The organism is Sedimentibacter sp. MB35-C1, assembly GCF_030913635.1.
GTDB lineage: Bacteria > Bacillota > Clostridia > Tissierellales > Sedimentibacteraceae > Sedimentibacter.
In genome coordinates this window covers 2,768,228-2,823,982 of the sequence record NZ_CP133188.1, presented here as the reverse complement: position 1 = coordinate 2,823,982, position 55,755 = coordinate 2,768,228, and the positions used below count along the sequence as shown (strand labels likewise).

Here is a 55,755-nt window from a genome sequence, read left to right as displayed (position 1 = left end):
TAGTAAAACTGCAAATACCAGCAGGAAAGGCTACTCCAGCTCCACCGGTTGGTACAGCTTTAGGACCTCATGGCGTGAATATTATGGGATTTTGTAAAGAATTCAATGCAAAAACAGCTGATCAGGCAGGTATGATTATACCGGTTGTATTAACTGTCTATCAAGATAGATCATTTACATTTATCACAAAGACTCCGCCTGTGGCAGTTCTAATTAAAAAAGCAGTTGGAATTGAAAGCGGTTCAGGAGAACCAAACAAAAAGAAAGTAGCAACACTTTCAAAGGCAAAATGCGAAGAAATCGCTAAAGTTAAAATGCCGGATTTAAACGCTAATACAATAGAAGCAGCTATGAGTTTAGTAGCAGGTACTGCAAGAAGTATGGGCGTTACAGTAGAAAAATAACAATGGCACTGTGGGAGGCCCTAAAGGCTGTTTGACCACTAAGGAGGTTAATGATATGCCAAGAAGAGGAAAAAAATATCAAGACAGTATAAAATCAATTGATAAATTGAAATTATATGATTTAGAAGATGCTGTGGAAGTGATGCTTGCAACAGCAAAAGCTAATTTTGACGAAACAATAGAATTGCACGTTAAATTAGGTGTAGATTCAAGACATGCAGACCAACAAGTAAGAGGAGCTATAGTTCTTCCGCATGGAACTGGAAAGACAGTTCGTGTATTGGTATTTGCTAAGGGCGACAAGGCTAAAGAAGCTACTGACGCCGGAGCAGATTTCGTAGGAGAAGCTGAGTTAGCTGATAAAATTCAAAAAGAAAACTGGTTTGATTTTGACGTTGTTATAGCAACTCCTGATATGATGGGTGTTGTAGGTAGACTTGGTAGAGTGTTAGGTCCAAAAGGATTAATGCCGAACCCAAAATCAGGAACAGTTACATTTGATGTAGCAAAAGCTATTCAGGAGATTAAAGCAGGTAAGGTTGAATACAGACTTGACAAAACAAATATTATTCACGTTCCTGTAGGTAAAAAATCTTTTGGTTCAGAAAAATTGGTTGACAATATTAGAACAATGGTTCAGGCGATTGCTAAAGCTAAGCCGGCTGCAGCTAAAGGTAAATATATGAAAAGCTGCGTTGTTGCTAGCACAATGGGACCGGGACTAAAAGTTAATACGTCAAAAGTATCTGAATAGTATCGGCTTTGGAACTATCTTAAATTGATAAATTAATCGACAATTAAATAAATACCGCAGACAGTTGGTGCTGTAAAATAGCTTAAATATCCGACCGAGGTGAGAACTAATAAATCAATTTCTCTTCGTCTGCGGAGAGATTTTTTTATGTGTTCCGGATAATTCCATAGGATGGAATAAATTTGTGAACAGGACTGCAATTTTTATAAGGAGGTGTAGTTAGACGTGAATCAAACAGCTTTAGAACAGAAAAAACAGGTAGTGAGTGATATAACAGAGAAGTTTAGAAGTGCTAAATCGATTGTGTTGGTTGAATATAACGGCCTGACAGTTGAAAAAGCTACTGAATTAAGAAATAAGTGCAGAGAAGTAGGCGTTGATTACAAAGTGTATAAAAATACATTAATGCGCTTTGCGTTTGAAGAACTAGGCTATAAGGATATGACTTCCAATTTGGAGGGACCAAATGCGGTTGCAATTTCTTTCGACGATGAAGTATCTGCTGCAAAAGTAACAAATGACTTTGCTAAGACAAGCAATGACACTCTTGTAATTAAAGCCGGTATATCTGAAGGCAAGGTTATGAATGCGGATGAAGTAAAAGCATTGGCAAGTGTTCCGTCAAGAGAAGTACTTCTTGCACAGTTGGCTGGAGTATTACAAGGAAATATCAGAAATCTTGCTTATCTGCTTGATCAAGTAGCTAAGAAAGACGAAGAAGTAGCGTAAGAAGCCCTAACCCTATTTTTCAGAGCGGTTTTTTCTGAAAAATAGTTGGTAGGTCTTTCGCAACGAATTCCCAAAATATGCGACGTAAGGAGCAAATATTTTGGTGAATGAGACTGCGCGAAGCCCTAACCCTGTTTTTCAGAGTGATTTTTCTGAAAAATAGTGGTAGATCTTTCGCAATAAGTTCCCAATGTATACGAGCGATAGCGAATAAATAAATTGGTGAACGAAACTGCGCGAAGCCCTAACCCGGCTGCGCAAAATGTAAAAACAAATAAAATTAAAATATAATATACCAGGAGGTAATTTGAAATGGCAAGTGAAAAAATAACAAACTTTGTTGAAGAAATAAAGAAGTTATCAGTATTAGAATTAAATGAATTAGTAAAAACAATAGAAGAGGAATTTGGTGTATCAGCAGCAGCTCCTGTAGCGGTAGCTGGTGCAGCAGCAGGCGGAGCAGCAGCTGCAGCAGAAGAAAAAACTGAATTTGATGTAGTGTTGACAGCAGCAGGCGGCGGAAAAATTAAAGTAATAAAAGTAGTAAGAGAGTTAACAGGGCTTGGTTTGAAAGAAGCAAAGGATGCTGTTGACAAAGCACCTACAACATTAAAGTCAGCTGTTTCTAAGGAAGATGCTGAAAAAATGAAAGAAGCTTTAGAAGCTGAAGGCGCATCTGTAGAAATCAAATAATTGAATTTAATTATTTAAATTACATTGACAATAAAAGGCTTTACGCAAAAAAGTAAAGCCTTTTTTTCAATTAATGTTGTATATTTTTTTAAATATTGTAAATAATAATTAAGGCGCATTTTCTAAAATATGCTTTATTTTGAAGAGTATTCTGTTTTTGTAATTTATTGTATTGGAGTAATTTTTGACGATTAGTATCAAAAGAAATTGATGAAATTATTAAATAATTTTAAAAAATGTATTGACAGAAAAAAATCATAGTGATAATATATTATATTGCCATGAGCATAAAATGTTGGCACAGAATTTGTATGCCAAAAAAAATTACTAAGGGGTGAAAAAATGCCGCATCCTGTGAAAATAGGTAATAGAGTGAGAATGACTTACTCTAAAATTGATGAAGTTTTAGATTTGCCGGATTTGATTGAGGTTCAGAAAAGATCGTACGAATGGTTTTTAAGTGAAGGACTTAAAGAGGTATTTGACGATATTTCTCCCATCGAGGATTATACCGGCAATTTAATTCTGGAGTTTGTGGATCATTCTTTATATGGAGAACCTAAATTCAGCGAAGTAGAATGTAAAGAAAGAGATGCAACGTATTCAGTTCCTTTAAAGCTAAAAGTAAGACTTATTAATAAAGAAACTGGAGAGATTAAGGAGCAAGAAACATTTATGGGTGATTTTCCTCTAATGACTGACAGAGGAACATTCATTATTAACGGAGCAGAGCGTGTTATTGTCAGCCAGCTAGTCAGATCGCCCGGAGTTTATTACAATATGACTAGGGATAAGGTAGGTAAGGAACTTTATGAGGCTACACTTATTCCAAACAGAGGGGCATGGCTTGAGTATGAAACGGACTCAAACGATATTATATATGTAAGAGTAGACCGTACAAGAAAACTTCCGGCCACAGTGCTTGTTAGAGCCATGGGGCTTTCTTCAAATTCTCAGATTATCGAAACGTTGGGAGAAACGGAGCAGCTTTTGAAAACGCTGGAAAAGGACAACACTGCAAATTCAGACGAAGCACTAATAGAAATATATAAAAGATTAAGACCGGGAGAACCACCGACACTTGATAGCGCTTCTTCTTTAATAAATTCCCTTTTCTTTGACCCAAAAAGATATGATCTTGCAAAAGTCGGAAGATATAAGTTTAACAAAAAGTTAAGTTTTGAAAATAGAATTATGGGAAGACGTTCCGCTGAAGACGTAGTAGACAAAGAAACCGGAGAAATCTTAGTACATAAAGATTATCAATTCAACAGCGAAACGATACAAAAATTAGAAGCAGCGGGTATATTTGAAGTAGCTGTTTTTAATGCTGACGAAAAGGTAACCAAAGTATTATCGAATAAGTTTGTAGATCCGGAAGTATTTGGCTTAGATATAGATTTTGAGAAAATTGGTTTAAAAGAACGTGTTTTCTATCCCGTTATGAAAAAAATACTTGAAGAAAACAGTTCTGTTGAAGATATTGAAAAGGCCATAATTGATAATATAAAGCTGCTTTCTCCTAGACATATTATTGTTGAGGACATGATGGCTTCTGCAAATTACCAATTGGGCTTGTTTAAAGGTGTCGGTGATACCGATGACATAGATCATTTAGGCAACAGAAGGCTTAGATCTGTAGGCGAGTTACTTCAAAATCAGGTAAGAGTAGGCCTTTCCAGAATGGAAAGGGTAGTCAGAGAAAGAATGACTATTCAAGATGTTGATGTTGTGACACCACAAGTCTTGATTAATATTAGGCCTGTTTCCGCTGCGATTAAAGAATTTTTTGGTTCCAGTCAGCTTTCTCAGTTTATGGACCAGACAAATCCTTTAGCTGAGCTTACGCATAAAAGAAGAATGTCTGCATTGGGACCTGGAGGATTGTCAAGGGACAGAGCAAGCTTTGAAGTAAGAGACGTTCACCATTCACATTACGGAAGAATGTGCCCTATTGAAACTCCAGAAGGCCCTAACATCGGACTTATTACATCTCTTGCAACTTATGCAAGAATAAATGACTATGGATTTCTTGAGGCTCCATACAGAAAAGTAGATAAAGAAACAGGCCGTGTAACAGATACAATTGATTATATTACGGCTGATATAGAAGATACAAAGATAATTGCTCAGTCTAATGAACCATTGAATGAAGATGGTACATTTGCTCATACGCGTGTTGTTGTAAGAGGTATAGACGGTGTCAATGAAATTGTTTCAAGAGATAAGGTTGATTATATGGAGGTTTCTCCTAAGCAGGTAATATCAATTGGTACTGGTATGATTCCGTTCCTTGAAAATGATGACGCTAACCGTGCTCTTATGGGTGCTAACATGCAGCGACAGGCTGTTCCTCTGCTTGTAACAGAGGCTCCTGTTATAGGAACGGGTCTTGAGTATAAAGCGGCAAAGGATTCAGGTGCTGTTATTGTAGCGGATAACGATGGAGTTGCTATTTCTGTAAATTCATCGGAAATTTTAATCAAAAGAAGCGATAACGGAATGATTGAAAAGTATCCTTTGCTGAAGTTTAAGCGTTCTAACAGCGGTACATGCATCAATCAAAGACCGATAATCAACAAGGGTGAAGAAATAAAAAGAGGTCAGATCATTGCGGATGGCCCTTCTACGGATAACGGAGACATGGCCATAGGAAAGAATCTTATGATAGGCTTTATGACTTGGGAAGGTTACAACTACGAGGATGCCATGCTGCTCAATGAAAAGCTTGTTATGGATGATGTGCTTACATCTCTCCATATTGAAGAATATGAATCTGAAGCGAGAGATACAAAATTAGGACCGGAAGAAATAACAAGAGACATTCCGAATGTTGGAGACGATTCACTTAAGGATCTTGATGAAAGAGGTATAATCAGAATCGGAGCAGAAGTAAAATCCGGAGATATACTTGTAGGAAAGGTTACTCCTAAAGGTGAAACAGAATTAACAGCTGAAGAAAGACTGTTGAGGGCAATTTTCGGCGAAAAAGCTAGAGAAGTAAGAGACACTTCATTGAAGGTTCCTCACGGTGAAACGGGTATAATTGTTGACGTTAAAGTATTTACAAGAGAAAACGGTGATGAATTAAGTCCCGGAGTAAGCAAAATGGTAAGAGTTTATATTGCAACAAAACGTAAAATAAATGTAGGTGACAAAATGTGTGGTCGCCACGGTAACAAAGGTGTTATATCGAGAATTATGCCTGAGGAGGATATGCCGTTCCTGCCTGACGGAACTCCGTTGCAAGTAGTGTTAAATCCTTTGGGCGTGCCTTCGCGTATGAACATAGGCCAGGTTTTGGAAGTCCACCTTGGACTCGCTGCTAAAAAGCTTGGATGGAATGTGGCTACACCTGTTTTTGACGGAGCGATAGAAGATGATATATGGGATGCCCTTGAAATGGCTGGATATCCTAGAAGCGGTAAAATTGAACTGAGAGACGGACGTTCCGGCGAATATTTTGATGGACCTGTAACTGTCGGCTACATGTATATGCTTAAACTCCATCACTTGGTTGATGATAAAATACATGCTCGTTCAACAGGACCTTATTCATTGGTAACTCAGCAGCCTCTTGGAGGTAAAGCTCAGTTCGGAGGACAAAGGTTCGGAGAAATGGAAGTTTGGGCTCTGGAAGCATATGGCGCGGCTCATACATTACAGGAAATACTTACGGTTAAATCTGATGATGTTAATGGTAGGGTTAAAACATACGAAGCCATCGTTAAGGGCGAAAATATTCCTGAACCTGGAATTCCTGAATCATTTAAGGTACTTGTAAAAGAATTGCAGAGTTTATCGCTGGATATTAAAATTATTACCAGCGAAAAAGATGAAGTTGAAATAGTTGACACGATGGATACTGATGATGATACCCATATTGACGGAGAGAACCTCGGAGATATGACTTATGTTGAAGAAGAAGGAATGAACGAGGTCGATATTCAAAGCAACTCTGAAGAAGTTGGGGAAACTGATGATGTTGATGTTGAAGATATTGACGATGTTGATGTCTATGAAGAGGATATTGATGTAGAAGATGACTATGACAGTGAAGATGATTTTTAAGATACAAGAAGGACCAGGTGAACAAAATTATAATGAAGGGAGCGAACTCCTTGATAGATTACAATAATTTCGAATCAATAAGAATTGGCTTGGCATCTCCGGATAAAATCAGACAATGGTCTAGAGGAGAAGTTAAAAAACCAGAAACAATAAATTATCGTACATTAAAGCCAGAGAAAGACGGTCTTTTCTGTGAAAAAATATTTGGACCTACTAAAGACTGGGAATGTCATTGCGGAAAGTATAAAAGAGTAAGATATAAAGGTGTTGTTTGTGACCGATGCGGAGTTGAGGTTACAAAAGCAAAGGTAAGAAGAGAAAGAATGGGGCACATTGAGCTTGCTGCCCCGGTATCTCACATATGGTATTTTAAAGGTATACCATCTAGAATGGGATTAATTCTAGATATGTCTCCAAGAGCGTTGGAAAAAGTTTTGTATTTTGCACAATATGTTGTTACTGAAGCAGGTGACACTTCTTTGTCTGAAAAACAGCTTTTGACAGAAATGGAGTACAGAGAATATAAAGACCATTATAAAAATGCTTTTAAGGCAGAGATGGGTGCGGAAGCAATAAAAAAACTTCTTGAAAAAATAGACCTTGAAAATGAAGCTGCCGAGCTTAAAAGTCAGCTGAAGGATAGCAAAGGACAGAAAAAAATAAGAATAACAAGAAGATTGGAAGTCATTGAAGCTTTTAGAATTTCAGGCAACAGACCGGAATGGATGATTTTAGATGCTGTACCTGTTATTCCTCCGGAATTAAGACCGATGGTTCAACTTGACGGTGGGCGTTTTGCTACATCAGACTTAAACGATCTTTACAGAAGAGTTATAAACAGAAACAACAGATTGAAGAGGCTTCTTGATTTAGGAGCACCTGACATAATAGTAAGAAATGAAAAAAGGATGTTACAGGAAGCTGTTGACGCATTAATAGATAATGGAAGAAGAGGAAGACCTGTAACAGGCCCAGGAAACAGACCATTAAAATCTCTGTCAGATATGCTTAAAGGAAAGCAAGGGCGTTTTAGACAAAACCTACTGGGAAAGAGAGTTGACTATTCAGGCCGTTCGGTTATAGTTGTCGGTCCTGAGCTTAAATTTAACCAGTGCGGCCTTCCGAAAAAGATGGCTCTTGAGCTTTTCAAGCCGTTTGTTATGAAGAAACTTGTTGAGAATGGAACGGCACACAATATTAAAAGCGCAAAGAAAAAAGTTGAAAAGGTGGATACTGCAGTATGGGACGTATTAGATGAAATAATCAAAGACCATACGGTAATGCTTAACCGTGCACCTACGCTTCACAGACTTGGAATTCAGTCATTTGAGCCTGTGCTTGTTGAAGGAAAAGCTATCAAGCTGCACCCTTTGGTATGTACGGCATACAATGCCGACTTTGACGGAGACCAGATGGCGGTACACGTTCCTTTATCGGTAGAAGCGCAGGCAGAATCAAGATTTTTGATGATGTCAACAAACAATATTTTGGCTCCAAAAGACGGAAGACCTATTACCACACCTACACAGGATATGGTTCTTGGAAGCTACTACATGACCTTGGAAATAGAAAACTCAAAGGGACATGGAATGGTTTTTAAAGACTATGATGAAATGATGTTGGCATATTTCAATCAAAACATTGATTTGCATGCCAGAATAAAGCTGAGAAAGACAATAGACGGAGAAACCAGGTTTGTTGAAAGTACTGCAGGAAGGTTTATATTTAACGAAAATATTCCTCAGAATCTAGGCTTTGTTGACAGAGAAAAAGACAAATTCTCACTTGAAATTGATAAAACAGTTACGAAAAAACATCTTGAGGAAATAATATACAGATGTTTTAGAAAATACGGCAACTCAAAAACAGCTGACGTATTGGATGGAATAAAGTCAAAAGGCTATAAATATTCCACAAAGGGAGCAATAACAATAAGTGTCAGCGACATAACTGTTCCTGAAAAAAAGAAAGAACTTATTGAAAAAGCTGAAAAACAGGTTATCGAATATGAAAAGAAGTACAGAAGAGGTTTGATGACCGATGAAGAAAGATACGAAAATGTAATTAAGATTTGGAATCAGACAACTGAAGATGTTACAGAGGCGTTGATGAGTAACTTGGACCCTCTAAATTCTATTTATATCATGTCAGTATCCGGAGCCCGTGGAGGCCGTAACCAGATAAAACAGCTGGCAGGTATGCGTGGACTTATGGCGAGTGCCACAGGTAAGACAGTTGAGGTTCCGGTTAAGTCAAACTTCCGAGAAGGACTTACAGTTCTTGAATTCTTCCTTTCAGCTACAGGAGCTCGAAAAGGATTAACAGATACGGCTCTTAGAACAGCAGACTCAGGTTATTTAACAAGAAGGCTTGTAGATGTAAGCCAGGATGTTATTGTAAGAGAAGTTGATTGTGGTACAACAGACGGAATTGAAGTTGAAGCTTTTGTTGACGGTAAAGAAGTGATAGAAGAATTAAGTGAAAGATGTGCAGACAGATATGCTTCTGACGATATTATAAACCCTGAAACAGGTGAAATAATGGTGAAATCCGGAGGATTTATTTCCGAAGAAACTGCACATAAAATTCAGGATTCAGGTATAAAAAAGGTTAAAGTAAGATCCGTTTTGACGTGCAAGACTCCTCATGGGGTGTGTGCAAAATGCTATGGTACCAACCTTGCTACAGGAAAGCTTGTTAATGTTGGAGGAGCAGTTGGAATCATTGCTGCTCAGTCAATTGGCGAGCCTGGTACACAGCTTACAATGCGTACGTTCCATACCGGCGGTATTGCTGCGGCAAGTGATATAACTCAAGGTTTGCCTCGTATAGAGGAGCTTTTTGAAGCAAGAAAGCCGAAAGGCCAGGCAATAATTTCAGAAATTCCTGGTAGAGTTACATTAACGGAAAAAATTCATAAAAGAGAAGTTACAATTACAAACAACGAATCTATGGAAAGCAAGACATATTTGATACCTTATGGGTCAAAGGTACTTGTTTCCGAGGGGGATCACCTAGAAGCCGGAGATAAGATTACGGAAGGTTCAGTTAATCCTCATGATATTATGAACATAAAAGGAATGAAAGCCCTTGAATCGTATATTCTTATGGAGGTTCAAAGGGTTTACAGAATGCAGGGTGTTGACATAAGCGATAAGCATGTTGAAGTAATAGTAAGACAGATGGTAAATAAAGTTCGAATTGAGGATTCGGGCGATACTAGTCTTCTTCCTGGCAGTCTGGTGTCATCATTTGAGTTTAAAGAACAGAATGATAAAGCCATTGAAGAAGGAAAAGAGCCTGCTGTTGGTGAGGTTGCATTGCTTGGTATTACAAAGTCATCACTTGCCACGGATTCATTCCTTGCATCTGCATCATTCCAGGAGACAACAAGAGTATTAACAGATGCCGCTACAAAGGGAAAAGTTGATAGTTTGATTGGACTTAAAGAAAATGTCATTATAGGTAAACTTATACCGGCGGGAACAGGAATGAAGAAATACAGAAATATTGGAGTAACCACTAAAGATGTTGAAATAGAAGAAAAAGAAGAACCTGTTAATGAGTAAATGAAAGTTGAAAAAATATTTGACATCTAAAAAATAAGATGGTAGAATACTCTAGTGTTTTAATCCTTAAATAATTGTACTCGGTTCATGGAATATAGCATATCCATGAACTGAGTAATTAGTAAAGGGTGATTGCAATGAAAGACAACAACAAAATAGTAATAGGAAAGAAGCAGACTTTGAGAGCTTTATCCAGAAATGAAGCTGTAAAGATATATATATCAAAGGATGCTGATTTGCATGTTACTAAACCCATCACAGATGCGTGCAAGGAACATAATGTTGAAATAGTTTATTTTGATACTATGAAGGAACTTGGATTAGTCTGTGGTATTAATGTAAACGCAGCGGCGGCTGCCGTTTTAAAATAAAAATATTTTGCAAGGAGGTGCACGAATGCCATCGATTAACCAGTTAGTGAGAAAAGGTAGAGAAAGAGTAACATATAAGTCTAATTCTCCAGCATTGAATGTAAGCTACAACACACTTCAGAAGAAGATGAATGAATCACATTCACCTCAAAAAAGAGGAGTTTGTACTTCAGTTAAGACTGTAACACCTAAAAAACCTAACTCAGCTTTAAGAAAAATTGCCAGAGTTAAATTAACAACAGGTGTTGAAGTTACAGCTTATATTCCAGGAGTAGGCCACAACTTACAAGAGCATAGCGTTGTTCTTATAAGAGGCGGAAGAGTTAAAGACTTACCAGGGGTTAGATATCACATTGTAAGAGGTACCCTTGATACAGCTGGTGTTGCTAAGAGAAAGCAAGCAAGATCCAAGTATGGAGCTAAAAGGGAAAAACAGAAAAAATAATTAGATGATATCCGGCACACTATGCAGGTTATGATGCATCGCGCCATAATATATATATACAATTTTTAATGTTATGTTGAGAAATTGTCGCATTGATGCTTCAGGTGTTAACATATAACACGGTTGCAAAGATGAATGCATTTTGTGCACGACGGCATATTATTTGTCGAGTACCTGTGAATTAAATTATGTTAAGGAGGGAAGCAAAGTGCCAAGAAAAGGTCACATACCTAAAAGAGAAGTAATGGAAGATCCAATATACAAAGATAAAGTTGTTTCTAAACTGATCAACCAGCTTATGTATGATGGAAAAAAAGGTGTTGCTCAAACAATCGTATATGATGCTTTTGACATCATGAAAGAAAAAACAGGTGAAGATCCTTTGGAGATTTTTACAAAAGCTATGAACAACATCATGCCAGTTCTTGAAGTTAAAGCAAGAAGAGTCGGCGGAGCAACTTATCAGGTTCCTATCGAAGTTAGACCAGAGAGAAGACAAACTTTGGGATTAAGATGGCTCGTAGGTTATTCTCGAAAAAGAGGAGAAAAAACCATGCGTGAAAAGCTTGCAAAAGAAATAATGGATGCAGCTAATAACGTAGGAGCAAGTGTTAAGAAAAGAGAAGATACACACAAAATGGCAGAAGCTAATAAAGCATTTGCACACTTTAGATGGTAATAATCTAAGTAGTAAGGTTTTATTCGCAGCGTGAAGGAGGGAAAAAAATGAGAGAATATTCTTTAGAAAATACAAGGAATATTGGTATAATGGCGCATATCGATGCAGGAAAAACTACATGTACCGAAAGAATCCTGTTCTATACCGGGAAGATTCATAAAGTAGGAGAAACTCACGAAGGTGCATCTCAGATGGACTGGATGGAGCAAGAGCAGGAAAGAGGAATAACAATAACTTCAGCTGCAACTACTTGTAAATGGCAAGATGTAAGAATTAACATCATCGATACACCTGGTCACGTAGACTTTACAGTTGAAGTTGAGAGATCGCTTAGAGTGCTCGATGGTGCGGTAGCAATATTTGACGCAAAAATGGGAGTTGAACCCCAATCAGAAACTGTTTGGAGACAGGCAGATAAATATAATGTACCTAGAATTTGTTTTGTAAACAAAATGGATAAAATGGGTGCTAACTTCATATATTCATTGGGAACAATGCATGAAAGATTAAAGGCAAACGCAGTTGCTATTCAACTGCCAATAGGTGCAGAAGACCAATTCCACAGTATTATAGACCTGATTGAAATGAAAGCTGTACGATATAACAATGACTTGGGAACTGACGAAGATGTTATTGATATACCGGAAGACTATGTCGATCAAGCTAATGAATATAGAGATAAGTTAATTGAAGCATTAGCGGATTATGATGAAGTAATAATGGAAAAATACTTAAACGGCGAAGAATTTTCCGTTGAAGAAATAAAAGCAGCTATAAGAAAGAGCACAATTGCAAATGAGATAGTACCAGTTCTTTGTGGTACTGCATATAAGCATAAAGGTGTTAAACTGCTTTTAAATGCGATTATTGACTTTTTACCAAATCCGTTAGAAGTTCCTCAGATGAAAGGCTTTGATCCAGATACTAATGAAGAAATAATAAGGGAACCTGCTGATGAATCACCATTAGCAGCATTGGCATTTAAAATTATGACAGACCCGTTTGTTGGAAAACTTACATTCTTCAGAATATATTCTGGAACGATGGAATCCGGAAGCTACGTTCTTAATTCAACTAAGAATAAGAAAGAGAGAATCGGAAGAATTCTTCAGATGCATGCTAACAAAAGAGAAGAAATTAGCGAGTCCTATACAGGAGATATAGAAGCTGCTGTTGGTTTGAAGTTTACAACTACAGGAGACACATTGTGTGATATGAGCCATCCAATATTACTGGAATCAATGGAATTCCCAGATCCAGTTATTGAAGTTGCTATTGAGCCTAAGACTAAAGCAGGACAAGAAAAAATGGGTATAGGTCTTCAGAAGCTTGCTGAAGAAGATCCAACATTTAAAACATATACAAACCCTGATACAGGGCAGACAATTATTGCAGGTATGGGTGAACTTCATTTGGAAATCATCGTTGACAGACTTTTAAGAGAATTCAAAGTTGAAGCAAATGTAGGTAAGCCGCAAGTATCTTACAAAGAAACAGTTACAAGTAACGCAGACGTTGACGTTAAGTATGCAAGACAGTCAGGTGGTAAAGGACAGTATGGTCATGTTAAAATTACCATGGAACCTCAAGAACCTGGCCAGGGCATTACATTTGTCAATGCAATTACAGGCGGAGTTATTCCGAGAGAATATATACCAGCAGTTGAGGCAGGAGTAAGAGGCGCAGCTGAAAACGGTATATTGGCCGGCTATCCGGCAATAGATTTTAAAGTAACATTATATGACGGTTCATACCACGAAGTAGACTCTAGTGAGATGGCGTTTAAAATCGCTGGTTCTATGGCATTTAAACAGGCGATGGAAAAAGCGAAACCAGTATTGCTTGAGCCTTACATGAAAGTTGAAATAACAACACCTGAGGAATATTTGGGAGATGTTATGGGAGATGCTAACTCTAGAAGAGGAAGAATCGAAGGCTTTACGGACAGAAACGGCGTTAAGGTTGTAGATGCATTTGTTCCGTTGTCAGAAATGTTCGGATATGCGACTACATTGAGATCTATGACTCAAGGAAGAGCAAGTTATTCAATGGAATTCGATCACTATGAAAAAGTTCCTAACAGCGTAGCTGAAAAAATAATTAATAAATAATTTTATCCAGGAGGAAGTAAATATGGCAAAAGCAAAATATGAAAGAAGTAAGCCCCATGTTAATATTGGAACAATCGGGCACGTTGACCATGGTAAGACTACATTAACAGCAGCAATTACTAGAACACTGCATGATAGATTTGGCACAGGAGAAAGCGTAGCATTTGATAATATCGATAAGGCTCCGGAAGAAAGAGAAAGAGGAATCACTATATCGACATCACACGTTGAGTATGAAACTGCAAACAGACACTATGCACACGTTGACTGCCCAGGCCATGCTGACTATGTAAAGAACATGATAACTGGAGCAGCACAGATGGACGGAGGAATACTTGTTGTTTCTGCAGCTGATGGTCCTATGCCTCAGACAAGAGAGCACATCCTTCTTTCAAGACAGGTTGGTGTTCCAAGATTAGTAGTATTCTTAAACAAAGAAGATATGGTAGATGATCCAGAATTAATCGAATTGGTAGAAATGGAAATCAGAGAATTATTATCTGAATATGAATTCGATGGAGACAACACTCCAATAGTAAAAGGTTCAGCATTAAAAGCTCTTGAAGATCCTTCAGGAGAATGGGGAGACAAAATTATCGAATTAATGGCAGCGGTAGACGAATGGATACCAACTCCAGAAAGAGACATAGATAAACCGTTCTTAATGCCTGTAGAGGATGTATTCTCAATAACAGGAAGAGGAACAGTTGCAACAGGAAGAGTAGAAAGAGGAGTTCTGAAGGTACAGGATAAAATCCAGATAGTTGGATTAGCAGAGGAGCCAGCAGAAACAGTTTGTACAGGTGTAGAAATGTTCAAGAAATTACTTGATCAGGCACAGGCAGGAGATAATATCGGAGCACTGTTAAGAGGAATTCAGAGAAATGAAATCCAAAGAGGTCAGGTATTAGCAAAACCAGGTACAATAACACCACATACAAAATTTAATGCAGAAGTTTATGTATTAACAAAAGAAGAAGGTGGAAGACATACACCATTCTTTAACGGATACAGACCACAGTTCTATTTCAGAACAACAGATATAACAGGCCAGATCGACCTTGAAGAAGGAACAGAAATGTGCATGCCTGGAGATAACGCAAGATTTATAGTAGAATTAATCCACCCAATAGCAATAGAAGAAGGATTGAGATTCGCTATCAGAGAAGGCGGAAGAACAGTTGGTTCAGGTGTTGTTACAAGTATAATAAAATAAATTGGTGAACATAACCTCACAGATGTGGCGGGAAAATCACTGTAAAAGGAGGAGCATTGCTCCTCCTTTTGATATAAAAAAGGCTTCAGTATATCTGAGCCTTTTTTTAGGTTTAATATTTTTTGATATGACTAATAAATTGAGAAATAGTTATAATTTTTGTACAGGTGTAAAATAATTATACATACAATATTATGATTTTTTGTACATCGTTGTAAAAGAAAATTTACTTGTAATATAAATATAAATTTCGTTATGCTCCATTTTATCACATTCTATAATTTAAATCACATAATTTTAAAGAAAATAAAAATTGGCACAGTAGTTGCAACTATTATGGTGGACTTGCAATGGTAAATTCATTATTCATGAAAACATTATCAGCTATATTTTGGAGGGAATTTATAGCTGATAAAGAAGAAAAAGAAATGGAGGTGGTTGAAGCTTTTAGCAAGTCATAGTAAGTGTTATGTAATATTTAAGAGGCGTAATAAAGTAACAAAGAAAATTTGCAAATGATTCAAAAAAATTTTTTTAACAAGGAGAAATTATGTTAAATACTTTAAACAGTGTAGTTAATTGGGCAAATGGTTACATTTGGGGCATTGGCATGCTTTTACTTATCGGTGGTGCCGGCATTTACTTTACAGTAAAATTAGGATTTTTTCAATTCGTTCGTTTTAAAGATATGTGGAGTCGTATTATAGAAAAAGGTGACTCAGAGTCAGGTATATCTTCTTTTGCATCCTTCTGTACAACTATGGCGATGCGTGTTGGAACAGGTAATGTAGCAGGAGTTGCTGTTGCAATTTATTCAGGTGGTCCTGGTGCGTTGTTTTGGATGATACTTATAGGCATGACAAACTCTGCAGTTTGCTTTGCTGAGTGTACATTGGGTCAGTTGTATAAAATTCGTGTTGACGGCGCATACCGTGGCGGCGGTCCTTACTGTGCTGAACGCGGACTAGGATGGGGAAAATACGGTAAATTTATGGCTGTGGTTATGTTTGTGGGCACTTCTTGCTTTATGACTGCTGCTGCTACATATACGGTTTCTGACGCATTTAATCAAGCTACAGGTATTTCGATGACTGTTATATCTGCTTGTATTGCAGTTCTGCTACTTGTGACAGTTCTTGGTGGTATAAGACGTATTAGTACCGTAGCTTCTTCAATAGTTCCATTTATGACAGCTATTTACATGGGAATTACCCTTATAATATTAGTACTAAATATTACAAAAATACCAGCACTAATTTCTGATGTTATTTCTTCCGCATTTGGCTTAAATGCTATTTTTGGAGGTACTATTGGTATTGCAATTCAACAAGGTATTAAAAGAGGTACTTTCTCATCTGCTTCAGGTATGGGTGAGGCTTCACCAACAGCAGCAGCTGTTGAAACTAGTCACCCTGTTAAACAGGGATTGTCAAATGCTGCCGGCGTATGGTTAGACACAGTTATCGTATGTAGTTGCACAGGTCTTATGATTCTTTTAACTGATAGTTTCAATACAGCAGGAGGTTATATCGGCAGTGGTAGTCCTGAACTTGCCGAAGGCATTACAGGCGGTATTATATATGTTCAAATGGCTGCTAGCACAGTCCTTGGTAACTTTGGGCATATCTTTATTGCAATCATGCTGTTATTATTCTCATTCACATGCTTAATCAGCTACTATTATGAGGCAGAAACAGCAGCTATGTACCTTTTCCAAAAACCAACACAACAAAACACTCGTAAAGCAATTACAAGAATTTTACAATTTGGTATGCCTGTACTTGTATTCTTATGGGGTATCATTGAATCTGATACAGCTTGGGGCCTTTCTGACTTTGCTCTTGGCGCATGTACATGGATTAACATGTTAGTAGTATGCATGTTGTTCCCAAAATGCGTTGCTTTGTACAAAGACTATGATCAACAAATGAAAGCTGGCAAGGATCCTTACTATGATCCTGACAAACTTTCTTGGAAAGGTGTTGATGTAGAAATGTGGAAAGATATCAATGCTAAAAGAATAAAGGCTAAAAATAATTCACTTTAGAAATTATAACATAGATTATTAATATCATAAAAAAACACCAGCCAGAATTTTTTTGGATGGTGTTTTTTAATAGTTCATATTTTAGGTACAAATAATTTTAAGGAAGAAAGCAGAGTAAAATATACGAATTATTAATGATATTTTAAAACTGGAATAAATTTATAATTTACGTTTAATATAAAATTCAACAAATGCAAACATTAAAAAAATAAATAACGCACAGACATGTTAAGGAAAGGTAACAAATGTTAACTTTTTGAAACAAATAAAAAAACTACTTGATTTATAAGAAATAATGGTATATTATAATAAAGCTTGCCACATGCGATGACGCAAAAGGTTGCTGATTTTGCTTAATAAATCAGGGAATTTTTGCAGAGTATGTCCTGTTAAAAAACAGGGCGACCGGTATTGCTAAAACTACAAAATAAGAAACACCCGGATAGGTGTATCGAGCAATTCCGAGTTGTATGGATGACATACGAAGAAGGAGGTAAAAAAATGGCAAACGCACAGAAAATAAGAATTAGGTTAAAGGCTTATGATCATCAATTAATTGATCAATCTGCACAAAAAATTGTAGAAACAGCTAAAAATACCGGTGCAACTGTAGCAGGACCGATTCCGCTGCCAACAGAAAAACAGGTTATTACAATACTGAGAGCTGTTCATAAGTACAAAGATTCCAGAGAGCAGTTTGAACAAAGAACTCATAAAAGATTGATTGACATAACTAACCCTACACCTAAGACTGTAGATTCATTGATGAAATTGAATCTGCCTGCCGGTGTAGACATTGAAATCAAATTATAAGAGAAAGCAAGTAGAGAAAAAATATATAATGCACTCTGCTTAGAATGATTGCCTAAAAGCAATCCGCTGTAAGAAAATAGGAGGTGTAAAAATGAAAGCAATTCTTGGTAAAAAAGTCGGAATGACTCAAGTGTTCACAGAACAAGGAAATGTTGTTCCGGTAACTGTAATCGAATCAGGCGACATAGTTGTTATTCAGAAAAAAACTGTTGAAAAAGATGGTTATAATGCAATTCAGGTTGGCTTTGGAGACATTAAATTAAAAAATGTTGTTAAACCTATAAAAGGTCATTTTGATAAAGCAAATGCAGAACCAAAAAGATTTTTAAGAGAATTCAGAGTAGCAAATATCGATGATTACGAAATCGGTCAGAAAATAGGCGTTGATATTTTCCAAGTCGGAGAGAAAGTTGATGTTGTAGGAATTTCTAAAGGTAAGGGATTCCAGGGATCTATTAAGAGACACGGACATCATACTGGAGATATGAGCCACGGTTCTAAATTCCACAGATTAAGAGGTTCTTTAGGAGCTTCTGCTGGTGTGGGAAGAGTAGTAAAAGGAACAAAAGCTCACGGACATATGGGTAATGAAAAAGTTACAGTATTAAACCTTGAAGTTATAAAAGTTGATGCAGATAAAAATGCAATACTTGTAAAAGGTGCGATACCAGGACCTAAAAAAGGTTTGGTAAAGGTCAGAGAAGCAGTTAGAAAGTCTAAATAATAATTGCGTAGAAAGGAGGACTAAAGATGCCGAAAGTAGCTCTTTATGATATAACAGGCAGCCAGGTAGGCGATATCGAATTAAATGATGCCGTATTTGGTGTAGAAGTAAACACTCATGTAATGTATGAAGCTGTAAAAAATTATTTGGCTAATCAAAGACAAGGAACTCAGTCAGCAAAGACAAGAGCTGATGTGAGAGGCGGCGGTAGAAAACCTTGGAGACAAAAAGGAACAGGCCGTGCAAGACAAGGAAGTATAAGAGCGCCGCAGTGGAAAGGCGGAGGAATTGTATTTGCTCCAAAGCCAAGAGACTATAGCTACTCAATTCCTAAGAAAGTTAAGAGATTGGCTCTTAAATCAGCATTAAGTTCAAAAGTTCAGGATCAAGAAATAATAGTAGTAGATAAATTAGTGCTTGAACAGCCGAAAACAAAAGAAATGGTTAAGGTTTTAAAAAATCTTAATTCCGGTAAAAAAACATTAGTTGTTATTCCTGAAAAAGATGAAGCTGTAGTTAGAGCAGCTGCTAACATTCCGGGAGTAAAAACAGCATATATTAACACAATAAATGTTTATGACATTTTAAACTGTGATTCTTTCCTGATTACGAAGGAAGCAGTTAATAAAGTGGAGGAGGTGTACGCATAATGCGCGATCCACACGATATCATAAAAAGACCGATAGTAACAGAAGCAAGTATGGATGCAATGGCAGAAAAAAAATACACTTTTGTTGTTGATAAAAAGTCTAATAAAACTGAAATTAAAAATGCAGTGGAAAAAATATTCGGAGTTAAAGTAGCAAGTGTGAACACAATGAACATGCTTGGAAAGAAAAAAAGAATGGGCATGAATGTTGGCAAAAGAGCCGATTGGAAAAAGGCTATAATTACTTTAACAGAAGACAGCAAAACAATAGAATTCTTTGAAGGAATCTAAGATGCCCTTTATGCCCTAACCCAATTTTTTCGACTGATAAGGAGAAAAAATTGATGGTAGGTCAAACGCACAAAATTCCTAATTTATGCGACGTTAGGAGCAAATAAATTAGTGAATTTCCCTGCGAACCCCTTATGTTAAGCTAACGAAGGGCACAAGAATGTAATTAAAAGATAGTAGATCAAAAAAAGGAGGAAAATCTCATGGGTATTAGAAAATACAGACCAACCTCTCCGGCGTTGAGACAAATGACAGTTTCAACATTTGAAGAAATAACAACTAATGAACCTGAGAAATCTCTTTTAGCTCCATTAAAGAATAAGGCTGGAAGAAACTCGTATGGCAGAATAACAGTTCGTCATCAGGGTGGTGGAGAAAAGAGAAAATATAGAATCATTGATTTTAAAAGAAATAAAGACGGAGTTCCAGGAAAAGTTGCTACAATTGAGTATGATCCTAACAGAAGTGCGAATATAGCTCTTATAAACTATGCAGATGGAGAAAAGAAATATATAATAGCTCCTTATAAATTAGCTGTTGGTGATACAATTGTTTCTGGATCTGATGCGGATATAAAAATAGGAAATGCACTTCCTGTAAGAAATATTCCTGTTGGTACATTGATTCACAACATAGAATTAAAACCTGGTAAAGGTGCACAAATGGTACGTTCAGCTGGCAACTCAGCTCAGCTTATGGCTAAAGAAGGCAAGTATGCTCAGGTTAGACTTCCAAGCGGCGAAGTTAGAATGATAAGCATGGACTGCAGAGCTACAATTGGTCAGGTAGGAAATTTAGATCACGAAAATATAACAATAGGTAAAGCCGGAAGAAAAAGACATATGGGTATCAGACCTACAGTAAGAGGTTCCGTAATGAATCCTAACGACCATCCACACGGTGGTGGTGAAGGTAGAGCTCCTGTTGGTAGACCAGGACCTGTTACTCCTTGGGGTAAACCAGCACTTGGTTTGAAAACTCGTAAGAAAAACAAAAAATCCGACAAGATGATTGTTAAGAGAAGAAATACAAAATAGTTTTAACAGGTTAGTGAAAGGAGGAAATAGTGAATGGGTAGATCATTAAAAAAAGGGCCTTATTGTGAACCTAGTCTTATGAAAAAGATTGTGGAAATGAATGAAGCAAACAATAAAAAAGTATTAAAAACTTGGTCTAGAAGATCAACAATATTCCCCGAAATGGTAGGCCATACATTAGCTATACATGATGGCAGAAAGCACGTTCCTGTATATATAACTGAAGATATGGTTGGACACAAACTCGGTGAATTTGCTCCAACAAGGACTTATAGAGGACATGATAAGACTGATAAATCTTCAAAAGTTAAATAAGAAGGGAGGCAAGCTTAAATGGAAGCAAGAGCAGTTGCTAAATATATAAGAGTATCACCTAGAAAAATGAGATTCGTATGTGATATGGTAAGAGGAAAGCAAGTTGACGAAGCTTTAGCAATTTTAAAATTTTACCCAAGTAAGGGAGCTAAAATTTTAGAAAAAGTAGTTAAATCAGCTACGGCAAATGCTGAAAATAACTTTGAAATGGATAGAGATAAATTATATGTTTCCGAAGTTTATGCTAATCAAGGTCCAACTCTTAAGAGATGGAGACCGAGATCAAAGGGAGCAGCATATAAAATACTGAAAAGAAGCAGCCATATTGGAGCTGTAGTAAAAGAGAGAGAATAGAACAGCAAAGGAGGTAAAAAATGGGTCAGAAGGTAAACCCTCATGGACTTAGAGTTGGTATAATCAATGATTGGGATTCTAAATGGTATGCTGACAAAAAGAGTTTCGGCGAAAATTTAGCTGAAGACTACAAGATTCGTGAGTTTATAATAAGCACAATGAATCAGGCAGGAATAGCAAAGATTGAAATCGAAAGATTTGCCAGCAGAATTAAGGTAAGTGTGTTCACAGCAAAACCAGGTATGATAATTGGTAAAGGCGGTTCTGGTGTTGACAGCTTAAAAACTAATATAGAAAAAATGACAGGTAAGACTGTTATAATTAATGTAGAAGAAATAAAGGTTCCTGAATTAAACGCTCAGTTGGTTGCAGAAAATATAGCAAGCCAGATTGAAAAGCGTATATCTTTCAGAAGAGCTATGAAACAGTCTATGCAAAGAACAATGAAGTTAGGTGCAAAGGGTATTAAAACAAGCGTATCAGGAAGATTGAACGGAGCTGATATGGCTAGAACTGAAGGATATTCAGATGGTAAAATACCTCTTCAAACTTTAAGAGCTGATATAAGCTATGGCTTTGCAGAAGCAAACACAACATTCGGAAAAATAGGTGTTAAGGTTTGGATTTGCAGAGGCGAAGTTCTTAGAAAGAAAGGTCAATTGTTATCAGATAACCGTGAACCAGTAAAAGCTATGAACGATAATAGAGATAACAAGAGAAAAAGAAGATCTAATAATAATTTCAAAAGAGAAAGAGATAGAAAGTAATAAGTCCTGAAGGAAGGAGGAATAATTATGTTAATGCCTAAAAGAGTAAAACGCCGTAAACAACAAAGAGGAAGAATGACCGGTGTTGCAACGAGAGGCAACAAGGTTACTTACGGCGACTACGGACTACAAGCATTAGAACCAGCTTGGATTACATCAAACCAAATAGAAGCTGCCAGAAGAGCTATGACTAGATCGGTTAAGAGAGGCGGTCAAATTTGGATTAAAATATTCCCAGATAAACCAGTAACTAAAAAACCAGCCGAAACTCGTATGGGTAAAGGAAAGGGATCACCTGAATACTGGGTAGCAGTAGTTAAACCTGGCAGAGTATTATTCGAAATGTCAGGAGTTGCTGAAGAAGTAGCTAGAGAAGCAATGAGACTTGCCATGCATAAATTGCCTATCAAATGCAAATTTGTTACCAAAGATCAGGCATCAGAAAAGGATGGTGAAGCAAATGAAAGCTAATGAATTAAGAAATAAGTCAGTTGAAGAGTTGAACAAGTCGGTATTAGATTTAAAAACAGAACTTTTCAATTTAAGATTTCAACTTGCAACCGGAGAGCTTGACAATCCGATGAGAATAAAGAAGGTCAAGAAAGATATTGCGCGTGTTAAAACAGTTCTTAGAGAACGTGAATTAAACATTAATGCGCAGTAATAAGAAAGGAGGATTTTACTTTGGAAAGAGGCAACAGAAAAGTAAGAATTGGAAAAGTAGTAAGTGATAAAATGGATAAAACAGTCGTAGTTGCTACTGAAAAGCTTGTAGCACATCCTCTTTATAAGAAACAGATTAAGATGACTAAGAAATACAAAGCACATGATGAAGAGAACAAGTGCAAAGTTGGAGATATAGTTAAAATAATGGAAACCAGACCATTATCAAAAGAAAAATGCTGGAGATTAGTTGAAATATTAGAGGAAGCTAAATAAACCCTAAGACAATTGAAGGGAGGTAGAAGTCATGATACAAAATGAGTCAAGATTAAGAGTCGCAGATAATTCTGGAGCTAAGGAAGTTCTTGTAATAAGAGTAATGGGCGGTTCAATAAGAAAATACGGTAATATTGGCGATATAGTTGTATGTGCGGTTAAATCTGCAACACCTGGAGGAGTTGTTAAGAAGGGTGATGTAGTTAAGGCTGTTATCGTAAGAACAAAAAAAGGTGTCAGAAGACAAGACGGTACGTATATTAGATTTGATGAAAATGCGGCGGTTATAGTAAAAGAAGATAAGACACCTGTCGGAACTCGTATATTTGGACCTGTAACAAGAGAATTAAGAGATGGAAAGTTTATGAAGATTATCTCGCTGGCACCGGAAGTACTTTAATGGGAGGTGTAAAGAATGCACGTAAAAAAAGGCGATAAAGTTGTAGTTATATCAGGCAGTGACAAAGGCAAAATAGGCAAGGTACTCACTAGCTTACCAAAGCAGAACAGAGTCATTGTTGAAGGTGTAAGAATGGTTACAAAGCATCAAAAGGCTACTAACCAAATGCAGCAGGCAGGCATATTGCACCAAGAAGGCGCTATTAATGCTTCAAATGTTATGATATACTGTGAAAAATGCAAATCAGGCGTTAGAACTGAAGTTAAAATAGAAAACGGAAAAAAAGTAAGAGCATGCAAAAAGTGCGGTTCAGTTTTATAATAATGCTCGAAAGGAGGTACGAACTATATGGCTAGATTAAAAGCGACATATAATGAACAAGTAGTGCCGGCGCTGATAGAAAAATTTCAGTATAAAAGCATTATGCAGGCACCTAAAATAGAAAAGATAGTTATTAATATGGGCGTGGGCGAAGCTAAGGAAAATCAAAAATTCTTAGACAACGCTGTTGAAGAATTGACGGTGATAGCAGGCCAGAAGCCTGTTGTTACTAAGGCTAGAAAATCAATTTCAAACTTTAAGGTTAGAGAAGGTATGGCGGTAGGTTGCAAGGTTACGCTGAGAGGAAATCATATGTATGAATTCTTTGATAAACTTGTAAACATAGCATTGCCAAGAGTAAGAGACTTTAGAGGCGTTTCAAAATCATCTTTTGACGGAAGAGGAAACTATGCTTTAGGAATTAAAGAGCAATTGATATTTCCGGAAATAAATTACGATAAAATTGATAAATTAAGAGGTATGGACATAATCATAACAACCACAGCTAACACTGATGAAGAAGCACGTGAGCTTTTGAAATTAATGGGAATGCCTTTTAGTAAGTAAGGGAGGGAACGAAATGGCAAAGACATCTCTAAAAGTTAAACAACAGAGAAAACAAAAATTCTCAACGAGAGAATATACAAGATGCAAAATTTGTGGAAGACCTCATGCTTATTTAAGGAAATTCGGTATATGCCGTATATGCTTTAGAGAACTGGCTTACAAAGGTCAGATACCTGGCGTTAAAAAAGCTAGTTGGTAAAATTTTATATAATGGAAGGAGGTTACTTACATGGTAATGACAGATCCTATCGCAGATATGTTAACGAGAATAAGAAATGCTAATCATTCAAAACATGAATTTGTTGATATTCCGGCTTCTAAAATAAAGAAGGAAATAGCTAACATATTATTAGAAGAAGGATATATTAAGGGTTTTGATGTTATAGATGACGGTAAACAAGGTATTATAAGAGCTGAACTTAAATACCAGCAGAACAAAGAAAGAGTTATAACAGGCATTAAGAGAATTTCAAAACCAGGACTTAGAGTTTATGTTGGAAAAGATGAAACTCCTAAGGTTTTAGGCGGCTTGGGTATAGCTATACTTTCAACTTCACAAGGAATTGTGACTGATAAAAAAGCAAGAACACAGGGTGTTGGCGGAGAAGTAATCTGCTACGTATGGTAATAATAACGAATAGGAGGTGCTAAGATGTCAAGAATAGGTATTAAACCTGTAAATATACCTGCTAATGTAGAAGTATCAATTGATAAGAACAATTATGCAGTTGTTAAAGGGCCAAAGGGACAAATTGAACAACAGCTTCCAAAAGAAATAACAATTGAAGTTGAAGGTTCAATAATCAACGTTTCAAGACCAAATGATGAAAAGCGAAACAGGTCACTTCACGGACTTACAAGAACGCTCGTAAACAACATGGTAGTTGGTGTTACTGACGGATTTTCTAAGTCACTTGAAATAGTAGGTGTTGGATATAGAGCACAAAAACAAGGAAATAAATTAGTATTAAACTTAGGTTTTTCACATCCTGTTGAAATGGAAGATCCAAACGGAATTGAGACAGCAGTTGAAGGAACTAATAAAATAATAGTAAAAGGTATAGATAAGCAGCAAGTAGGAAATTATGCAGCTGTAATCAGAGACTGGAGAAGACCTGAACCATACAAGGGTAAGGGTATTAAATACTCTAACGAAGTTGTTAGACGTAAAGCAGGTAAAACTGGTAAATAATTGAGAAAGGAGTGAGTATTAGTGCTTAAAAAAATTGATAAAAATCAAAAAAGAAAAGAAAGACACTATAGTATTAGAAACAAAATCGTAGGAACTCCTGAGAGACCAAGATTAAATATATTTAAAAGCTCTAAGCACATATACGCTCAAGTAATTGATGATGCTACTGGAACAACTCTTGCTTGCGCATCTACATTAGATAAAGAACTGCAAGGACAAACAGCAGAACTTACTAAGTCAGAAGCAGCTAAATTGGTAGGCAAGACAGTAGGAGAAAGAGCGAAAAACAAAGGTATAAATACAGTAATTTTCGATAGAGGCGGATATTTATATCACGGAAGAGTAAAATTACTCGCAGATGGAGCAAGAGAAAGCGGACTTGAATTTTAATAAGGAGGTTAGTCATGGAACAACGTGGACGTATAGATGCAAGCCAACTGGACGTTAAAGAAAAAGTTATCAGTATCAACCGTGTTACAAAGGTTGTTAAGGGCGGTAGAAACTTTAGATTTTCTGTCTTAGTTGTAGTTGGTGATGAGAATGGTCATGTTGGAATTGGAATGGCAAAAGCTATCGAAATTCCGGACGCGATCAGAAAAGCCATCCAAGATGCTAAAAAGAATATGATTGAAGTGCCACTGATTAACACAACAGTGCCACATGAAATAATTGGCAGATACGGCGCAGGCAGAGTTCTTGTTAAACCAGCTAAAGAAGGTACAGGAATTATAGCCGGCGGACCTGTTCGTGCAGTGTTAGAATTAGCTGGAGTTAGGGATATAAGGACAAAATCATTAGGATCAAGTAATCCTAGAAACGTAGTAAATGCAACAATTGAAGCCTTAAAACTTCTAAAAAAGCCTGAAGATGTAGCTAAAGTCAGAGGTAAATCAGTAGAAGAAATACTAGGTTAAGAGGTGAAAATTATGGCAAAGATAAAAATAAAACAAATCAGAAGCATCAATTCTAGAACACCTAATCAGATAAAGAATATGGAAGCTTTGGGTTTGAGAAAAATAGGCCAAGTGGTTGAAAAAGAAGATACACCTCAAATCAGAGGAATGATCAAAAAAGTAGAGCACATGGTAGAGGTTGTAGAATAAAACTATAAGGAGGTGTTAAAATGAAACTTCATGAATTAAAACCTAATCCTGGTAGTACGAAGAACAGGAAGAGATTAGGAAGAGGTACAGCCACAGGACAAGGAAAAACTGCCGGAAGAGGTATGAACGGTCAGAAATCTCGTTCAGGCGGTGGAGTAAGACCAGGATTTGAAGGCGGACAGATGCCTCTTTACAGGAGACTTCCAAAAAGAGGATTTACAAATATTTTTGGAACTCAATACGCTGAGGTTAATGTTGAAACATTTAATAGATTCGAAGATGGAGTAGAAATAACTCCGGAACTTCTTAAATCAGAAGGTATCATTAAAAAACAACTTGACGGAATAAAGGTGCTTGGTGATGGTGAACTTAAAAAGAAACTAACTGTTAAGGCTCATAAATTCAGCAAAACAGCGGTAGAAAAGATAGAAGCTGCTGGTGGAAAAGCTGAGGTGATCTAGTTGTTAGAAACTTTGAAAAATGCATGGAAAATACCTGATTTAAGAAAAAGAATGACATTCACATTTTTGATGTTAGTTGTATACAGACTCGGAGCTGTGATACCTGTTCCGGGTATAGATAGAGCTGTAGTAAGTAACATGTTTTCAGGCAGTGCAGGGGGCTTGTTGGACTTCTTTGATATGATGTCCGGCGGAGCTTTCAAAGATTTTACAATATTTGCTTTAAATATTTATCCGTATATTACGGCTTCAATTATTCTTCAACTTTTAGCAATTGCTATTCCTAAGCTTGAAGAAATGTTTAAGCGTGAGGACGGAAAAAAGAAAATGGGTCAATGGACCAGGTATATAACTGTTGTCCTTGCTTTGATTCAAGCAACTGCATACAGTGTTGGATTTTTTAATCAAGCCATCATTGATCAGAGCTTTTTATCAATTGTGTCTGTTATAATAGTGCTTACGGCAGGTACGGCATTTCTGATGTGGCTTGGAGAGCTGATTACTGATAGAGGTATAGGCAATGGTATATCACTGATTATTATGATCGGTATTATATCAAGATACCCGTCAGATGTAGGAAGAGTAATTTTTCAGGCTCAAAACGGTGCAGTAAGTATTGTTGAAATTATATTGTTCCTGGTATTTGCGTTTATAATCGTTGTTGGAGTTATTGCTATCCAGCAAGGTGAACGAAGAGTGCCGGTTCAATATGCAAAAAGAGTTGTCGGAAGAAAAATGTATGGCGGACAAAGCACACATATTCCGATGAAGGTATTAATGGCAGGAGTTATGCCTGTAATATTTGCTTCAACACTCTTAGCTATACCGCAGACATTGGCGTTTTTCATCCCAAGTATGGCTGGTGGAGTTGAAAAATATTTTTCAACTGCTCAGAGCCCGGGGATATATGTATATACATTGTTAAATATTTTGCTTATAATATTCTTTACGTATTTCTATACAGCAGTACAGTTCAATCCGTTTGAATACTCTAATACTTTGAAGGAAAACGGAGGATTTATACCTGGTATCAGGCCGGGAAGACCTACTGCAGAATATTTAAACAGAGTGTTAAACAGAATTACAATTGCTGGCGCAGTGGCACTTGCAGTTATTGCTACAATACCAACTTTGATATTGTCATTTACGGATTTAAACATTTATTTTGGAGGAACTTCATTGCTGATCGTAACAGGTGTTGCACTTGAAACTATGAAGCAGGTTGAAGCTCAAATGTTAATGAGACACTACAAAGGATTTTTGAAGTAAAGAGAGGTAAGGAAAATGAGAGCAATTTTATTGGGACCGCCGGGAGCCGGTAAAGGAACCCAAGCGGATACAATTGTAAAGGAATTTTCAATACCACACATTTCTACGGGAGATATATTCCGTAAGAATATAAAAGAGGGAACTGTTCTGGGGAAAAAAGCTAAGGAATACATGGATAAAGGGTTGCTTGTTCCAGATGAATTAACAGTTGAATTAGTTAAAGACAGACTTCAGCAGGATGACTGTGAGAACGGATTTCTTTTGGACGGTTTTCCTAGAACAATTGTCCAGGCAGATGCCCTTGAAGATGCTTTAGCAAGCATGAATCAAAAATTAGACTATGTTGTTAACATAGAAGTAAGAAAGGAACTTCTTGTTGAACGTGCTGTTGGAAGAAGAGTGTGCAAAGACTGTGGTCAGACATATCACATGACATTCAACAGACCGAAAAAAGAAGGAATTTGCGACAAATGTAACGGTGAACTTCTTCAGAGAAAAGATGATGTTGAAGAAACAGTTGCAAAGAGAATCAATGTTTACCTAGAGCAGACACAACCGCTTATAAATTATTATACTCAAAAGGGCATAGTAATAAATATAGATGGAGAAAAGCCAATAGCTGAGGTCAGCAAAGAAATTGTTGCGAAAATGGGGAATAAGTAATATGATTATCCTCAAGACTAAAAGAGAAATACAAGTAATGAGAAAGGCCGGAAGGTTAGTTGCACAGTCACATGAACTTGTGAGAAAGCATATTAAACCCGGCATTACTACAATGGAACTTGACCAATTGGTTGAAGAATTTCTGAAATCTCAAAATGCAATACCTACTTTTAAAGGTTATGGCGGATTTCCGTTTTCAATATGTGCTTCTGTAAATGATGAGGTTGTTCACGGATTTCCTTCAGACAGGAAGCTTGTTGAAGGAGATATTATAAGCGTAGATATAGGTGCAACCTTTGAAGGATACGTGGGAGACAGTGCAAAGACATTTTATGTAGGAGAAGTCGAAGACGAAAAAAAACGACTCGTAGAAGCAACAAAACAAAGCTTTTATGAAGGAATAAAGTTTGCAAAAACAGCATACAGGTTGTCTGACATATCACATGCAATACAGCAGTATGCAGAAAGTCAAGGCTTTTCGGTAGTAAGAGACTATGTGGGGCACGGAGTTGGTAAGAATATGCATGAATCACCGCAGATACCTAACTTTGGAAAGCCCGGCAAGGGACCGCGGCTGCAAGAAGGAATGGTCCTTGCCATTGAGCCTATGATCAATGCAGGAACATATAATGTTAAGGTACTTGGCAACGACTGGACCGTAGTGACCGTTGATGGGAGACCATCGGCTCACTATGAGCACACGGTTGCGATTACCGATGGAGAACCGGAATTATTAACCGTATTATAGGGGTGATTTATTGGAATCAACAACAGATTTGAAAATTGGTCAGATAGTTAAATCAAAAGCCGGCAGAGATAAAGACAGAGTCTTTATTATAAGCATGATTTTGGATGAACAATATGTTCTAGTATGTAATGGAGAACTTAGGAAGCTAAGCTCCCCTAAAAAAAAGAAAGTGAAGCATTTAGTGATTTATAATACAGTATGTACAGAATTTGCAGAAAAGTTACAAAGAAATGAAAATCCAGACGATGCATATGTAAGAAGGCTTTTGGAGCCTTATAAAAATAATGTATCTAAAGAAATGGAGGTTGAGTGATCAATGTCCAAGAAAGATGTAATAGAAGTCGAAGGGAAAGTCCTGGAAGCACTTCCTAATGCTATGTTCAAAGTTGAGCTTCAAAATGGGCACCAGATTTTAGCGCATATTTCTGGAAAACTGAGAATGAACTATATCAGAATTCTTCCGGGTGATTCCGTAGCTGTTGAATTATCGCCATATGATTTGACAAGAGGAAGAATAACCTGGAGGAAAAAGTAAGGAGGTATTACAATGAAAGTAAGACCATCAGTAAAACCAATTTGTGAAAAATGCAAAATTATCAGGCGTAAAGGAAAAGTAATGGTAATTTGCGAAAACCCAAAGCACAAACAAAAACAAGGTTAAGATGAAAAAAGTTAATATATTAAGTAATCACGAAGGTAGGAGGTGTAGACTTAATGGCCAGAATAGCAGGTGTTGACTTACCAAGAGATAAAAGAGTCGAAGTTGGTTTGACTTATATATTTGGAATTGGAAGAGCAACTTCTAACAAAATTTTAAAAACTACAGGAATTAATCCTGGTACAAGAATTAAAGACCTGACAGAAGATGAAGTACAGCAGTTGAGAACTGAGATTGACAAGTGCCCTGTAGAAGGTGACTTAAGAAGAGAAGTAGCATTGAACATAAAAAGATTAAAAGAAATCAACTGCTACAGAGGAATGAGACACAAAAGAGGATTGCCTGTAAGAGGACAGAATACAAAGAACAACTCTAGAACTAGAAAAGGTCCTAAGAGAGTTTCAGGAAAAAAATCTAAAAAATAAAAGGAGGGACTTAAGTGGCAGCTAAAAAACAACAAAAAGTTACAAGAGTAAGAAAAAGAGAACGTAAAAACATTGAAAAAGGCCAGGCACATATTAAGTCAACCTTTAACAACACACTTGTAACTCTTACCGATTTGCAGGGAAATGCTATTTCTTGGGCAAGTTCAGGTCAATTAGGATTTAAGGGTTCAAGAAAATCTACTCCATATGCTGCTTCTATGGTAGCTGAAGAAGCTGCAAAAAAAGCTATGGAACATGGTTTAAAGACTGTAGAAGTATATGTTAAAGGACCGGGCTCAGGAAGAGAGGCTGCAATCAGATCATTACAGGCAGCCGGACTGGAAGTAAATTTAATTAAAGACGTTACTCCGATACCACACAACGGTTGCAGACCGCCAAAACGTAGAAGAGTATAATAGAAACGAGGTGAAAAGATGGCAAGATATACTGGACCTGTATGCAGATTATGCAGAAGAGAAGGACTAAAGTTATATTTAAAAGGCGATAGATGCTATACAGACAAGTGTTCTATAGGAAGAAGAAACTATGCTCCTGGACAACACGGTCAAAATAATAAAAAGCTGTCTAACTATGGTATGCAGCTAAGAGAAAAACAAAAGGTAAGAAAATATTATGGAGTATTAGAGGGCCAATTTGCACAGTACTTTAAAATAGCTGATAAAATGGCTGGCAAGACAGGTGAGAACCTGTTGAAACTGTTAGAGCTAAGATTTGATAATGTAATTTATAGATTAGGCTTTGCAAGCTCGAGACCTGAGGCAAGACAATTGGTAGTTCACGGTCACTTTACTGTAAACGGTAAAAAGGCTGATATTCCATCAATGATTCTTCAAGTAGGCGATGAAATTAAAGTAAAAGAAAAAAGCCAAAGCTCAGCGAAATTCAAAGCTTTAATTGAAAATCACAAGAAGACTGCACCGCAATGGTTGCAGGTGGATCCTGATAACTTTGCAGGAAGGCTAATTGCTGCACCTGCTAAAGAGGATATAGAAATACCAATAGAAGAGCATCTGATTGTCGAGTTATACTCTAAGTAATAAGAATTAAGAATTATTACCCTCGGCAAACATCACATCTAAGGAGGGTTGGGATGATAGAAATAGAGAAACCTAATATTACATTAATTGAAAAAAATGATGATAACACATATGGGAAAATAGTAGTTGAACCACTTGAAAGAGGTTATGGAACAACACTTGGAAATTCACTCAGAAGAATACTTCTTTCATCGTTACCAGGAGCAGCTGTAACATCAATCAATATTCAAGGTGTGTTGCATGAATTTTCAACAATACCTGGAGTAAGAGAAGATGTAACAGAAATAATTCTTAATATAAAAAATCTAGCTGCTAAAATGAACGTACCAGGACCTGCGCAGCTTCTTATAGATGCAAAAGGTCCTAAAGAGGTTACGGCAGCAGATATAATTACAGGCACAGATGTGGATATAATAAATGAAGATCTGCACATTGCGACTCTTGAAGAAGGTTCCGAGCTCATTATAGAAATGGAAATGGAACAAGGAAGAGGTTATGTGGTGGCAGAAAGAAATAAAAAGGAAAGTCAGCCCATAGGCGTTATTCCTATAGATTCTATCTACACACCTGTAAAAAAAGTAAACTTTACTGTTGAAGATACCAGAGTAGGAAACAGAACGGATTACGACAAATTGACAATTGAGATTTGGACTAATGGTACAATTGAACCTGAAGAAGCTGTTTCTTTAGGGGCTAAGATATTGAATGAACATCTTAATTTATTTATATCATTGACAGATCATGTAAATGACGTTGAAATAATGGTAGAAAAAGAAGAAGATGAAAAAGAAAAAGTTTTGGAAATGACAATAGAGGAACTTGATCTATCAGTTAGATCGTACAACTGTCTGAAAAGAGCAGGAATCAATACTGTTGAGGAGCTTACATACAAATCAGAAGATGATATGATGAAAGTAAGAAACCTTGGAAAGAAATCTTTAGACGAAGTTGCGAAGAAACTTGAAGAACTGGGTTTATCTCTTAGAAAAAATGATAATTAGTTGTAAAAGGAGGACTAAGCATGGGTAGTCACAGAAAGCTTGGTTTCAAGACTAGCCACAGAGTAGCAATGCTTCGAAATATGACTGCTGACTTAATTAATAAAGGCAGAATTGTTACAACAGTAACTAGAGCTAAAGAATTAAGAAGAGTTGCAGAAAGAACAATTACTCTGGGCAAAAGAGGAGACCTACATGCAAGACGTCAGGCGGCAGCTTATTTATATGACAAAAATGCAGTAAGTAAGCTATTTGAAGAAGTTGCTCCTAAATACAAGGATAGAAACGGTGGATACACCAGAATTCTAAAATTGGGACCACGCAGAGGCGATGGAGCAGAAATGGCGATAATTGAACTTGTATAGAGTTCATCAAATAAATAAATATGACTGATAGGGATTTTTCCCTTTCAGTTTTAAAAAAGCAATTTAAAAAATTTAAGTTGCTTTTTTTGTGCGCACAGCATGGAGAACGAACAAATTAAAGATTGATTTGTGTACTTAAGTTAAAAGTTCTTATAATCATACATTGAAAAATTTTCATTATTTGATATAATATACTATTATAGGGATGTGAAAATATGAGATTCAATATTGCTGTTTGTGATGACAACATAGAATATGGAGAAATAGTGACCGAAATAATAAAAACGGTTGCCTTAAATATAAATATGAATTGCAAAATAAGTACATATAGTTCAGGTAGAAATCTTGTACAAGCGTTTATGAAAAATCAATTTGACATTATATTTTTAGATATGGAAATGCCTGAATTAAATGGCATAGAAACAGGTCTGCTGATTAGGGAAAAAAGTAAAGATCCTGTTATTTTTTATTTGACTTCATATAAAGAATACGCATATGAATCTTACAAGGTCAAAGCCAAAAATTATCTTTTAAAGCCTGTCAGCACAAGTATTATAGAAAATGCTCTGCGTGAATGCAACGAAGAAATCAGGAAAGAAGTAATGTTTTTGGATGTAAAGGATTTTAAAGGAGTAAAATACCGGATACCTGTAAATGAAATAACTCACATATTGCGCAAAAAAGAAGATCGCAAAGTACACATACATCGTTTGGATGAAGAAGAAGTAATAATTGTGCAAACACTTGAAAGTATTGAAAAAGAACTGGAGTGCAATGATTACATAGTAAGAGCCAGTAAATCATGCTTGATAAATATGCGCAATGTCAGGACAATCAAAAAAAATATAGTTTATTTCAGCAATGAAGCAAGAGAAGAGGCAAGCCGGAGGTGTTTGGCGGAATTGAATAATAAGTTTAAACTAAAAAGATTGGCGGTGAAATTATGAGCAAGTGGTATTTAATAGAGTTTTTGGTTAATTTTCTTCAAGTCTTTGTGATATTTAAAGTGTTTGAATTAAATTATGATCGAAGGCTCAGATTTAGGTATTCAGTGGAAACTGCTATTTTATTTATGACAGCGATATTGTGCATTTTAAATTATAATATTTCAATTGGATTAAATCCTTTTATATATTTAAGTTACATTGTACTCATTTTTATTTTTACAGTTATTATATTTAGGGGAAATGTATTTTCAAAAGCAGTTATAACCTTTTTACTTATTGTAATTCTTGGTATATGTGAATTATTGGCAGCTGTTTTAATTTCTACGATATCTGGATTAGATTTAAAACTAAACCAAGAACAAAATTTCTTAAGATTCGAGGGTATGGTAATATCTCAGACTTTGTTTGTGTATATCTATATGTTTATGAAGAAAAAGATCAACAAGGAAAAGTTGAACTTACTTAATAACAGGTATTATTTTCTTGTAGGTACAATACTATTTTTAACAGTTACCGTAATAGTTATGGTTATTTGGATGTACGGAAACATTAAAATTGAAAATGAAGCTGTAAATACCAATTTGGTTATTCTTACATTGTGCGTATCGCTTATTTCAATAGTTTCAATAGCTTTAACAGGGCGAATAATAAAGGATATGGACGAGAAACATAAAAATGATCTTGAGCTGCAGCATATGAAAATGGAGCACACGTATTTTTCTGATGTTAATTCGGTTTTGGAAGAAATTCGAATTTTAAGACATGATATGCGGGGAGAGCTGGCAATACTTTACGGCTACAATGAGTTAAACCAAAGGGAGAAAATATCTAAACATATTGAAAAAAAGCTCCGGGAAATGGATATACAGCACTTGCCTCAAATAGATAAGGATAACATAATTACATCATTTCTAAATTTTAAGCTTAAAGAGGCAAATTCTCAAAATATAGATGTTGATATTCAAAGCGGCTTGACAGAGGAAAATGAAATATATATTGACAAGGAGGATATATGCCGGATATTAAATAACATTATTAACAATGCAATTGAAGCGTGTGCAAAATGCGATGAAAAATATATAAATCTTAAAATAGATATGCTGGGCAATTGCATCATAATAAAATCGGAAAATCCATATAGCGGAAAGCTTAATAAACAAGGAGACAAATTACTCACCGTTAAGAAAGATAAAACAAGGCATGGATACGGACTTAAGAGCATTAGGAGTATAGCAGAGAAATACGGAGGATTTGTAAAATTAAATTATGAAGGCAACGTATTTGTTGTGGAAGTACAGATGATGGCAAAAATGTAAGGATATCGAAGCAATCTGAATATAGCCATGGAACTATTCTTGTAAGCAGCTGATTACAAGTTTATTTTACGCCATGCAATACCGCTCAAACAACAAAAATAACCGAATAGGCAATCTGAGTTAAAAATTATTGAATGTTGTCCACAAATAATATATTATGTTGTTAACGTTTGAAAGGAGGAATGTAAAGTGAGAAAAACTTTATCCTTTATGTCATGTATTGCTGCATTTTTGGTGGCTACTGCTCAAACAACCATGGGGATGACTTGCATATTATTGTATAACCAGCCGAAGGTTCCGCAATGCCTGTTGAAAGATGATAAATAAGATTTCTGTTTTCTTGTCTGAGGGAATTGGGTCGAAGCTCAATTCCTCAGATAATGAAAAGGCTGTGTATGCCTACAGCATAGAGGTTTTACTGTCTCTTTTGCTGAATCTGATAATTCTTTTTGTTACAGCTTACCTTTTGAACAAAAAACTTGAGCTCTTAATTTTTATCATTTTTCTCTCGGGACTTAGAACTTTTGCCGGAGGTTATCATGCCAAAACGCATGTTGAGTGTATGCTTTTATCATTTTCTATATTTGTCATATCAGCATTGTGCGGTACATATCTAAAGCAATATGGGGAGACTGTTTTAGTACTTGGAATCATATTTTCTATTTTCATGGTTTTTTGGCTTGCGCCGGCCGAAACGGAAAATAAACCTTTGAATAAAAATGAGAAGAAAAAATATAAGACAATAAGCAGAATAATAGTTATAGTACTTAGCTTAGCTGCTGTTAGTTTATATTGTTTAAGAGCAGAAACCGGTTATGTTTACATTACAGGAGTTGTGGCAATGGTAATTGAATCGGTAAGTCTATTGAAAAAGTGAAGCATTGTGTATTGGGTTATAAAGCAGTCCGGATATGGGCTGCTTTTTTCTGCACAATACGTTAAGTTAGGTAATAATTTAGTGTTGTAAAATTAATTGAATAATGATATTATTTAATGCAGTGAAAAAATAATTGCAGGTGCGTTATGATAGAGAATATTATAAGAATTGAAAATGTAAAATTTAAATACAACAACGAGGATAGCTCTTTTGCCGTAGATGGAGTTAACTTGAACATCAGAAAAGGAGAGTTTACAGCAATAATTGGCCACAATGGTTCGGGCAAATCAACATTGGCTAAATTGATAAACTCACTGCTTCTTCCAACGGATGGAAAGATATATGTAAATGGAATGGATACGGCGGATGATTCTAAATTGTGGGACATACGTCAGACTGCCGGAATGGTTTTTCAAAATCCCGACAATCAGCTTGTTGCTACAATTGTGGAAGAAGATATAGCATTTGGACCTGAAAATCAAGGGGTTGAACCGTTAGAAATAAGAAAAAGAGTTGATGACGCCTTAAAAGCGGTCGGCATGTATGAATATAGAAAAAGACCTCCTCATATGCTTTCAGGAGGACAAAAGCAAAGAATTGCAATTGCCGGAATCCTTGCGCTTAATTCAGAATGTATAATACTTGATGAGCCTACCGCAATGCTTGATCCGTCAGGGAGAGATGAGGTAATGGAAACGCTTCATAAGTTGAAGAAAAGTGGTAAGACTATACTTTTAATAACACATTATATGGATGAGGCTGTACAAGCTGATAGAGTTGTAATAATGGATAAGGGAAGTATAAAGCTTGATGGAACCCCTAAGGAAGTTTTCAGGAATGTTGTTGAAATAAAAAAATTTGGGCTTGATGTTCCACAAGTTACTGAACTTGCTAAGGAACTGGCGGATGAAGGCCTGAACGTTCCCAGGGATATAATCGAGGTAAAGGAATTGGTGGATTGGCTATGTCAATAAAAGCAGACAATATTAAATACATATACAGTGAGGGAACTCCATTTAGGACTGTAGCCCTTGATGACATAAATTTAGAAATACGTGAAGGTGAGTTCGTTGGCATTATAGGTCATACCGGTTCGGGAAAATCCACCTTGATTCAACTTTTTAATGGGTTAGAAAAACCTACACACGGTACAATAGTTGTTGACAAAATAGCGATAGGCGAAGAAAAAAAATTGCTTAGCAAAGTACGCCAGACTGTAGGCCTTGTATTTCAATATCCAGAATACCAGTTGTTTGAAGAAACCGTTGCTAAAGATGTTGCGTTTGGGCCGATGAATTTGAGCCTGACTAAGGATGAAATAGATAAAAGAGTTAGAGAAGCTCTTGAGCTGGTGGGATTTAACTATGATAAAATTAAGGATGCTTCTCCCTTTGATTTGTCCGGAGGTCAAAAAAGAAGAGTTGCCATAGCCGGAGTTCTTGCAATGAAACCGAATTATCTTATTTTAGATGAGCCGACGGCAGGGCTTGATCCGGCTGGAAGAAATGAATTATTTGAAAAGATAAAAATGCTGCACGAGAAAGCAAATGTAACTGTTGTTTTAATTTCTCACAGCATGGAGGATATTGCCAAGCTGGTTGACAGAGTAATTGTTTTATATAAAGGAAAGATATACATGGAAGGCAAGACGAAGGAGATATATGCCAAAGCTGATGAGCTTAAAAAAATCAGCCTTGGAGTTCCTCAGGTTGCCCAAATAGTTAATGAACTTAGAAAACGTGGTTTTAATATAAAGCCTGACATAATAACAGTTGAAGAAGCTAAAGAAGAGATTCTGAGGGAAGTGAGGAAGAGAAATGTTTAAAAATTTAACAATTGGACAGCATTATCCCGTAGATTCTCCGATTCATGATCTTGATCCGAGAATAAAAATTATTATAACTTTTATTTTTATTATTTCCTTGTTCCTTATTGAAAGTTTTACAACCTACATAGTAGTTATAGTTTTTCTGGCAACTTCAATATATCTATCTAAGGTGCCGATTAAATTTGTCATTAGAGGATTAAGGCCGATACTTATGATAATTTTAATTACATTTGTGATTAATTTGTTAATGACACCAGGTAAAATATTATTTCAGGCAGGATTTATTAAGATTACTGAAGAAGGCTTGAAGCAGGCGGGGTTTATGGCAATAAGGCTTACACTCCTGATAATGGGTACTTCGCTTTTAACGTTGACTACTTCACCTATAATTTTGACCGATGGAATAGAGGCGCTTCTAAATCCTTTTAAAAGGTTTGGACTTCCTGCTCACGAACTTGCAATGATGATGACCATTGCTCTTAGATTTATTCCTACCTTGATGGAGGAAACGGAAAAAATAATGAAAGCTCAAAAATCAAGAGGTGCTGATTTTGAAAGTGGAAATATAATGAGCAGAGCAAAAAATCTTGTGCCTTTGCTGGTGCCTTTGTTTATAAGTGCGTTCAGAAGAGCAGATGAACTTGCTATGGCTATGGAAGCAAGATGCTACAGAGGCGGAGAAAATAGAACAAGAATGAGACAGCTAAAAATAACAAAAGGTGATTACGTTGCATCAGGCGTATTTATTATATATTTTGCAGCGATAATAGTAATAAAAATATGGTAAGAAATATTAAGCTAAACATTGCATATGATGGTACAAATTATCACGGCTGGCAGACCCAATTAAATGGGCCTACAATCCAAGAAACCATAGAGAAGGCTATTAGTATTGTAATGAAGCAAAAAGTCAATTTAACAGGCTCAGGAAGGACCGACAGCGGCGTACATGCATTTGATCAGGTAGCAAACTTTACTGCAGATACAAAGATCCCAGAAAACAAGATAAAGATTGCTCTAAATGCAAACCTGCCTACGGATATTAGAATTATTGATTCGGTGGATGTTCCTTTAGACTTTAATTCAAGATTTGATGCCCATGACAAGACTTATATGTACCAAATATACAATGATAGAGTATGGAGCCCTTTTTACAGCAGATACTCCTGCTTTGTTCCGGCTACTCTTGATTTTGAAATTATGGAAAGAGCCTCTGGATCTTTAATAGGAACCCACGATTTCAGAGGGTTTATGGCATCGAATTCAGACGTGAAAACTACTGTCAGGACGGTATATGAAGCTAAGCTTGTCAAAGAGGATAAGCTAATAAAATTATATATAAACGGAAGCGGGTTTTTATATAATATGGTAAGAATAATAGCAGGCTCATTGATAGATATCGGAAAGGGAATTAAAAATGTTGACTGCATAGAAAGAGCTTTGGAAGAAAAAGATAGAAAATTGCTGGGGAAGACTGCTGAGCCGCAAGGATTATTTTTGCTGAATGTTAATTACAGGCAGCAAAAAAACTTATAAATTACAAAAACTACTTGACATAAAAATTAATTTAATATAGAATGTTTTAGGTATGATAAGATTAGAGAAAAACCGTTGTTCCAATGCCCCGGAGTTAGGTTTTTTCGATATATTGCATTATAATAATAGTTTAATAGTAGAAATACAGGAGGAAACATGATGAAAAGCTTCTTGGCTAAACCTAATGAAGTTAGCAGGGCATGGTATGTTATCGATGCCGAAGGTAAGACTTTAGGTAGACTTGCAACAGAAATTGCAAAAATTTTAAGAGGTAAACACAAAGCAATTTACACACCACACGTTGATACAGGAGATTTTGTTATAGTTGTTAACGCTGATAAAGTTGTTTTAACTGGTAAAAAATTAGACCAAAAACTATATAGACACCACTCTCTTTATCCAGGCGGATTAAAGGAAACACCTTACAGAACTTTGTTTAAGACTAAACCTGAGCAACCGGTTTATCTGGCAGTAAAAGGAATGCTTCCAAAAAACAGCCTTGGAAGAAAAATGTTAAAGAAACTAAAAGTATACGCAGGTCCTGAACACAATCATCAAGCTCAGCAACCGCAAGTATACGAGTTTTAAGGGAGGAGGACAAATAGATGGATGCACAATACAGAGGAACAGGCAGAAGAAAAAAAGCTATAGCTAGAGTAAGATTAGTACCGGGAACGGGAAAAATTGTTATTAATAAAAGAGAATTAGATGATTATATCAAGTATGAAACATTAAGAGTTTTAGTAAGAGAACCGATGATGATTACAGATACAATGGGTCAGTATGATGTATTAGTAAATGTTAAAGGCGGCGGATACACAGGTCAAGCAGGAGCAATCAGACATGGTATTTCAAGAGCTTTGCTTGAAGTGGACAATGAATTAAGACCGATTTTAAAGAAAGCCGGATTCTTGACAAGAGATTCAAGAATGAAGGAAAGAAAGAAATACGGTTTGAAAAAAGCAAGAAGGGCTTCACAGTTCAGCAAGAGATAATTTTATTGGGACGGGAATCCGTCCCTTTTCAAACAAATATAGAAATTCTGATAATATTATTAAGGATTTCAAGTGTTTTCTTGGCACCCACTTTAAAAATCAAGATTTTTTTAGTGACTCCGAGAAGTATTCGAAAGGAGTTTTTTTATGGAAAAAAATAATGTACAATTTATTACACGCACTGCCCTGATAGCAGCGGCATATGTGGCATTAACCTATGCATTTGCATGGATGAGCTATGAGCAATTACAGTTCAGAATAGCAGAGGTTTTGGTGTTGTTTGCATTCATAGAGCCTAAATATGGTCTTGGACTAGTCCTGGGATGTGTTCTGGCCAATATAGCAAGCCCTTTGGGAGTAATTGATATTGTTGTAGGCTCGTTTGCAACTTTCATTGCTATTGTGTTTATAGTAACAGTGAGGAAGACTTTGGGATACAACAAAAGATCATTGATAGTTGCAAGTCTTGGTCCGGTAATTTCAAATGCGGTGCTTGTAGGATTTGAACTGACATATTTGTTTCAGACACCGTTTGTTATTAACGCTATTTATGTAGCCATAGGGGAATTTGCTGTTGTGACATTAGCAGGAACAGCTGTTGTAAATTCAATTATGAAAAATACTAATTTAGTGGATAGATTATCAATCAATTAAAAAAGACGGGTAACCGTTTCAGTAAAAACAAATAATGAGGCATTTCGCCTCATTATTTGTTTTTAGCAGTCTTTTTACTGCCTATAATTTGCACTTCTTTTGGCATCCAGAATTTGAATGCATCTTTTTCTATTTCAAGCGCGACTTCATTATGCAAATATATTTCTCCGTCAACACATACGTTTAATGGCTTGGAACTTTTAATTTTTATTTTTTTGCATTTTTTATAACTAATCCATTTACTAAGCTTAGGATTTTCTAAGTGTGTTCCGGCTTTATAGCTGTTCATTAAATTTAGTATTTTAAATCTTGAAATGTTTTTGACCAGACATAAATCCATTAACCCATCATTCAAAATAGCAAGAGGGGCACATTTATATCCTCCGCCGTAGAATTGTCCGTTTGCCATTACTGTTAAAAGGTAGGAGCTGTTGGTGGCACCGCTTCCGTCAACTGAAATTTCAAGGTGATTGCCTAGTTTGTTTATCAGACAATATATTACGGCTAAATAGTATCTTGTTGAACCATTTATGAATGGAATCTTTTTAAATTTGTGCATTTGGAATGCTGCATCTGCATCAAGGCCTACAGTACATACAGATGCAGCATATTTATTATTAACTTTTATAAGGTCCAGATTTACGCTGCTTCCATGGATTTGAAAATTAATATCGTTAAAATGTGTGCCTTTACTGAAGTTCTTGATAAAATCATTACCTGAGCCGCGCGGGATTACTCCGATACTCACATGAGGGACGTTATGTGTTGCATTTATTACTTCATGCAGGGTGCCGTCACCTCCGCAGGCGTAGATTACACTTTCAATTTTATCATTGCATTTCTTAAGCAGGTAGCTGTGAATATCCCCTTTAAACCTGCTTAAATAGATTTCATATTCAATATCTTTATCCAGTAATTCAGAATTTATTAAGTCGGCTAAATCATTTTGATACCTTCCGTTTCCTGCGGCAGGGTTTATTATAAATATGTGTCTCATGAGGCCTCCTGGTTAATAAAAATAGAAATACATTTACTGCAGTTACTCAATAATCAAGTTATTTATCCAATTTTGGCTTTTATATCTTTTGATTACAGCGATAGATTTAATAAGCTCCTCGCTGAATACGACGGCAATAACCAAATGTATGGGCAATTTCAATACTAATACAGAGAAAAACGACAGAGGGACTCCTATCACCCATACAGATATAATATCAACAAACATACAGAATTTTGTATCTCCTCCTGCTCTAAGTATTCCACATATAAACATATAAGAAAACATTTTTGGTGTAAAATATAACGAGTAAACTATAAGAGTTCGACTCAGGCTTTCACTGGTAAAAGGATCTAAATTGAAAAAACTTGTAAGTGCGTTCCTGGAGAAGAACAGAGCTACAGCAAGAGCAACGCTGAGAAAAACAGTTATTTTTACGAATTTATTGCTGTATTCCATAGCATTATCAATGTCATTTTTACCTATTTCATTTCCAATCATTACAGCACTAGCATTTCCTATTCCAAAAAATAATGTCTGAAAGAAATCAGATATGTTAAATGCAATTTGAACAACCGCAATTGCGGATGATCCCATATAACCGTAGGCTATAAAGTAAACTGAGGTACCTACAGACCAAGCAGTTTCAGACATTATAACAGGCAGTGATGTTTTAAGAATTTTTTTCAGCATTATTCTGTTCCAAGATGTAAATTCAGTAAAAGTCCCTGCTAAAGGATGAGTTTTATCTTTGTATATTAACAATATAAGAGCAAAAAATTCGAAAATTCTGGCTGTTAATGTAGCTACTGCTGCGCCTTCTACGCCAAGTGCCTTAAAACCAAGGTTGCCTGTAATTAATACCCAGTTTAAAAATGTATTTATTACAAGTGCTACAGCATTTATTATAGTTGGAAGCTTAAGTCTGTGTATGGCTCTGGAATTAAAGCTGAAAGCAAATGAGATAGCTGTAAAAAAATAAGAAAATGATATAATTCGTAAATATCTGCTTCCAGGTTGAATGACGGAAATTTCATCTATAAATATTTTCATTATTGGTTCTCTGAAAAAAAAGACTGCTAAAGAAAAAAATAGTGATAAAACTGTACCGATTGCCAAATCTATTCCAAAAACTTTTTTAATACTTTGCGTATCTTCGGCTCCCCAGTACTGAGCAATAAAAATTGATGCACCGCTGAATATTCCGAAGCAAATTGTTGTGAAAATAAAGTAAATCCTGTTTGCCAGCCCAACTGCCGAGATTGCATCATTCCCAAGCTTACTTACCATTACAGTGTCAATCATGTTCAAACCGATACTTATGACATTCTGAATTATGACAGGAAGTGCAATTACTACTAAGGCTGCAATAAATTTTTTATTTCTGTTATATATATTTTTCATATTATCCTCAAAAAAAAGACGTGATAGCTCACGCCTATGTTATAATTGATTATCCTTATTTTGTTCCGAATAATCTGTCTCCCGCATCTCCAAGTCCTGGAACTATGTATCCGATGTCATTAAATTTTTCGTCTATTGAAGCAGTATATATTTCAACTTCAGGATGAGCATCAGTAACCTTTTTCAAACCTTCAGGGGCGCACACAAGGTGGATTGATTTAATTCTTTTCGCACCCTTTTGTTTTAAAAGAGATATTGCACCGTTCATTGAGCCTCCTGTTGACAGCATAGGTTCAGTTATTATGACTATTCTGTTTTCAATATCACTTGGAAGCTTGCAGTAATATTCTACAGGCTGCAGAGTTTCTTCATTTCTGTAAAGACCGATGTGTCCTATTTTGGCGTTTGGAATTAAATCAAGCATTCCGTCCACCATTCCTAAACCAGCTCTTAAGACAGGTACTATTGCAATATCTTCTCCTGCCAGTACTTTTCCGGTAGTTGTTGTTATAGGTGTTTCAATTTCTATATCTTTTAAAGGAAGATTTCTTGTTACCTCGTAAGCCATAAGCATGGCTATTTCTCTTACAAGCTCCCTGAAATCCTTAGAGGAAGTATTTTTGTCTCTTAACATCGTCAGCTTGTGCTGAATCAGCGGATGAGAAACCACTGTTACATTATTCATATATTGACTCCTTTGTGAGATTTGTTAAATTAGAATTGTATTAAATTTAATCATATAATATAATTATTACGTACATGCTGCAGTTTGTCAATTAATTTTTTGTTAGGAGAATAAAAATGATTATAGGTATTGGTGTTGATATTACAGAAGTAGGAAGAATAAAGAAAAATCTGGAGAATGATAAATTCATAAAAAAGGTATATTCGGAAAAAGAAGGAGAGTATTTAATCTCAAGAAAATTCAATGCACAAACAGCGGCAGGCATGTTTGCATCAAAAGAAGCTGTTTCTAAGTGCCTTGGTACAGGTTTCTCAAATTTCGGACCTCGCCATGTTGAAATATTAAAGGATGACGAAGGGAAGCCATATGTGAATTTAACTGGCAATGCCTTTAAAAGAGCAAGAGAACTTGGAATTACTAATATTCATCTTTCAATTTCTCATACAGAAGAATATGCTACAGCCTTCTGCATTGTAGAGTAACAGCCCATAATTTAGTCATATAATTTCATTTGACGTCATATTCTATTATATATGGATGGAAGCAGGATGATGAGATGAAATTTAAGATATTGTTGTTAATTATTTTAGCGATTGTAGTAAGTAGTTGCTCAATAAAGACAAAGGCCGACCCCTATGTCATTCCTGTTAATTATACAGGAGAAGCTCTAATGAAGGTTTATACCGAAAACAGCGAAAATGAATACAAGGTTGTCATTGTCTGCAGAGATAAAAATTACAGCTTAAAATCCGAAAATAAAGCTCAAAGCTGGAACGCCGCTTATTTATCCGGTAACAGATGTGTTTTGAACAATGATAAATTTCCTGAAAACAGCGTTGTGATAGAAAATTTCAAATTGACAGATTCTCTAATCTATGATTTAGACTTATCCAAGTTTGAAAATTCAACGGATACTATTCCTGACGAATTGGTATATTATGACGGAATTTATAAGCATGTTCTTAACTTTAGCAAAGAAACACTGCTTCCAGCAACAATTATTATTTATAAAAACGATAATTTGGTTAAAACTATACAATATGAAAGACTGAATGAAGAGGAATAATAATTTTCACAATAATACAGAAGTTACCATACAACTTGTATAATTATTGTGGTAAAATTACATAAGATATGTTTAAATGAACTTAGTTTGAGTAATCGAGGTGTGTAATTTGGCTGACAATAAAAAAATATTGATTTCAATTCCCGAAAATCTTTTGAGAGAATTGGACAATGCAGTTAAAGAAGAAGGAAACAACAGAAGCGACTTTATACGTAAATCTATAAGGTTTTATTTAATTGAAAAAAGAAAACTCGAAATAAGAAACAAAATGAAGGCCGGATATTTAGAGATGAGCAATATAAATAAAAGCATTACAGAAGAATACTCAGAAGGGGACTATGAGGATTTTTTAAGCTACGAAACAAAATTATTGGGAAGTGAATAGTTTGATTGTAAAAAGGGGAGATGTGTATTACGCCGACTTAAGTCCGGTCATTGGGTCCGAACAGGGAGGCGTAAGGCCGGTGTTAGTAATACAAAATGATATTGGGAATAGGTATAGCCCTACAGTTATAGTATCTGCAATTACGTCTCAGATTAACAAAGCAAAGCTGCCTACACATATTGAAATTAGTTCTGAAGACTTCAGCCTTCCTAAGGATTCTGTTGTTTTGCTTGAACAAATTCGCACCATCGATAAAAAACGTTTGAAGGAGAAGATAGGCCGTTTTGATAAAAATCTTATGGGAGAAGTAAATGATTGCTTGAAGATAAGTTTGGGGCTAATAGATTTTTAGTTTAGTACATATAAAAAAGAACGGCACGTAAAATTTATAAAATGGCCGTTCTTTTCTGTATTTAAATTTTATTGGCAAATCCTTTGTTTCTTAAAAGTGTTCTTACATCACCTATCATGTACAGTGAGCCTGCAAAACAAATACAGTCGCCGTTATCTGTATTTTTTAATACAGGTACAATGTCTTCGTAGTCATCTAATGCTGTAACTTTAATATTTGAATGATTGCTTATAAGACGTGCAAGGAAGTCTGATTTCATTGCACGTGGATTGTTCGGAGTCAAAGTAAATATTTCATTGCACAATGGTATAAGCAAAGGAAGTACTTCCTCAGGGTTCTTATCTTTCAGCATTCCGAAAAACAAAGTTATTTTACTGTTTCCAAAGTTTTCTCTTACTGCTTTTGCAAAGTATTCAATGCCGTTTATGTTGTGCCCTCCGTCAATAATTATAGCAGGGTTTTCGTTTACTACTTCGAATCGACCTGCAAAGCGGCAGTTGTTAAAGCCTTCAATAATGGCTTTTTCAGTGACATGGTAGCCTCTTTTTTTGACCAGTTCAAGAGCTCGTAACGCTGTCAATACATTGTAAAGCTGATGTTCTCCCAAAAGGCGTATTTTTGCTTCGGGAATATTAAATATATCTGTTTTGAGATATTTAAAACGCTGACCTGAAAGGTCCCCGCCTAATTTTTCAACATTGCTCTTTTCCACTTCGTATACAGTGGCATTTTTATTTTTTGCTGTATTTTTTACTACATCAACAACAGATTTTCCCTGGGGGTACACCACTACATCAGAGCCTTCTTTTATTATTCCGGATTTTTCAAAAGCTATCTTTTCAAGTGTATCTCCAAGATACTCCGTGTGGTCATAGCTGATAGAGGTTATTACAGAAACAAGTGTGTTATTTACCACATTTGTAGCATCAAACCTTCCTCCCATTCCCACTTCAAGAATAAGAAAGTCAATTCCCTGCTCTTCAAAATATTTGAATCCAATGGCGGTTACAACCTCAAATTCTGTGGGGTGATTGTAGCCTTCCTGTATCATTAAATCTATTTTTTCTTTTACGAGCCCTGTAATTCTGGCCAAAGCTTTGTCATCTATTTGCTGTCTGTTAACCTGAATCCTTTCTGTAAATTTCTCCAGGTACGGGCTAGTAAACAGTCCTGTTTTGTAGCCAGATGCCATAAGAGCATCGTGTATCATGCTGCAGGTGGAACCTTTTCCGTTAGTGCCTGCAACATGTATTATTTTATAGGAGTTCTGAGGATTGCCCAAAAGTTCCGTCAGCCTAGTAATGTTTTTAAGCCCTAGCTTAGAGCCAAATTTATATGTAGAATGAATAAATTGTATTGCTTCTTCGTAATTCATTTCAGCCTCCGTTTTTTTCTTATTTTATATTATAATATTTGCCATGGTTTTTCAACAAAATTATAGTCCTAAACGCAGAATTAAAACTTCATGAGTACAGTTAAATAAATTGAAGTTGTCATTTGAATTCGCGTATGATAAAATATTTTAGAATTTATATGGTACAATATAACAGAATAAATAGTGTGAGAGATAAATCTCAAATAATCACCGCCAAAATAGAAAGGATTAACATGATAGATGTAAAGAAGCTTGACAGAGAGTTGTTAAGTGTGGAAAAACCTGCAAGATATGTAGGAAGTGAACTGAATTCGGTTGTTAAAGACAAAGAAAAAACAAGCGTTAGATTTGCTTTTGCATTTCCCGATGTTTACGAGGTAGGGATGTCGCATACGGGGCTTCATATTTTATATCATATGCTAAACAGCATTGAAAATGTTTGGTGTGAAAGGGTATTTGCACCGTGGACTGATATGGAAGAAGTAATGCGAAAAAACAGCATACCTTTATATGGATTGGAAAGCAAGGATGAGCTGAAAGAATTTGATTTTATAGGGTTTACCCTTCAGTATGAAATGAGCTATACAAATATTTTGAATATGCTTGACCTGGGAGGAATACCGTTAAAATCAAAGGATAGAACAGACAACATGCCCATTGTTATTGCCGGGGGACCTTGTGCATATAATCCGGAGCCACTGCACGAAATAGTAGATTTATTTACAGTTGGAGAAGCAGAGGAACTTCTGCCGGAGCTTTTGGGTATTTATGAAAAGGAAAAACTAAACGGGTTTAACAAACTTAAATTCTTAGAAAAAGCCTCACAGCTTGAAGGAATATATGTGCCTCAATTTTATGAGGAAGTATATAATGAAGATAATACTATTAAGGAAAGAAAAGTACTAAACAATAATGCTAAGGACATCATTACAAAACGAATAATAAAGGATATGGACAAAGTTTATTATCCTGATAAAAGCATTCTTCCTTACATTGATGTTGTTCATGACAGAGTAGTTCTTGAACTATTCAGAGGATGCACAAGAGGATGTCGCTTCTGTCAGGCGGGGATGGTTTACAGACCTGTAAGGGAGAAAAAGTCCGATACTCTTGTTAATCAGGCAGAAAGCATGCTTAATTCTACAGGACACGATGAAATATCACTTACATCACTGAGTTCTGGTGACTATTCATGCTTGCCAGACCTTACTTTAAAACTTTTAGATAAATATGAAAATGATAATGTAAGTATTTCTCTGCCGTCACTTAGACTTGATTCAATGACATTCGATATAATACAAAGGCTTCAGGAGGTTCGTAAGTCCGGGCTTACATTTGCTCCAGAAGCGGGAACTCAGAGAATGAGAGATGTAATCAATAAAAACCTTACAGAAGAGCAGATTTTGGGACCTGTTGAAACTGCATTTAAATTAGGTTGGTCAACGGTTAAATTATATTTTATGATTGGCTTGCCCGGTGAAACTATGGAAGATGTCCTGGGAATAAAGGAACTTTCATACAAAATAAAAGATAAGTTTTTTGCAAGACCTAAGGAAGAAATAAAAGGCAACCTTAAAATAAATTCAAGTGCATCTTGTTTTGTTCCAAAACCATTTACTCCGTTCCAATGGACGGCTCAGAACAGCATAGAAGAGTTTTATGATAAAGCTAAGATGCTGCAAAGAGAAATAAAAGATAAAAAAGTTTCCTTTAGTTATCACGAGCCGAAGCTTAGTTATCTTGAGGCAGTGTTTGCCCGTGGAGACAGACGTCTATCCAAAGTATTGATAAGTGCTTGGGAAAAAGGATGCCGTTTTGACGGATGGTACGATATGTTTGATTTTGATAAGTGGATGGAAGCATTTAATGAAACAAATGTTGATCCTGATTTCTTTGCAAAAAGGCAGAGAGAGATTACAGAAGTTTTGCCTTGGGATTTTATTGACGTTGGCGTAAGCAAGAAATATCTAATCAGCGAATATGAAAAATCACTTGAAGCTATGACAACACATGATTGCAGACTCGGTTGCACAAACTGCGGTGTCAATCACAGACTTATAGGGGGTGCCTGTCCGCATGTGCAAAATAATAAATAAATATAGTAAGACTGGAAATTTGAAGTATATATCACATTTAGACGTGTTAAGATTTATTCAGAGATCTGTTAACAGAGCGGGAATTCGAGCAAAGTATTCTGAAGGTTTCAATCCACATATGAAGACATCCTTTGGATTTCCTCTTTCATTGGGAATAGAAAGCATAGGGGAGTATTTTGAGATCGAACTAAACGAAAATCTTCCTCCGGAGGAATTCAAAAGAAAAATGAATTCAGTAATGCCCAAGGAAATGCAGATAATTAAGTCCAGCTGTTCAGATAATACAAACTCAATTATGGCAAGATGTGCCTATGCAGAATATATAATAGGAATTGAATCTGAAAATTTAGATATGGATAGGTTAAATAATCTGTTATCTGAAATGCTAGAAACAGGAGTAGTTTATATCAGGCAGAAAAAAAACAAGAAAAAAAAGCTTGTCAATAAAGAAATTAACACAAAAGAATATATAAGATATCTTAAGGCTGATAAATCCGGAGATAATAAAGCTAAGATAGAAGCTGTTTTTATTACTTCTGAAACAGGAAGTATGAAAGTTGATGAGCTTCTAAAGCTTATAAATGATAGAGCGTTTAACCTGGATTATCATACGATTATGAAAGTAGATGCTCTTGATAAAGATATGGAGCCTATACTATAAGGGTGTATCAGTATGTGAGGGGCATTATGAAACAGATTTTAATTAATAGTTCAGCATTCTTCGATCAGTTTGCCATTTTAGAGGATGGCAGGCTAATCGATTATGTGCATGAAGAAAAAATTAACAGAGGCGTGATACGAAACATTTACAAGGGACGAGTAGCTAACATCCTTCCTGGAATGGAAGCAGCTTTTGTGGATGTTGGACTTGAAAAAAATGCGTATCTTTTTTTAGATGATTTGCTTTCAGATAAATTCTTGAAAGAAAAGAAAATTAGAAAAAGAGACGTTAAAAATATAAGCAAGGTTTTGAAAAAGGGAGATGAACTTCTGGTTCAGATTATTAGAGAGCCAATGGGGGAAAAAAATATTGCTGTTACAACCGATGTATCTCTTTCGGGTAAATACATTGCACTTATACCTAAGAGCACAGAGATTAATATTTCCAAAAAAATAAATAATGTTACTGAGCGCATACGCTTGGAAAAAATAGGGAAAGAGATAATGAAGAACGGAAACGGGATGATATTCCGAACATTCTCCGAGGGATGTCCAAAAGAGGAAGTTGAGAAGGAGTATAATTTTCTTTCATCTGTATTTGCTCAGATAGAGCAGGAATACAATTATTCCTACGCCCCAAAGCTCTTGCACCAAAGTAATTCAATGATTGAAAAATTATTTCTGGATTATGTTGATTCCACGGTAGATCAAATATATGTGGATGATAAAAAAACAAAGGATAATATTTTAGGACTTATAGGAAGATACGATTCTGAAAAGTTTAAAAACATTTCCATAATTGAATCATCTGGAGCATTTGAAATGCTTAATGTTGAAAAACAGATAAGCATGTTATTTGAAAGGAAGGTTGAGCTTGACAATGGAGGATCGATATTTATCGATGTTACAGAAGCCTTAACTGTAATAGATGTAAACAGCGGGAAATATGTGGGAAGCAAAAATATGGAACAAACAGCATTAGAAATAAACCTTGGGGCTCTTGAAGAGATAGGAAGACAGGTTAAACTGAGGAATATCAGTGGAATTATAATAATTGATTTTATAGATGTTAAGAGCAAAGAAAATATAAATTTTATAATTAGCAAAGCCAAGCGGATTTTTAAGGAAGATAAGGCGAAAACAAACATTCTGGGCATGACGAAACTGAATCTTATGGAGATAACAAGAAAAAAAGATAAAGAGAATTTTTTTAATATAATAACAGAGGAGTGTTCACATTGCAGAGGTGGAGGAAGAACGGGTTCAAAAGTTTTTATATCTTTTAAGCTGGAGAACATAGTTAAAAAAATCAAAAAAAATACCTCTTGTGAAGCAGTAATATTAAGTGCCGGCTGTATTACAAAAAACAAGATAGTTAATGAATGTATGGAAATTGTTGAAAGTATAGAAAAAAAGTACGGCATTAAAATTTATTTTAAGAAAGATGAGAACATTCTTACCGATGAAATAGTTATTGAAAAAATGGGGAAACTGGATTATATTAATAGCATAATAAAGCAAAAATAAGTTGACAAACAAGGATTTGTTTGGTAAACTTTTATTTTGTAAGAGCCGCACGGATCAGGTTTAAACTTTATGTGCCTGCAATGGCGAGACTGGGAAGAGGAGGTAAGTTTATGTACGCAGTTATTGAAACAGGTGGAAAACAATACAGAGTTCAGGAAGGCGATGTTATAAGAGTTGAAAAATTAAACATTGCTGAAGGCGAGCAGGTAAAATTTGATAAAGTTTTACTTGTTGCAGAAGAAGGTAAATTAAATGTTGGAAAACCATATGTTGACGGAGCTGTAGTTGAAGGCTTAGTAGAAAAACAGGATAAAGCAAAGAAAATAATTATTTTCAAATATAAAGCAAAAAAAGACTACAGAAAAAAACAAGGACATCGTCAACCATATACACAGATTAAAATTGAAAAAATTGTTGGTTAGTCTATGATTACAGTTACTATATACAGAACCGGCGAAGAAATCCAGGGTTTTATTGTTGAAGGACACTCTGGTTACGCTGAACATGGAATGGACATAGTGTGCTCATCGGTATCTATATTGAGCTATACGGCTCTCAATTCAATCAACTTAGTTGCGGGAATTGAAGCTGAAAATATAAGCTACAGTGTTGATGAAGAAACCGGACTGATGAGTTTGAGAACATTGGTAAACAATGATAAAACCGATGTTGTTTACAGGTGTTTCATGGTAGGAATAGAATTATTACTGGAAGATTACAGCGATTATATTACACTTAAATTTGAGGAGGTGTAACCATGTTATTGAAATTAAATTTACAGTTATTTGCACATAAAAAAGGTGTTGGTAGCTCTAAAAACGGTCGTGACAGCAATTCTAAAAGACTCGGAGTAAAAAGAACTGACGGTCAATTCGTATTGGCGGGAAATATACTTGTAAGACAAAGAGGAACTAAGCTTCATCCAGGCTTAAATGTAGGTATCGGAAGCGACGATACATTGTTCGCACTGGTAAGCGGAAAAGTGAAGTTCGAAAGAAAAGACAAAACAAGAAAACAAGTTAGTGTATATCCAAGTGAATTAGAAGCATAATAAGCAAAAGCACCTACCGTTAAGGTAGGTTTTTTGTATTATAAAGCAGAGAGCGGCTACATAGGGTGAAATTTACTGCGTTTTATAAAAAGAAAAGGTTGGTATATGATGTTTGTAGATATAGCAAAGGTTAGCGTTAAAGCTGGGAAGGGCGGAAACGGCAGCGTTGCATTCAGGCGAGAGAAATACATAGCCATGGGGGGACCTGATGGAGGCGACGGAGGCGACGGAGGCAGCATAATACTGGTAGCTGATGAAGGACTTAGGACTCTGATGGATTTCAGATACAAAAGACGTTATCAGGCTGAAAACGGCCAGGATGGAAGAGGAAAAAAACAATACGGTTCCGACGGTAAAGATCTTATTTTAAAGGTTCCTATCGGAACATTGGTAAAGGATGAAGAAACAGGTATAGTTCTGACTGATTTAAAAGATCATGGACAGAGGTTTGTTGTGGCAAGAGGTGGACACGGAGGTAAAGGAAATGTTAAATTTGCAAATTCTATAAGACGTACTCCGCGTTTTGCAGAGCCTGGCACAAAAGGCGAAAGCAGAGACGTTACCCTTGAGCTTAAGCTTCTTGCAGATGTGGGACTAGTTGGATTTCCAAATGTGGGAAAATCAACAATACTTGCATCAGTGACCAGTGCAAAACCCAAGATTGCAAACTATCATTTTACAACATTGAAACCTAATCTTGGGGTTGTAAGCATAGGAGAGGGTCACAGCTATGTTATGGCTGACATACCGGGGCTTATTGAAGGTGCGTCAGAGGGAGCAGGGCTTGGACTTGAATTCTTGAGACATGTTGAAAGAACTAAGTTACTATTACATGTTATTGACGCTTCCGGACAGGAAGGAAGAGACCCTATTAATGACTTTTATAAAATTAATGAAGAATTACAGCAATATAGCGAAAAACTTTCAGAAAAGGAACAAATAATAGTTTTAAATAAGACAGATCTCCCACAGATTCAGGAAAATGTAGAAAGAATTAAAAAAGAACTTGGGGATAATTATGAAATAATTGAGGTTTCCGCTGCAACAAATCATGGATTGGACTTGCTGAAAAAACGAGCATACGAAAGGCTTCAGCATATTGAAGATGAAATACAGTTTGTTAATGAAGAGGAAGTTGAAAGTTTTATTGATAGAAAAGCAAGAGATACTATAGCTGTTTCACAACAGGACGGATACTATTTGGCTGATGGAGATTTCCTGGAAAGACTTGTGGCATCAACAAACTTTGACGATTTCGAATCCTTCAGTAATTTTCAGAAGGTTCTTATTGATAAAGGAGTAATAGAAAGATTGCGTGAGCTAGGTGCACAAGAAGGAGATTTAATAAAAGTATGCGGAGTTGAATTTGACTTTGTGGACTAGAATCAGCAATTAAGAAAGTAGTAAATTATTATTAGGAGGAACGATGCTTACAGGAAAGCAAAGAAGTTATTTAAAATCTTTGGCTAATAAAATAGATTCATTAATGCAGATAGGCAAGGGCGGAGTAACAGAAAATGTTATAAAGCAGATAGACGATGCATTAGAAGCCAGAGAGCTGATAAAAATCAGCATATTAAACAATAGTATGCTGGAAGCTAAGGACACTGCAAATGAAATAGCAGCAGCTGTCGGTGCAGAATATGTACAAAGCATAGGCAATAAATTTGTACTATACAGAGAGTCAAAAGAAAAACAAATAAATATGCCTAAATAGATTAACATATAAAAAGACGCTGTCCTAACATGACGCGTCTTTTTAAGCAAAACCACTTTTTATCCTCCCAGGGTTACATCCTGCATGTTGTACCATTTAATTGCGTTGTGGAACTGCTCTGGCTTGAAATCGGGCCATAGATCATTTATAGTATATATATCTGAATACACGGATTGGACAGGCAAGAACCCTGACAGTCTTTTTCTTCCTCCCCACCTGAGTATCAGGTCAATGCGTGAGATATCTCTTGAATTAAGGGAGTCCATAATACTTTTTCTGCTTGTATTTTCTGAACCTATGGCGGAAATATCCCAGTCCCAACCGTAGTTAACAAGAAAGTTCACCTTTGTTTCTCCATTCCCAAGCACTGTTCTTTTTGTATATTTTAATAATTCTTTTGGAAACATTGCAGAATTTGTGTTGCCTATGACCAGAAGAGATACATTTTCCCCTGCAATCATGTTGACAGCGTCGATGCATGACTTGACAAATGCATCAATCTGATTTCGCGGTCTTTTGCAGTTATCGGTTGTAAAACCGTAATATGTAATTTCATTAATTCCGTATTTTTTTGCCAGCCTTAAGGCCTGTAGTCCCGGATCAAGTCCGTGTTCATATCCGTCCTGTTTTTGAAGCCCTTTGTTCTCCGCCCATCTTCTGTTTCCGTCGGGTATAAGCCCTATATGTTTTGGTATTCTCATAGTAGTCTTCTCCTTTGATTTCTGCATAGTGGTATTATTTACAGAATACAGATAATTATTACCATATGAGTAACATTATTCTTTATTTTTAATATAATAATACTCCAAGTGAAATTAAGGCTTGCTAAAGGAAAAAAAGATATAATATATATAGTTTGATTTACAATTATTTTACAAACACAATGTTGGATAATTACAAACCAGGCGTAATATTAAAATAAAGGAGGTGAAAATATGATAAAAGGAATTTTATTTGACAAAGATGGAACGCTGATTGACTTCTCATTGTGGGAAAATGCGGCAATAAAAACTATTATGGCGATAATGGATGAGTACGATCTCCATGATGATGAAATATTTAGAATGTTAAAAAAATCTAT

General features: G+C 36.0%; 73 protein-coding genes and 1 other annotated feature (2 of these 74 only partly in view). Of the genes, 68 read left to right on the top strand and 5 right to left on the bottom strand.

Features of this window, described 5'->3' with window-relative positions:
- From rplK to RBQ61_RS13445, 55 genes are all read left to right on the top strand, one after another.
- Positions 1-404, top strand: the 3' portion of a protein-coding gene (rplK, locus tag RBQ61_RS13715) for a 50S ribosomal protein L11 (RefSeq protein WP_213927180.1). It extends 22 nt beyond the left edge of the window; only the last 404 of its 426 coding nucleotides appear in the window; its start codon lies beyond the left edge, outside the window; the stop codon is at positions 402-404.
- 55 nt (positions 405-459) lie between these two features.
- The gene (rplA, locus tag RBQ61_RS13710) at positions 460-1,158 is read left to right on the top strand and encodes a 50S ribosomal protein L1 (protein WP_308137808.1); all 699 of its coding nucleotides are present in this window, start codon (positions 460-462) and stop codon (positions 1,156-1,158) included.
- Positions 1,159-1,194: 36 nt separating this feature from the next.
- Positions 1,195-1,313, top strand: a sequence feature (ribosomal protein L10 leader region).
- Between the two features lie 70 nt (positions 1,314-1,383).
- Positions 1,384-1,887, top strand: a complete 504-nt coding sequence (rplJ, locus tag RBQ61_RS13705; RefSeq protein ID WP_308137807.1) for a 50S ribosomal protein L10 — start codon at positions 1,384-1,386, stop codon at positions 1,885-1,887.
- A gap of 312 nt (positions 1,888-2,199) precedes the next feature.
- Positions 2,200-2,580 carry a 50S ribosomal protein L7/L12 gene (rplL, locus tag RBQ61_RS13700; protein ID WP_213927177.1) on the top strand — a complete coding sequence of 127 codons (381 nt, stop codon included), beginning with the start codon at positions 2,200-2,202 and terminating at the stop codon, positions 2,578-2,580.
- Positions 2,581-2,922: 342 nt separating this feature from the next.
- Positions 2,923-6,651 carry a DNA-directed RNA polymerase subunit beta gene (gene rpoB / locus RBQ61_RS13695; RefSeq protein WP_308137806.1) on the top strand — a complete coding sequence of 1,243 codons (3,729 nt, stop codon included), beginning with the start codon at positions 2,923-2,925 and terminating at the stop codon, positions 6,649-6,651.
- Between the two features lie 50 nt (positions 6,652-6,701).
- Positions 6,702-10,220 carry a DNA-directed RNA polymerase subunit beta' gene (rpoC, locus tag RBQ61_RS13690; RefSeq protein ID WP_308140123.1) on the top strand — a complete coding sequence of 1,173 codons (3,519 nt, stop codon included), beginning with the start codon at positions 6,702-6,704 and terminating at the stop codon, positions 10,218-10,220.
- Positions 10,221-10,357: 137 nt separating this feature from the next.
- Positions 10,358-10,591, top strand: coding sequence for a ribosomal L7Ae/L30e/S12e/Gadd45 family protein (locus RBQ61_RS13685; RefSeq protein ID WP_308137805.1), 234 nt, complete (start codon positions 10,358-10,360; stop codon positions 10,589-10,591).
- A gap of 25 nt (positions 10,592-10,616) precedes the next feature.
- Positions 10,617-11,036 (top strand): 30S ribosomal protein S12, encoded by a 420-nt coding sequence (gene rpsL / locus RBQ61_RS13680; protein WP_213927175.1) that lies wholly within the window; start codon positions 10,617-10,619, stop codon positions 11,034-11,036.
- Positions 11,037-11,244: 208 nt separating this feature from the next.
- A complete protein-coding gene (gene rpsG, locus RBQ61_RS13675) occupies positions 11,245-11,715 on the top strand; it encodes a 30S ribosomal protein S7 (protein ID WP_213927174.1) in 471 nt (156 codons plus the stop codon).
- 47 nt (positions 11,716-11,762) lie between these two features.
- Positions 11,763-13,826, top strand: coding sequence for an elongation factor G (fusA, locus tag RBQ61_RS13670; RefSeq protein ID WP_308137804.1), 2,064 nt, complete (start codon positions 11,763-11,765; stop codon positions 13,824-13,826).
- A 22-nt stretch (positions 13,827-13,848) separates the two neighbouring features.
- A complete protein-coding gene (gene tuf / locus RBQ61_RS13665; RefSeq protein ID WP_308137803.1) occupies positions 13,849-15,042 on the top strand; it encodes an elongation factor Tu in 1,194 nt (397 codons plus the stop codon).
- Positions 15,043-15,592: 550 nt separating this feature from the next.
- On the top strand, positions 15,593-17,089 hold the full coding sequence (locus RBQ61_RS13660) for a sodium:alanine symporter family protein (protein ID WP_308137802.1): 1,497 nt from the start codon (positions 15,593-15,595) through the stop codon (positions 17,087-17,089).
- Between the two features lie 501 nt (positions 17,090-17,590).
- Complete coding sequence (gene rpsJ / locus RBQ61_RS13655) at positions 17,591-17,902, top strand: 30S ribosomal protein S10 (protein ID WP_213925139.1); 312 nt, start codon at positions 17,591-17,593, stop codon at positions 17,900-17,902.
- A gap of 91 nt (positions 17,903-17,993) precedes the next feature.
- Positions 17,994-18,626 carry a 50S ribosomal protein L3 gene (gene rplC / locus RBQ61_RS13650; protein ID WP_308137801.1) on the top strand — a complete coding sequence of 211 codons (633 nt, stop codon included), beginning with the start codon at positions 17,994-17,996 and terminating at the stop codon, positions 18,624-18,626.
- Between the two features lie 26 nt (positions 18,627-18,652).
- Complete coding sequence (gene rplD, locus RBQ61_RS13645) at positions 18,653-19,276, top strand: 50S ribosomal protein L4 (protein ID WP_308137800.1); 624 nt, start codon at positions 18,653-18,655, stop codon at positions 19,274-19,276.
- Positions 19,276-19,566 (top strand): 50S ribosomal protein L23, encoded by a 291-nt coding sequence (rplW, locus tag RBQ61_RS13640; RefSeq protein ID WP_213925136.1) that lies wholly within the window; start codon positions 19,276-19,278, stop codon positions 19,564-19,566. The genes rplD and rplW overlap by 1 nt, the downstream gene beginning before the upstream one ends.
- Before the next feature lie 203 nt (positions 19,567-19,769).
- Entirely contained in the window at positions 19,770-20,603 is an 834-nt protein-coding gene (gene rplB, locus RBQ61_RS13635; RefSeq protein WP_308137799.1) for a 50S ribosomal protein L2, read from the top strand.
- Positions 20,604-20,636: 33 nt separating this feature from the next.
- Complete coding sequence (gene rpsS, locus RBQ61_RS13630; protein ID WP_213925134.1) at positions 20,637-20,918, top strand: 30S ribosomal protein S19; 282 nt, start codon at positions 20,637-20,639, stop codon at positions 20,916-20,918.
- Between the two features lie 18 nt (positions 20,919-20,936).
- Entirely contained in the window at positions 20,937-21,272 is a 336-nt protein-coding gene (rplV, locus tag RBQ61_RS13625; protein ID WP_213925133.1) for a 50S ribosomal protein L22, read from the top strand.
- A 20-nt stretch (positions 21,273-21,292) separates the two neighbouring features.
- A complete protein-coding gene (gene rpsC, locus RBQ61_RS13620; protein WP_308137798.1) occupies positions 21,293-22,039 on the top strand; it encodes a 30S ribosomal protein S3 in 747 nt (248 codons plus the stop codon).
- 27 nt (positions 22,040-22,066) lie between these two features.
- Positions 22,067-22,510 (top strand): 50S ribosomal protein L16, encoded by a 444-nt coding sequence (gene rplP / locus RBQ61_RS13615; protein ID WP_213925131.1) that lies wholly within the window; start codon positions 22,067-22,069, stop codon positions 22,508-22,510.
- Complete coding sequence (rpmC, locus tag RBQ61_RS13610; protein WP_213925130.1) at positions 22,500-22,703, top strand: 50S ribosomal protein L29; 204 nt, start codon at positions 22,500-22,502, stop codon at positions 22,701-22,703. Before rplP ends, rpmC begins: the two co-directional genes overlap by 11 nt.
- Positions 22,704-22,723: 20 nt before the next feature.
- A complete protein-coding gene (gene rpsQ / locus RBQ61_RS13605; RefSeq protein ID WP_308137797.1) occupies positions 22,724-22,978 on the top strand; it encodes a 30S ribosomal protein S17 in 255 nt (84 codons plus the stop codon).
- Between the two features lie 31 nt (positions 22,979-23,009).
- Positions 23,010-23,378, top strand: coding sequence for a 50S ribosomal protein L14 (gene rplN, locus RBQ61_RS13600; RefSeq protein WP_308137796.1), 369 nt, complete (start codon positions 23,010-23,012; stop codon positions 23,376-23,378).
- A 15-nt stretch (positions 23,379-23,393) separates the two neighbouring features.
- Positions 23,394-23,699 (top strand): 50S ribosomal protein L24, encoded by a 306-nt coding sequence (gene rplX, locus RBQ61_RS13595; protein ID WP_308137795.1) that lies wholly within the window; start codon positions 23,394-23,396, stop codon positions 23,697-23,699.
- 27 nt (positions 23,700-23,726) lie between these two features.
- Positions 23,727-24,266 carry a 50S ribosomal protein L5 gene (gene rplE, locus RBQ61_RS13590; RefSeq protein WP_213925126.1) on the top strand — a complete coding sequence of 180 codons (540 nt, stop codon included), beginning with the start codon at positions 23,727-23,729 and terminating at the stop codon, positions 24,264-24,266.
- Positions 24,267-24,279: 13 nt separating this feature from the next.
- On the top strand, positions 24,280-24,465 hold the full coding sequence (locus tag RBQ61_RS13585) for a type Z 30S ribosomal protein S14 (protein ID WP_019229589.1): 186 nt from the start codon (positions 24,280-24,282) through the stop codon (positions 24,463-24,465).
- A 30-nt stretch (positions 24,466-24,495) separates the two neighbouring features.
- Positions 24,496-24,894 carry a 30S ribosomal protein S8 gene (rpsH, locus tag RBQ61_RS13580; RefSeq protein WP_213925125.1) on the top strand — a complete coding sequence of 133 codons (399 nt, stop codon included), beginning with the start codon at positions 24,496-24,498 and terminating at the stop codon, positions 24,892-24,894.
- A 24-nt stretch (positions 24,895-24,918) separates the two neighbouring features.
- A complete protein-coding gene (rplF, locus tag RBQ61_RS13575; RefSeq protein ID WP_308137794.1) occupies positions 24,919-25,458 on the top strand; it encodes a 50S ribosomal protein L6 in 540 nt (179 codons plus the stop codon).
- A gap of 21 nt (positions 25,459-25,479) precedes the next feature.
- Entirely contained in the window at positions 25,480-25,848 is a 369-nt protein-coding gene (gene rplR, locus RBQ61_RS13570; protein WP_308137793.1) for a 50S ribosomal protein L18, read from the top strand.
- A gap of 14 nt (positions 25,849-25,862) precedes the next feature.
- Complete coding sequence (gene rpsE / locus RBQ61_RS13565) at positions 25,863-26,372, top strand: 30S ribosomal protein S5 (RefSeq protein WP_213925122.1); 510 nt, start codon at positions 25,863-25,865, stop codon at positions 26,370-26,372.
- 12 nt (positions 26,373-26,384) lie between these two features.
- Positions 26,385-26,561, top strand: coding sequence for a 50S ribosomal protein L30 (rpmD, locus tag RBQ61_RS13560; protein ID WP_213925121.1), 177 nt, complete (start codon positions 26,385-26,387; stop codon positions 26,559-26,561).
- Between the two features lie 20 nt (positions 26,562-26,581).
- Positions 26,582-27,022 carry a 50S ribosomal protein L15 gene (gene rplO / locus RBQ61_RS13555; RefSeq protein ID WP_308137792.1) on the top strand — a complete coding sequence of 147 codons (441 nt, stop codon included), beginning with the start codon at positions 26,582-26,584 and terminating at the stop codon, positions 27,020-27,022.
- Positions 27,023-28,291 (top strand): preprotein translocase subunit SecY, encoded by a 1,269-nt coding sequence (gene secY / locus RBQ61_RS13550; protein ID WP_308137791.1) that lies wholly within the window; start codon positions 27,023-27,025, stop codon positions 28,289-28,291.
- Between the two features lie 15 nt (positions 28,292-28,306).
- Positions 28,307-28,954, top strand: coding sequence for an adenylate kinase (locus RBQ61_RS13545; protein ID WP_308137790.1), 648 nt, complete (start codon positions 28,307-28,309; stop codon positions 28,952-28,954).
- A 1-nt stretch (position 28,955) separates the two neighbouring features.
- Positions 28,956-29,702 carry a type I methionyl aminopeptidase gene (map, locus tag RBQ61_RS13540; RefSeq protein WP_213925117.1) on the top strand — a complete coding sequence of 249 codons (747 nt, stop codon included), beginning with the start codon at positions 28,956-28,958 and terminating at the stop codon, positions 29,700-29,702.
- Between the two features lie 10 nt (positions 29,703-29,712).
- Entirely contained in the window at positions 29,713-30,015 is a 303-nt protein-coding gene (locus tag RBQ61_RS13535; RefSeq protein WP_308137789.1) for a KOW domain-containing RNA-binding protein, read from the top strand.
- A gap of 3 nt (positions 30,016-30,018) precedes the next feature.
- Positions 30,019-30,237, top strand: a complete 219-nt coding sequence (gene infA / locus RBQ61_RS13530) for a translation initiation factor IF-1 (RefSeq protein WP_213925115.1) — start codon at positions 30,019-30,021, stop codon at positions 30,235-30,237.
- A gap of 12 nt (positions 30,238-30,249) precedes the next feature.
- Positions 30,250-30,363, top strand: a complete 114-nt coding sequence (gene rpmJ / locus RBQ61_RS13525) for a 50S ribosomal protein L36 (RefSeq protein WP_016205879.1) — start codon at positions 30,250-30,252, stop codon at positions 30,361-30,363.
- Between the two features lie 53 nt (positions 30,364-30,416).
- On the top strand, positions 30,417-30,785 hold the full coding sequence (gene rpsM, locus RBQ61_RS13520) for a 30S ribosomal protein S13 (protein WP_308137788.1): 369 nt from the start codon (positions 30,417-30,419) through the stop codon (positions 30,783-30,785).
- 14 nt (positions 30,786-30,799) lie between these two features.
- On the top strand, positions 30,800-31,201 hold the full coding sequence (gene rpsK, locus RBQ61_RS13515) for a 30S ribosomal protein S11 (protein ID WP_213925113.1): 402 nt from the start codon (positions 30,800-30,802) through the stop codon (positions 31,199-31,201).
- 18 nt (positions 31,202-31,219) lie between these two features.
- Positions 31,220-31,843, top strand: a complete 624-nt coding sequence (rpsD, locus tag RBQ61_RS13510; protein ID WP_308137787.1) for a 30S ribosomal protein S4 — start codon at positions 31,220-31,222, stop codon at positions 31,841-31,843.
- Positions 31,844-31,896: 53 nt separating this feature from the next.
- Entirely contained in the window at positions 31,897-32,844 is a 948-nt protein-coding gene (locus RBQ61_RS13505) for a DNA-directed RNA polymerase subunit alpha (protein WP_213925111.1), read from the top strand.
- Positions 32,845-32,864: 20 nt separating this feature from the next.
- Entirely contained in the window at positions 32,865-33,206 is a 342-nt protein-coding gene (gene rplQ / locus RBQ61_RS13500; RefSeq protein ID WP_213925110.1) for a 50S ribosomal protein L17, read from the top strand.
- A gap of 215 nt (positions 33,207-33,421) precedes the next feature.
- Positions 33,422-34,153: a LytTR family DNA-binding domain-containing protein gene (locus RBQ61_RS13495; RefSeq protein WP_308137786.1), complete on the top strand. Its 732-nt coding sequence runs from the start codon at positions 33,422-33,424 to the stop codon at positions 34,151-34,153.
- A 425-nt stretch (positions 34,154-34,578) separates the two neighbouring features.
- Positions 34,579-35,469 carry a GHKL domain-containing protein gene (locus RBQ61_RS13490; protein ID WP_308137785.1) on the top strand — a complete coding sequence of 297 codons (891 nt, stop codon included), beginning with the start codon at positions 34,579-34,581 and terminating at the stop codon, positions 35,467-35,469.
- A 189-nt stretch (positions 35,470-35,658) separates the two neighbouring features.
- On the top strand, positions 35,659-35,796 hold the full coding sequence (locus tag RBQ61_RS13485; RefSeq protein WP_308137784.1) for an AgrD family cyclic lactone autoinducer peptide: 138 nt from the start codon (positions 35,659-35,661) through the stop codon (positions 35,794-35,796).
- Entirely contained in the window at positions 35,786-36,346 is a 561-nt protein-coding gene (locus RBQ61_RS13480) for an accessory gene regulator ArgB-like protein (protein ID WP_308137783.1), read from the top strand. The genes RBQ61_RS13485 and RBQ61_RS13480 overlap by 11 nt, the downstream gene beginning before the upstream one ends.
- A 146-nt stretch (positions 36,347-36,492) precedes the next feature.
- On the top strand, positions 36,493-37,320 hold the full coding sequence (locus RBQ61_RS13475; protein ID WP_308137782.1) for an energy-coupling factor transporter ATPase: 828 nt from the start codon (positions 36,493-36,495) through the stop codon (positions 37,318-37,320).
- On the top strand, positions 37,311-38,171 hold the full coding sequence (locus RBQ61_RS13470) for an energy-coupling factor transporter ATPase (RefSeq protein ID WP_308137781.1): 861 nt from the start codon (positions 37,311-37,313) through the stop codon (positions 38,169-38,171). Before RBQ61_RS13475 ends, RBQ61_RS13470 begins: the two co-directional genes overlap by 10 nt.
- Positions 38,164-38,961, top strand: a complete 798-nt coding sequence (locus RBQ61_RS13465) for an energy-coupling factor transporter transmembrane protein EcfT (protein WP_308137780.1) — start codon at positions 38,164-38,166, stop codon at positions 38,959-38,961. The genes RBQ61_RS13470 and RBQ61_RS13465 overlap by 8 nt, the downstream gene beginning before the upstream one ends.
- The gene (gene truA, locus RBQ61_RS13460; protein WP_308137779.1) at positions 38,955-39,710 is read left to right on the top strand and encodes a tRNA pseudouridine(38-40) synthase TruA; all 756 of its coding nucleotides are present in this window, start codon (positions 38,955-38,957) and stop codon (positions 39,708-39,710) included. Before RBQ61_RS13465 ends, truA begins: the two co-directional genes overlap by 7 nt.
- Positions 39,711-39,869: 159 nt before the next feature.
- A complete protein-coding gene (rplM, locus tag RBQ61_RS13455; RefSeq protein ID WP_213925142.1) occupies positions 39,870-40,298 on the top strand; it encodes a 50S ribosomal protein L13 in 429 nt (142 codons plus the stop codon).
- 17 nt (positions 40,299-40,315) lie between these two features.
- On the top strand, positions 40,316-40,705 hold the full coding sequence (rpsI, locus tag RBQ61_RS13450) for a 30S ribosomal protein S9 (protein WP_213925102.1): 390 nt from the start codon (positions 40,316-40,318) through the stop codon (positions 40,703-40,705).
- 147 nt (positions 40,706-40,852) lie between these two features.
- Positions 40,853-41,359 (top strand): QueT transporter family protein, encoded by a 507-nt coding sequence (locus RBQ61_RS13445; protein ID WP_308137778.1) that lies wholly within the window; start codon positions 40,853-40,855, stop codon positions 41,357-41,359.
- Positions 41,360-41,411: 52 nt separating this feature from the next.
- Here the strand turns inward: RBQ61_RS13445 and RBQ61_RS13440 are convergent, their stop codons facing one another.
- From RBQ61_RS13440 to upp, 3 genes are read right to left on the bottom strand one after another with little or no spacing between them, the layout of a single operon-like run.
- Entirely contained in the window at positions 41,412-42,356 is a 945-nt protein-coding gene (locus tag RBQ61_RS13440; RefSeq protein ID WP_308137777.1) for a diacylglycerol kinase family protein, read from the bottom strand.
- A gap of 42 nt (positions 42,357-42,398) precedes the next feature.
- Positions 42,399-43,760, bottom strand: coding sequence for an MATE family efflux transporter (locus tag RBQ61_RS13435; protein WP_308137776.1), 1,362 nt, complete (start codon positions 43,758-43,760; stop codon positions 42,399-42,401).
- A 55-nt stretch (positions 43,761-43,815) separates the two neighbouring features.
- Complete coding sequence (gene upp, locus RBQ61_RS13430; RefSeq protein WP_308137775.1) at positions 43,816-44,445, bottom strand: uracil phosphoribosyltransferase; 630 nt, start codon at positions 44,443-44,445, stop codon at positions 43,816-43,818.
- A 116-nt stretch (positions 44,446-44,561) separates the two neighbouring features.
- Here upp and acpS point away from each other — a divergent pair, with 116 nt between their 5' ends.
- The 4 genes from acpS (at position 44,562) to RBQ61_RS13410 (ending at position 46,248) form a co-directional block, all read left to right on the top strand.
- The gene (acpS, locus tag RBQ61_RS13425; protein ID WP_308137774.1) at positions 44,562-44,927 is read left to right on the top strand and encodes a holo-ACP synthase; all 366 of its coding nucleotides are present in this window, start codon (positions 44,562-44,564) and stop codon (positions 44,925-44,927) included.
- A gap of 74 nt (positions 44,928-45,001) precedes the next feature.
- Complete coding sequence (locus tag RBQ61_RS13420) at positions 45,002-45,511, top strand: hypothetical protein (RefSeq protein ID WP_308137773.1); 510 nt, start codon at positions 45,002-45,004, stop codon at positions 45,509-45,511.
- A 109-nt stretch (positions 45,512-45,620) separates the two neighbouring features.
- Complete coding sequence (locus tag RBQ61_RS13415; protein ID WP_213925095.1) at positions 45,621-45,896, top strand: CopG family ribbon-helix-helix protein; 276 nt, start codon at positions 45,621-45,623, stop codon at positions 45,894-45,896.
- A 1-nt stretch (position 45,897) separates the two neighbouring features.
- The gene (locus RBQ61_RS13410; protein WP_213925094.1) at positions 45,898-46,248 is read left to right on the top strand and encodes a type II toxin-antitoxin system PemK/MazF family toxin; all 351 of its coding nucleotides are present in this window, start codon (positions 45,898-45,900) and stop codon (positions 46,246-46,248) included.
- 61 nt (positions 46,249-46,309) lie between these two features.
- Here the strand turns inward: RBQ61_RS13410 and RBQ61_RS13405 are convergent, their stop codons facing one another.
- On the bottom strand, positions 46,310-47,623 hold the full coding sequence (locus tag RBQ61_RS13405; RefSeq protein ID WP_308137772.1) for a folylpolyglutamate synthase/dihydrofolate synthase family protein: 1,314 nt from the start codon (positions 47,621-47,623) through the stop codon (positions 46,310-46,312).
- A gap of 233 nt (positions 47,624-47,856) precedes the next feature.
- Between RBQ61_RS13405 and RBQ61_RS13400 the strand changes: the two genes are divergently transcribed.
- The 8 genes from RBQ61_RS13400 (at position 47,857) to yhbY (ending at position 54,674) form a co-directional block, all read left to right on the top strand.
- Entirely contained in the window at positions 47,857-49,719 is a 1,863-nt protein-coding gene (locus RBQ61_RS13400; protein ID WP_308140122.1) for a TIGR03960 family B12-binding radical SAM protein, read from the top strand.
- Positions 49,700-50,380 carry a TIGR03936 family radical SAM-associated protein gene (locus RBQ61_RS13395; protein WP_308137771.1) on the top strand — a complete coding sequence of 227 codons (681 nt, stop codon included), beginning with the start codon at positions 49,700-49,702 and terminating at the stop codon, positions 50,378-50,380. The genes RBQ61_RS13400 and RBQ61_RS13395 overlap by 20 nt, the downstream gene beginning before the upstream one ends.
- Before the next feature lie 26 nt (positions 50,381-50,406).
- The gene (locus RBQ61_RS13390) at positions 50,407-51,906 is read left to right on the top strand and encodes an Rne/Rng family ribonuclease (protein ID WP_308137770.1); all 1,500 of its coding nucleotides are present in this window, start codon (positions 50,407-50,409) and stop codon (positions 51,904-51,906) included.
- Positions 51,907-52,016: 110 nt separating this feature from the next.
- Positions 52,017-52,328 (top strand): 50S ribosomal protein L21, encoded by a 312-nt coding sequence (rplU, locus tag RBQ61_RS13385; RefSeq protein ID WP_213925089.1) that lies wholly within the window; start codon positions 52,017-52,019, stop codon positions 52,326-52,328.
- 3 nt (positions 52,329-52,331) lie between these two features.
- Positions 52,332-52,661 carry a ribosomal-processing cysteine protease Prp gene (locus RBQ61_RS13380; protein ID WP_308137769.1) on the top strand — a complete coding sequence of 110 codons (330 nt, stop codon included), beginning with the start codon at positions 52,332-52,334 and terminating at the stop codon, positions 52,659-52,661.
- Positions 52,662-52,663: 2 nt separating this feature from the next.
- Positions 52,664-52,957 carry a 50S ribosomal protein L27 gene (gene rpmA / locus RBQ61_RS13375; RefSeq protein WP_213925087.1) on the top strand — a complete coding sequence of 98 codons (294 nt, stop codon included), beginning with the start codon at positions 52,664-52,666 and terminating at the stop codon, positions 52,955-52,957.
- 108 nt (positions 52,958-53,065) lie between these two features.
- The gene (gene obgE, locus RBQ61_RS13370; RefSeq protein WP_308140121.1) at positions 53,066-54,340 is read left to right on the top strand and encodes a GTPase ObgE; all 1,275 of its coding nucleotides are present in this window, start codon (positions 53,066-53,068) and stop codon (positions 54,338-54,340) included.
- A 43-nt stretch (positions 54,341-54,383) separates the two neighbouring features.
- On the top strand, positions 54,384-54,674 hold the full coding sequence (gene yhbY, locus RBQ61_RS13365) for a ribosome assembly RNA-binding protein YhbY (RefSeq protein WP_308137768.1): 291 nt from the start codon (positions 54,384-54,386) through the stop codon (positions 54,672-54,674).
- Positions 54,675-54,733: 59 nt separating this feature from the next.
- On the opposite strand, the gene uppS is transcribed toward yhbY, so the two are convergent.
- On the bottom strand, positions 54,734-55,375 hold the full coding sequence (gene uppS, locus RBQ61_RS13360) for a polyprenyl diphosphate synthase (protein ID WP_308137767.1): 642 nt from the start codon (positions 55,373-55,375) through the stop codon (positions 54,734-54,736).
- Positions 55,376-55,609: 234 nt separating this feature from the next.
- On the opposite strand from uppS, the gene RBQ61_RS13355 reads away from it, so the two are divergent.
- A protein-coding gene (locus RBQ61_RS13355) for an HAD family hydrolase (RefSeq protein WP_308137766.1) crosses the window boundary here: on the top strand, positions 55,610-55,755 show its beginning. Its footprint extends 619 nt past the window's final position; 146 of the gene's 765 nt are visible here — the first part of the coding sequence; the start codon lies at positions 55,610-55,612; its stop codon lies beyond the right edge, outside the window.

Excerpts from the sequence above, each read along its gene's own strand:
- rpsM (WP_308137788.1), top strand. The coding sequence starts at position 30,417 with ATGGCCAGAATAGCAGGTGTTGACTTACCAAGAGATAAAAGAGTCGAA.
- rplP (WP_213925131.1), top strand. The coding sequence starts at position 22,067 with ATGTTAATGCCTAAAAGAGTAAAACGCCGTAAACAACAAAGAGGAAGA.
- acpS (WP_308137774.1), top strand. The coding sequence starts at position 44,562 with ATGATTATAGGTATTGGTGTTGATATTACAGAAGTAGGAAGAATAAAG.
- truA (WP_308137779.1), top strand. The coding sequence starts at position 38,955 with ATGGTAAGAAATATTAAGCTAAACATTGCATATGATGGTACAAATTAT.
- RBQ61_RS13465 (WP_308137780.1), top strand. The coding sequence starts at position 38,164 with ATGTTTAAAAATTTAACAATTGGACAGCATTATCCCGTAGATTCTCCG.
- fusA (WP_308137804.1), top strand. The coding sequence starts at position 11,763 with ATGAGAGAATATTCTTTAGAAAATACAAGGAATATTGGTATAATGGCG.
- RBQ61_RS13660 (WP_308137802.1), top strand. The coding sequence starts at position 15,593 with ATGTTAAATACTTTAAACAGTGTAGTTAATTGGGCAAATGGTTACATT.
- rplD (WP_308137800.1), top strand. The coding sequence starts at position 18,653 with ATGCCGAAAGTAGCTCTTTATGATATAACAGGCAGCCAGGTAGGCGAT.
- obgE (WP_308140121.1), top strand. The coding sequence starts at position 53,066 with ATGTTTGTAGATATAGCAAAGGTTAGCGTTAAAGCTGGGAAGGGCGGA.
- rplO (WP_308137792.1), top strand. The coding sequence starts at position 26,582 with ATGAAACTTCATGAATTAAAACCTAATCCTGGTAGTACGAAGAACAGG.
- RBQ61_RS13400 (WP_308140122.1), top strand. The coding sequence starts at position 47,857 with ATGATAGATGTAAAGAAGCTTGACAGAGAGTTGTTAAGTGTGGAAAAA.
- RBQ61_RS13480 (WP_308137783.1), top strand. The coding sequence starts at position 35,786 with ATGATAAATAAGATTTCTGTTTTCTTGTCTGAGGGAATTGGGTCGAAG.
- tuf (WP_308137803.1), top strand. The coding sequence starts at position 13,849 with ATGGCAAAAGCAAAATATGAAAGAAGTAAGCCCCATGTTAATATTGGA.
- RBQ61_RS13390 (WP_308137770.1), top strand. The coding sequence starts at position 50,407 with ATGAAACAGATTTTAATTAATAGTTCAGCATTCTTCGATCAGTTTGCC.
- rpsE (WP_213925122.1), top strand. The coding sequence starts at position 25,863 with ATGGAACAACGTGGACGTATAGATGCAAGCCAACTGGACGTTAAAGAA.
- RBQ61_RS13435 (WP_308137776.1), bottom strand. The coding sequence starts at position 43,760 with ATGAAAAATATATATAACAGAAATAAAAAATTTATTGCAGCCTTAGTA.
- rpsH (WP_213925125.1), top strand. The coding sequence starts at position 24,496 with ATGGTAATGACAGATCCTATCGCAGATATGTTAACGAGAATAAGAAAT.
- rpsJ (WP_213925139.1), top strand. The coding sequence starts at position 17,591 with ATGGCAAACGCACAGAAAATAAGAATTAGGTTAAAGGCTTATGATCAT.
- RBQ61_RS13405 (WP_308137772.1), bottom strand. The coding sequence starts at position 47,623 with ATGAATTACGAAGAAGCAATACAATTTATTCATTCTACATATAAATTT.
- rplQ (WP_213925110.1), top strand. The coding sequence starts at position 32,865 with ATGGGTAGTCACAGAAAGCTTGGTTTCAAGACTAGCCACAGAGTAGCA.
- rpmD (WP_213925121.1), top strand. The coding sequence starts at position 26,385 with ATGGCAAAGATAAAAATAAAACAAATCAGAAGCATCAATTCTAGAACA.
- rplU (WP_213925089.1), top strand. The coding sequence starts at position 52,017 with ATGTACGCAGTTATTGAAACAGGTGGAAAACAATACAGAGTTCAGGAA.
- RBQ61_RS13490 (WP_308137785.1), top strand. The coding sequence starts at position 34,579 with ATGAAGAAAAAGATCAACAAGGAAAAGTTGAACTTACTTAATAACAGG.
- rplC (WP_308137801.1), top strand. The coding sequence starts at position 17,994 with ATGAAAGCAATTCTTGGTAAAAAAGTCGGAATGACTCAAGTGTTCACA.
- rplV (WP_213925133.1), top strand. The coding sequence starts at position 20,937 with ATGGAAGCAAGAGCAGTTGCTAAATATATAAGAGTATCACCTAGAAAA.
- RBQ61_RS13380 (WP_308137769.1), top strand. The coding sequence starts at position 52,332 with ATGATTACAGTTACTATATACAGAACCGGCGAAGAAATCCAGGGTTTT.
- RBQ61_RS13475 (WP_308137782.1), top strand. The coding sequence starts at position 36,493 with ATGATAGAGAATATTATAAGAATTGAAAATGTAAAATTTAAATACAAC.
- rpsL (WP_213927175.1), top strand. The coding sequence starts at position 10,617 with ATGCCATCGATTAACCAGTTAGTGAGAAAAGGTAGAGAAAGAGTAACA.
- RBQ61_RS13420 (WP_308137773.1), top strand. The coding sequence starts at position 45,002 with ATGAAATTTAAGATATTGTTGTTAATTATTTTAGCGATTGTAGTAAGT.
- rplN (WP_308137796.1), top strand. The coding sequence starts at position 23,010 with ATGATACAAAATGAGTCAAGATTAAGAGTCGCAGATAATTCTGGAGCT.
- RBQ61_RS13470 (WP_308137781.1), top strand. The coding sequence starts at position 37,311 with ATGTCAATAAAAGCAGACAATATTAAATACATATACAGTGAGGGAACT.
- RBQ61_RS13445 (WP_308137778.1), top strand. The coding sequence starts at position 40,853 with ATGGAAAAAAATAATGTACAATTTATTACACGCACTGCCCTGATAGCA.
- RBQ61_RS13505 (WP_213925111.1), top strand. The coding sequence starts at position 31,897 with ATGATAGAAATAGAGAAACCTAATATTACATTAATTGAAAAAAATGAT.
- infA (WP_213925115.1), top strand. The coding sequence starts at position 30,019 with ATGTCCAAGAAAGATGTAATAGAAGTCGAAGGGAAAGTCCTGGAAGCA.
- rplA (WP_308137808.1), top strand. The coding sequence starts at position 460 with ATGCCAAGAAGAGGAAAAAAATATCAAGACAGTATAAAATCAATTGAT.
- RBQ61_RS13545 (WP_308137790.1), top strand. The coding sequence starts at position 28,307 with ATGAGAGCAATTTTATTGGGACCGCCGGGAGCCGGTAAAGGAACCCAA.
- yhbY (WP_308137768.1), top strand. The coding sequence starts at position 54,384 with ATGCTTACAGGAAAGCAAAGAAGTTATTTAAAATCTTTGGCTAATAAA.
- rpoB (WP_308137806.1), top strand. The coding sequence starts at position 2,923 with ATGCCGCATCCTGTGAAAATAGGTAATAGAGTGAGAATGACTTACTCT.
- map (WP_213925117.1), top strand. The coding sequence starts at position 28,956 with ATGATTATCCTCAAGACTAAAAGAGAAATACAAGTAATGAGAAAGGCC.
- rpsC (WP_308137798.1), top strand. The coding sequence starts at position 21,293 with ATGGGTCAGAAGGTAAACCCTCATGGACTTAGAGTTGGTATAATCAAT.
- rpmA (WP_213925087.1), top strand. The coding sequence starts at position 52,664 with ATGTTATTGAAATTAAATTTACAGTTATTTGCACATAAAAAAGGTGTT.
- rplF (WP_308137794.1), top strand. The coding sequence starts at position 24,919 with ATGTCAAGAATAGGTATTAAACCTGTAAATATACCTGCTAATGTAGAA.
- rplX (WP_308137795.1), top strand. The coding sequence starts at position 23,394 with ATGCACGTAAAAAAAGGCGATAAAGTTGTAGTTATATCAGGCAGTGAC.
- RBQ61_RS13685 (WP_308137805.1), top strand. The coding sequence starts at position 10,358 with ATGAAAGACAACAACAAAATAGTAATAGGAAAGAAGCAGACTTTGAGA.
- rpmJ (WP_016205879.1), top strand. The coding sequence starts at position 30,250 with ATGAAAGTAAGACCATCAGTAAAACCAATTTGTGAAAAATGCAAAATT.
- rplB (WP_308137799.1), top strand. The coding sequence starts at position 19,770 with ATGGGTATTAGAAAATACAGACCAACCTCTCCGGCGTTGAGACAAATG.
- rplE (WP_213925126.1), top strand. The coding sequence starts at position 23,727 with ATGGCTAGATTAAAAGCGACATATAATGAACAAGTAGTGCCGGCGCTG.
- rpsI (WP_213925102.1), top strand. The coding sequence starts at position 40,316 with ATGGATGCACAATACAGAGGAACAGGCAGAAGAAAAAAAGCTATAGCT.
- RBQ61_RS13440 (WP_308137777.1), bottom strand. The coding sequence starts at position 42,356 with ATGAGACACATATTTATAATAAACCCTGCCGCAGGAAACGGAAGGTAT.
- RBQ61_RS13585 (WP_019229589.1), top strand. The coding sequence starts at position 24,280 with ATGGCAAAGACATCTCTAAAAGTTAAACAACAGAGAAAACAAAAATTC.
- upp (WP_308137775.1), bottom strand. The coding sequence starts at position 44,445 with ATGAATAATGTAACAGTGGTTTCTCATCCGCTGATTCAGCACAAGCTG.
- uppS (WP_308137767.1), bottom strand. The coding sequence starts at position 55,375 with ATGAGAATACCAAAACATATAGGGCTTATACCCGACGGAAACAGAAGA.
- rplL (WP_213927177.1), top strand. The coding sequence starts at position 2,200 with ATGGCAAGTGAAAAAATAACAAACTTTGTTGAAGAAATAAAGAAGTTA.
- rpsS (WP_213925134.1), top strand. The coding sequence starts at position 20,637 with ATGGGTAGATCATTAAAAAAAGGGCCTTATTGTGAACCTAGTCTTATG.
- RBQ61_RS13395 (WP_308137771.1), top strand. The coding sequence starts at position 49,700 with ATGTGCAAAATAATAAATAAATATAGTAAGACTGGAAATTTGAAGTAT.
- rpsD (WP_308137787.1), top strand. The coding sequence starts at position 31,220 with ATGGCAAGATATACTGGACCTGTATGCAGATTATGCAGAAGAGAAGGA.
- rplM (WP_213925142.1), top strand. The coding sequence starts at position 39,870 with ATGAAAAGCTTCTTGGCTAAACCTAATGAAGTTAGCAGGGCATGGTAT.
- rplW (WP_213925136.1), top strand. The coding sequence starts at position 19,276 with ATGCGCGATCCACACGATATCATAAAAAGACCGATAGTAACAGAAGCA.
- rpmC (WP_213925130.1), top strand. The coding sequence starts at position 22,500 with ATGAAAGCTAATGAATTAAGAAATAAGTCAGTTGAAGAGTTGAACAAG.
- RBQ61_RS13495 (WP_308137786.1), top strand. The coding sequence starts at position 33,422 with ATGAGATTCAATATTGCTGTTTGTGATGACAACATAGAATATGGAGAA.